General features: G+C 68.6%; 57 protein-coding genes. 30 read left to right on the plus strand and 27 right to left on the minus strand.

Annotated elements, in window-relative coordinates; genetic code table 11:
• Nucleotides 1–24: 24 nt before the first annotated feature.
• Nucleotides 25–939, minus strand: coding sequence for a LysR family transcriptional regulator (locus tag PL79_RS08345; RefSeq protein WP_044847589.1), 915 nt, complete (start codon nt 937–939; stop codon nt 25–27).
• A gap of 109 nt (nt 940–1,048) precedes the next feature.
• On the opposite strand from PL79_RS08345, the gene lysA reads away from it, so the two are divergent.
• The 5 genes from lysA to PL79_RS08370 all read left to right on the plus strand — a co-directional run bounded on the left by lysA (nt 1,049) and on the right by PL79_RS08370 (nt 6,154).
• A complete protein-coding gene (lysA, locus tag PL79_RS08350) occupies nt 1,049–2,287 on the plus strand; it encodes a diaminopimelate decarboxylase (RefSeq protein ID WP_044847588.1) in 1,239 nt (412 codons plus the stop codon).
• 352 nt (nt 2,288–2,639) lie between these two features.
• Nucleotides 2,640–3,248 carry a ribosome-inactivating family protein gene (locus PL79_RS08355; RefSeq protein WP_044847587.1) on the plus strand — a complete coding sequence of 203 codons (609 nt, stop codon included), beginning with the start codon at nt 2,640–2,642 and terminating at the stop codon, nt 3,246–3,248.
• Between the two features lie 20 nt (nt 3,249–3,268).
• Complete coding sequence (locus PL79_RS08360; protein ID WP_044847623.1) at nt 3,269–3,910, plus strand: hypothetical protein; 642 nt, start codon at nt 3,269–3,271, stop codon at nt 3,908–3,910.
• 59 nt (nt 3,911–3,969) lie between these two features.
• Nucleotides 3,970–5,088 carry a hypothetical protein gene (locus tag PL79_RS08365; RefSeq protein WP_044847622.1) on the plus strand — a complete coding sequence of 373 codons (1,119 nt, stop codon included), beginning with the start codon at nt 3,970–3,972 and terminating at the stop codon, nt 5,086–5,088.
• Nucleotide 5,089: 1 nt separating this feature from the next.
• Complete coding sequence (locus PL79_RS08370; protein ID WP_052664806.1) at nt 5,090–6,154, plus strand: hypothetical protein; 1,065 nt, start codon at nt 5,090–5,092, stop codon at nt 6,152–6,154.
• Between the two features lie 101 nt (nt 6,155–6,255).
• Here PL79_RS08370 and PL79_RS08375 read toward each other — a convergent pair whose 3' ends face one another.
• The gene (locus tag PL79_RS08375) at nt 6,256–6,939 is read right to left on the minus strand and encodes a helix-turn-helix transcriptional regulator (protein WP_044847586.1); all 684 of its coding nucleotides are present in this window, start codon (nt 6,937–6,939) and stop codon (nt 6,256–6,258) included.
• A 283-nt stretch (nt 6,940–7,222) separates the two neighbouring features.
• Between PL79_RS08375 and PL79_RS08380 the strand changes: the two genes are divergently transcribed.
• The 8 genes from PL79_RS08380 to PL79_RS08415 all read left to right on the plus strand — a co-directional run bounded on the left by PL79_RS08380 (nt 7,223) and on the right by PL79_RS08415 (nt 13,284).
• Nucleotides 7,223–7,915, plus strand: coding sequence for a DUF2589 domain-containing protein (locus PL79_RS08380; protein WP_044847585.1), 693 nt, complete (start codon nt 7,223–7,225; stop codon nt 7,913–7,915).
• A 476-nt stretch (nt 7,916–8,391) separates the two neighbouring features.
• Nucleotides 8,392–8,895, plus strand: coding sequence for a DUF2589 domain-containing protein (locus PL79_RS08385; RefSeq protein ID WP_268906924.1), 504 nt, complete (start codon nt 8,392–8,394; stop codon nt 8,893–8,895).
• Nucleotides 8,879–9,325 carry a lysozyme gene (locus PL79_RS08390; protein WP_044848970.1) on the plus strand — a complete coding sequence of 149 codons (447 nt, stop codon included), beginning with the start codon at nt 8,879–8,881 and terminating at the stop codon, nt 9,323–9,325. The genes PL79_RS08385 and PL79_RS08390 overlap by 17 nt, the downstream gene beginning before the upstream one ends.
• 166 nt (nt 9,326–9,491) lie before the next feature.
• Nucleotides 9,492–10,652 (plus strand): extracellular catalytic domain type 2 short-chain-length polyhydroxyalkanoate depolymerase, encoded by a 1,161-nt coding sequence (locus PL79_RS08395; RefSeq protein WP_044848969.1) that lies wholly within the window; start codon nt 9,492–9,494, stop codon nt 10,650–10,652.
• A 55-nt stretch (nt 10,653–10,707) separates the two neighbouring features.
• Entirely contained in the window at nt 10,708–11,250 is a 543-nt protein-coding gene (locus tag PL79_RS08400; protein ID WP_044848968.1) for a hypothetical protein, read from the plus strand.
• The gene (locus PL79_RS08405) at nt 11,247–11,867 is read left to right on the plus strand and encodes a hypothetical protein (protein WP_044848967.1); all 621 of its coding nucleotides are present in this window, start codon (nt 11,247–11,249) and stop codon (nt 11,865–11,867) included. The genes PL79_RS08400 and PL79_RS08405 overlap by 4 nt, the downstream gene beginning before the upstream one ends.
• A 111-nt stretch (nt 11,868–11,978) precedes the next feature.
• Entirely contained in the window at nt 11,979–12,596 is a 618-nt protein-coding gene (locus PL79_RS08410; RefSeq protein ID WP_044848966.1) for a hypothetical protein, read from the plus strand.
• 70 nt (nt 12,597–12,666) lie between these two features.
• Nucleotides 12,667–13,284 (plus strand): hypothetical protein, encoded by a 618-nt coding sequence (locus tag PL79_RS08415; RefSeq protein ID WP_044848965.1) that lies wholly within the window; start codon nt 12,667–12,669, stop codon nt 13,282–13,284.
• Between the two features lie 67 nt (nt 13,285–13,351).
• Here the strand turns inward: PL79_RS08415 and PL79_RS08420 are convergent, their stop codons facing one another.
• The gene (locus PL79_RS08420) at nt 13,352–14,239 is read right to left on the minus strand and encodes a DMT family transporter (RefSeq protein WP_044848964.1); all 888 of its coding nucleotides are present in this window, start codon (nt 14,237–14,239) and stop codon (nt 13,352–13,354) included.
• A gap of 126 nt (nt 14,240–14,365) precedes the next feature.
• Between PL79_RS08420 and PL79_RS08425 the strand changes: the two genes are divergently transcribed.
• Nucleotides 14,366–15,844 carry an aminotransferase-like domain-containing protein gene (locus tag PL79_RS08425; RefSeq protein WP_044848963.1) on the plus strand — a complete coding sequence of 493 codons (1,479 nt, stop codon included), beginning with the start codon at nt 14,366–14,368 and terminating at the stop codon, nt 15,842–15,844.
• 148 nt (nt 15,845–15,992) lie between these two features.
• Here the strand turns inward: PL79_RS08425 and PL79_RS08430 are convergent, their stop codons facing one another.
• Both PL79_RS08430 and PL79_RS08435 read right to left on the minus strand, forming a co-directional pair.
• Nucleotides 15,993–17,426 (minus strand): nicotinate phosphoribosyltransferase, encoded by a 1,434-nt coding sequence (locus tag PL79_RS08430; RefSeq protein ID WP_044848962.1) that lies wholly within the window; start codon nt 17,424–17,426, stop codon nt 15,993–15,995.
• 74 nt (nt 17,427–17,500) lie between these two features.
• Entirely contained in the window at nt 17,501–18,541 is a 1,041-nt protein-coding gene (locus PL79_RS08435; RefSeq protein WP_044848961.1) for a bifunctional nicotinamide-nucleotide adenylyltransferase/Nudix hydroxylase, read from the minus strand.
• A gap of 184 nt (nt 18,542–18,725) precedes the next feature.
• On the opposite strand from PL79_RS08435, the gene PL79_RS08440 reads away from it, so the two are divergent.
• The gene (locus PL79_RS08440; RefSeq protein WP_044848960.1) at nt 18,726–19,178 is read left to right on the plus strand and encodes a type II toxin-antitoxin system RatA family toxin; all 453 of its coding nucleotides are present in this window, start codon (nt 18,726–18,728) and stop codon (nt 19,176–19,178) included.
• An 18-nt stretch (nt 19,179–19,196) separates the two neighbouring features.
• On the opposite strand, the gene PL79_RS08445 is transcribed toward PL79_RS08440, so the two are convergent.
• The 6 genes from PL79_RS08445 to PL79_RS08465 all read right to left on the minus strand — a co-directional run bounded on the left by PL79_RS08445 (nt 19,197) and on the right by PL79_RS08465 (nt 23,364).
• The gene (locus PL79_RS08445) at nt 19,197–19,793 is read right to left on the minus strand and encodes a DJ-1/PfpI family protein (protein WP_044848959.1); all 597 of its coding nucleotides are present in this window, start codon (nt 19,791–19,793) and stop codon (nt 19,197–19,199) included.
• A 103-nt stretch (nt 19,794–19,896) separates the two neighbouring features.
• A complete protein-coding gene (gene speD / locus PL79_RS08450) occupies nt 19,897–20,274 on the minus strand; it encodes an adenosylmethionine decarboxylase (protein ID WP_044848958.1) in 378 nt (125 codons plus the stop codon).
• The gene (locus PL79_RS36090) at nt 20,271–20,417 is read right to left on the minus strand and encodes a hypothetical protein (protein WP_170296473.1); all 147 of its coding nucleotides are present in this window, start codon (nt 20,415–20,417) and stop codon (nt 20,271–20,273) included. Before PL79_RS36090 ends, speD begins: the two co-directional genes overlap by 4 nt.
• Nucleotides 20,417–21,937 (minus strand): DUF4178 domain-containing protein, encoded by a 1,521-nt coding sequence (locus tag PL79_RS08455; RefSeq protein WP_044848957.1) that lies wholly within the window; start codon nt 21,935–21,937, stop codon nt 20,417–20,419. Before PL79_RS08455 ends, PL79_RS36090 begins: the two co-directional genes overlap by 1 nt.
• Nucleotides 21,938–21,946: 9 nt before the next feature.
• The gene (locus PL79_RS08460) at nt 21,947–22,951 is read right to left on the minus strand and encodes an SPFH domain-containing protein (RefSeq protein ID WP_044848956.1); all 1,005 of its coding nucleotides are present in this window, start codon (nt 22,949–22,951) and stop codon (nt 21,947–21,949) included.
• Nucleotides 22,952–22,977: 26 nt separating this feature from the next.
• Nucleotides 22,978–23,364: a DUF350 domain-containing protein gene (locus PL79_RS08465; protein ID WP_014898735.1), complete on the minus strand. Its 387-nt coding sequence runs from the start codon at nt 23,362–23,364 to the stop codon at nt 22,978–22,980.
• A 121-nt stretch (nt 23,365–23,485) separates the two neighbouring features.
• Here PL79_RS08465 and PL79_RS08470 point away from each other — a divergent pair, with 121 nt between their 5' ends.
• The 5 genes from PL79_RS08470 (at nt 23,486) to PL79_RS08490 (ending at nt 28,775) form a co-directional block, all read left to right on the plus strand.
• Nucleotides 23,486–25,000, plus strand: coding sequence for a polyamine aminopropyltransferase (locus tag PL79_RS08470; RefSeq protein ID WP_044848955.1), 1,515 nt, complete (start codon nt 23,486–23,488; stop codon nt 24,998–25,000).
• The gene (locus tag PL79_RS08475; protein WP_044848954.1) at nt 25,000–26,619 is read left to right on the plus strand and encodes an FAD-dependent oxidoreductase; all 1,620 of its coding nucleotides are present in this window, start codon (nt 25,000–25,002) and stop codon (nt 26,617–26,619) included. Before PL79_RS08470 ends, PL79_RS08475 begins: the two co-directional genes overlap by 1 nt.
• Before the next feature lie 147 nt (nt 26,620–26,766).
• On the plus strand, nt 26,767–27,528 hold the full coding sequence (locus tag PL79_RS08480) for an N-acetylmuramoyl-L-alanine amidase family protein (RefSeq protein ID WP_135801008.1): 762 nt from the start codon (nt 26,767–26,769) through the stop codon (nt 27,526–27,528).
• A gap of 50 nt (nt 27,529–27,578) precedes the next feature.
• Nucleotides 27,579–27,968 carry a lysozyme inhibitor LprI family protein gene (locus PL79_RS08485; protein WP_044847932.1) on the plus strand — a complete coding sequence of 130 codons (390 nt, stop codon included), beginning with the start codon at nt 27,579–27,581 and terminating at the stop codon, nt 27,966–27,968.
• A gap of 318 nt (nt 27,969–28,286) precedes the next feature.
• Entirely contained in the window at nt 28,287–28,775 is a 489-nt protein-coding gene (locus tag PL79_RS08490; protein ID WP_044847931.1) for a hypothetical protein, read from the plus strand.
• Nucleotides 28,776–28,845: 70 nt separating this feature from the next.
• Here PL79_RS08490 and PL79_RS08495 read toward each other — a convergent pair whose 3' ends face one another.
• The 3 genes from PL79_RS08495 to PL79_RS08505 all read right to left on the minus strand — a co-directional run bounded on the left by PL79_RS08495 (nt 28,846) and on the right by PL79_RS08505 (nt 32,203).
• Entirely contained in the window at nt 28,846–30,192 is a 1,347-nt protein-coding gene (locus tag PL79_RS08495; RefSeq protein ID WP_044847930.1) for a glutamine synthetase family protein, read from the minus strand.
• Between the two features lie 147 nt (nt 30,193–30,339).
• Nucleotides 30,340–30,897 (minus strand): helix-turn-helix domain-containing protein, encoded by a 558-nt coding sequence (locus PL79_RS08500; RefSeq protein WP_044847929.1) that lies wholly within the window; start codon nt 30,895–30,897, stop codon nt 30,340–30,342.
• Between the two features lie 16 nt (nt 30,898–30,913).
• Nucleotides 30,914–32,203, minus strand: a complete 1,290-nt coding sequence (locus tag PL79_RS08505; RefSeq protein ID WP_044847928.1) for an NAD(P)/FAD-dependent oxidoreductase — start codon at nt 32,201–32,203, stop codon at nt 30,914–30,916.
• Nucleotides 32,204–32,449: 246 nt separating this feature from the next.
• Between PL79_RS08505 and PL79_RS08510 the strand changes: the two genes are divergently transcribed.
• The 3 genes from PL79_RS08510 (at nt 32,450) to PL79_RS08520 (ending at nt 34,199) form a co-directional block, all read left to right on the plus strand.
• Entirely contained in the window at nt 32,450–32,677 is a 228-nt protein-coding gene (locus tag PL79_RS08510; RefSeq protein ID WP_044847927.1) for a DUF2945 domain-containing protein, read from the plus strand.
• A complete protein-coding gene (locus tag PL79_RS08515) occupies nt 32,674–33,252 on the plus strand; it encodes a DUF488 domain-containing protein (RefSeq protein WP_044847926.1) in 579 nt (192 codons plus the stop codon). The genes PL79_RS08510 and PL79_RS08515 overlap by 4 nt, the downstream gene beginning before the upstream one ends.
• Before the next feature lie 209 nt (nt 33,253–33,461).
• Nucleotides 33,462–34,199, plus strand: coding sequence for a sulfite exporter TauE/SafE family protein (locus tag PL79_RS08520; protein ID WP_044847925.1), 738 nt, complete (start codon nt 33,462–33,464; stop codon nt 34,197–34,199).
• Between the two features lie 181 nt (nt 34,200–34,380).
• Here the strand turns inward: PL79_RS08520 and PL79_RS08525 are convergent, their stop codons facing one another.
• The 5 genes from PL79_RS08525 to PL79_RS08545 form a co-directional block, all read right to left on the minus strand.
• On the minus strand, nt 34,381–34,959 hold the full coding sequence (locus tag PL79_RS08525; protein WP_044847924.1) for an NnrU family protein: 579 nt from the start codon (nt 34,957–34,959) through the stop codon (nt 34,381–34,383).
• A gap of 86 nt (nt 34,960–35,045) precedes the next feature.
• Nucleotides 35,046–35,579: a TfoX/Sxy family protein gene (locus PL79_RS08530; RefSeq protein ID WP_044847923.1), complete on the minus strand. Its 534-nt coding sequence runs from the start codon at nt 35,577–35,579 to the stop codon at nt 35,046–35,048.
• Complete coding sequence (locus PL79_RS08535; protein ID WP_044847922.1) at nt 35,576–36,685, minus strand: malate/lactate/ureidoglycolate dehydrogenase; 1,110 nt, start codon at nt 36,683–36,685, stop codon at nt 35,576–35,578. The genes PL79_RS08530 and PL79_RS08535 overlap by 4 nt, the downstream gene beginning before the upstream one ends.
• 60 nt (nt 36,686–36,745) lie before the next feature.
• Nucleotides 36,746–38,200, minus strand: a complete 1,455-nt coding sequence (locus PL79_RS08540) for a M20 family metallopeptidase (RefSeq protein WP_044847921.1) — start codon at nt 38,198–38,200, stop codon at nt 36,746–36,748.
• A gap of 125 nt (nt 38,201–38,325) precedes the next feature.
• Nucleotides 38,326–39,396: an NAD(P)H-dependent flavin oxidoreductase gene (locus tag PL79_RS08545; RefSeq protein ID WP_044847920.1), complete on the minus strand. Its 1,071-nt coding sequence runs from the start codon at nt 39,394–39,396 to the stop codon at nt 38,326–38,328.
• A 429-nt stretch (nt 39,397–39,825) separates the two neighbouring features.
• On the opposite strand from PL79_RS08545, the gene adiC reads away from it, so the two are divergent.
• Together adiC and PL79_RS08555 are read left to right on the plus strand one after the other, a co-directional pair.
• Nucleotides 39,826–41,358: an arginine/agmatine antiporter gene (gene adiC / locus PL79_RS08550; protein ID WP_044847919.1), complete on the plus strand. Its 1,533-nt coding sequence runs from the start codon at nt 39,826–39,828 to the stop codon at nt 41,356–41,358.
• A 3-nt stretch (nt 41,359–41,361) separates the two neighbouring features.
• A complete protein-coding gene (locus tag PL79_RS08555; RefSeq protein WP_044847918.1) occupies nt 41,362–43,710 on the plus strand; it encodes an Orn/Lys/Arg decarboxylase N-terminal domain-containing protein in 2,349 nt (782 codons plus the stop codon).
• A 67-nt stretch (nt 43,711–43,777) separates the two neighbouring features.
• Here PL79_RS08555 and PL79_RS08560 read toward each other — a convergent pair whose 3' ends face one another.
• Both PL79_RS08560 and ftrA read right to left on the minus strand, forming a co-directional pair.
• Nucleotides 43,778–44,521: a hypothetical protein gene (locus PL79_RS08560; protein WP_044847917.1), complete on the minus strand. Its 744-nt coding sequence runs from the start codon at nt 44,519–44,521 to the stop codon at nt 43,778–43,780.
• 149 nt (nt 44,522–44,670) lie between these two features.
• Nucleotides 44,671–45,645, minus strand: coding sequence for a transcriptional regulator FtrA (gene ftrA, locus PL79_RS08565; protein WP_044847916.1), 975 nt, complete (start codon nt 45,643–45,645; stop codon nt 44,671–44,673).
• A gap of 111 nt (nt 45,646–45,756) precedes the next feature.
• On the opposite strand from ftrA, the gene PL79_RS08570 reads away from it, so the two are divergent.
• Nucleotides 45,757–46,176: a rhodanese-like domain-containing protein gene (locus PL79_RS08570; RefSeq protein ID WP_044847915.1), complete on the plus strand. Its 420-nt coding sequence runs from the start codon at nt 45,757–45,759 to the stop codon at nt 46,174–46,176.
• Nucleotides 46,177–46,266: 90 nt separating this feature from the next.
• Nucleotides 46,267–46,593 carry a superinfection immunity protein gene (locus PL79_RS08575; protein WP_044847914.1) on the plus strand — a complete coding sequence of 109 codons (327 nt, stop codon included), beginning with the start codon at nt 46,267–46,269 and terminating at the stop codon, nt 46,591–46,593.
• An 18-nt stretch (nt 46,594–46,611) separates the two neighbouring features.
• Here the strand turns inward: PL79_RS08575 and PL79_RS08580 are convergent, their stop codons facing one another.
• The 6 genes from PL79_RS08580 to PL79_RS08605 form a co-directional block, all read right to left on the minus strand.
• Nucleotides 46,612–47,778, minus strand: a complete 1,167-nt coding sequence (locus PL79_RS08580; protein ID WP_044847913.1) for a cytochrome P450 — start codon at nt 47,776–47,778, stop codon at nt 46,612–46,614.
• 161 nt (nt 47,779–47,939) lie between these two features.
• Complete coding sequence (locus PL79_RS08585; RefSeq protein WP_044847912.1) at nt 47,940–48,206, minus strand: YodC family protein; 267 nt, start codon at nt 48,204–48,206, stop codon at nt 47,940–47,942.
• 334 nt (nt 48,207–48,540) lie between these two features.
• Nucleotides 48,541–49,401 (minus strand): isocitrate lyase/PEP mutase family protein, encoded by an 861-nt coding sequence (locus PL79_RS08590; RefSeq protein ID WP_044847911.1) that lies wholly within the window; start codon nt 49,399–49,401, stop codon nt 48,541–48,543.
• A 130-nt stretch (nt 49,402–49,531) separates the two neighbouring features.
• Nucleotides 49,532–49,957, minus strand: a complete 426-nt coding sequence (locus PL79_RS08595; RefSeq protein WP_044847910.1) for a GNAT family N-acetyltransferase — start codon at nt 49,955–49,957, stop codon at nt 49,532–49,534.
• A gap of 59 nt (nt 49,958–50,016) precedes the next feature.
• Nucleotides 50,017–50,877 (minus strand): MurR/RpiR family transcriptional regulator, encoded by an 861-nt coding sequence (locus PL79_RS08600; protein WP_044847909.1) that lies wholly within the window; start codon nt 50,875–50,877, stop codon nt 50,017–50,019.
• 71 nt (nt 50,878–50,948) lie between these two features.
• The gene (locus PL79_RS08605) at nt 50,949–51,302 is read right to left on the minus strand and encodes a YgiW/YdeI family stress tolerance OB fold protein (RefSeq protein ID WP_044847908.1); all 354 of its coding nucleotides are present in this window, start codon (nt 51,300–51,302) and stop codon (nt 50,949–50,951) included.
• 226 nt (nt 51,303–51,528) lie between these two features.
• On the opposite strand from PL79_RS08605, the gene PL79_RS08610 reads away from it, so the two are divergent.
• The 3 genes from PL79_RS08610 to PL79_RS08625 all read left to right on the plus strand — a co-directional run bounded on the left by PL79_RS08610 (nt 51,529) and on the right by PL79_RS08625 (nt 54,624).
• Entirely contained in the window at nt 51,529–52,191 is a 663-nt protein-coding gene (locus PL79_RS08610; RefSeq protein WP_044847907.1) for a response regulator, read from the plus strand.
• Complete coding sequence (locus tag PL79_RS08615; protein ID WP_044847906.1) at nt 52,188–53,564, plus strand: ATP-binding protein; 1,377 nt, start codon at nt 52,188–52,190, stop codon at nt 53,562–53,564. The genes PL79_RS08610 and PL79_RS08615 overlap by 4 nt, the downstream gene beginning before the upstream one ends.
• Nucleotides 53,565–54,423: 859 nt before the next feature.
• The gene (locus PL79_RS08625) at nt 54,424–54,624 is read left to right on the plus strand and encodes a DUF805 domain-containing protein (RefSeq protein WP_044847905.1); all 201 of its coding nucleotides are present in this window, start codon (nt 54,424–54,426) and stop codon (nt 54,622–54,624) included.
• The last annotated feature ends 219 nt before the right edge of the window (nt 54,625–54,843 follow it).

Here is a 54,843-nt window from a genome sequence, read left to right on the forward strand (position 1 = left end):
GAAACGCCCATCATACGGCCATCGTCAGCCGGGCAGCGCGGCGAGCCGCTCGCGAATCGCCTGCGCTTCGCCGCGCAGCGCTTCGGCGAATGCGTCGACGAGCAGGCTCTTCGGCCGGTGCTCGGGCACGATCACGCTGACGCGATACGGAAACGAGCGCGTGAGCGGCCGCACGTGCAGGTCGCGCCCGACGAAATCGAGCGCGGTCAGCGGATTGACGATCGCGGCGCCCAGCCCCTGCCGCACGAACGCGCACACCGACACGGCCGACGGCGTCTCGACCACCGAACGCGGCGCGACACCGAGCTGCGCGAACGCCTCGTCGATCAGGATCCGGTACGGGTCGTTCAGCGACAGGCTCACGAACGGGCGATCGGCGAGATCCGCGAGATCGATCGCACGCTGCGCGAGCAGCGGATGGCCGTCCGGCAGCACGCACACCTCGTCGACTTCGAGCAGCGGCGTGAGCACGGTGCCGGCCGGCGCGACGTCGTGCTCGGTCAGCCCGAGATCGTAGCGCTGCGCGGTCAGCCACTCTTCGAGCACCGGCGACTCCTGCGTCGCGACCGACACGCTGACGCCCGCATGCGCGTCGTGAAAACGCCGGCATGCGCCGGGCAGGATCGCGTGCGAAAACGCCGGCAGCGCGATCACCGACAACTGGCCGTCGCGAAACTCGCGCAGCCGCGCGGCCGTCGCCGCGACGCGCTCGAGCCCCACATACGCGAGCCGCACGTCGTCGAACAGCGTGAGCGCGGCCATCGTCGGCCGCAGCCGGCCGTGCGAGCGCTCGAACAGCGCGAAGCCGACCACCTGCTCCATCCGCGCGAGCTCGCGGCTGATCGTGGGCTGCGACGTATAGAGCATCTCGGCCGCGCGCGTCGTGCTGCCGGTAACCATCAGCGCACGGAAGACCTCGATGTGCCGGTGTGTGAGCATGGCCGCCTATATCAGAAATGAATCGAATGTCGACAAACAGGCATTTTACTGTATAGCCATTCAGGCGCATCATTCACGCTGTCCGTTCATTCGATCCGATTCATCCGCCATGTCCCTCGATTCCCGCCAGCTCGCGACGCTCGCGCAGCAATACGGCACCCCGCTGTGGGTGTACGACGCCGACGTCATCCGCGACCGCATCGCCCAACTGCGCCAGTTCGACGTGATCCGCTATGCGCAGAAGGCGAACTCGAACCTGCATATCCTGAAGCTGATGCGCGAGGAAGGCGCGTGCGTCGACGCCGTGTCGCTCGGCGAGATCGAGCGCAGCCTCGCGGCCGGGTTCAGTCCGGCGGGCGAGCCGGAAGGCGTCGTGTTCACGGCCGACCTGATCGACCGTCCGACGCTCGCGGCCGTGCTGAAGCACGGCGTGACCGTGAACGCCGGCTCGCTCGACATGCTCGCGCGCGTCGGCGAGCATGCGCCCGGCCATCGCGTGTGGCTGCGCGTGAATCCCGGCTTCGGCCACGGCCACAGCAACAAGACCAACACCGGCGGCCCGCAGAGCAAGCACGGGATCTGGATCGACGACGTGCCGCGCGCGATCGAGATCGTGCGCCAGTACGGGCTGAAGCTGGTCGGCATCCACATGCATATCGGCTCGGGCGTCGACTACGGCCACCTGTCGCAGGTGTGCGACGCGATGGTCGACCTCGTCACGTCGCTCGGCCACGACATCGAAGCGATTTCCGCCGGCGGCGGGCTGTCGATTCCGTATCGCGACGGCGAGCCGCGCGTCGATGTCGGTCACTACTTCAGCCAGTGGGATGCCGCGCGCAAGCGGATCGAACGGCATCTCGGCCACGCGGTGCGCATCGAGATCGAACCGGGCCGCTTCCTCGTCGCCGAGGCCGGCACGCTCGTCACCGAAGTACAGGCCGTGAATCGCCGTCCGAAGCACGACTTCGTGCTGATCGACGCGGGCTTCAACGACCTGATGCGTCCGTCGATGTACGGCAGCTACCACGCGGTGTCCGTCCACACGCAGGACGGCGCGCTGCCGGCCGGCCGGCCGCTCGTCGACATCGCGATCGCGGGGCCGCTGTGCGAATCCGGCGACGTGTTCACGCAGGACGCGGGCGGCGTGGTCACGCACCGCAAGCTCGCGCAACCGCAGATCGGCGACCTGCTGTTCCTGCACGATGCGGGCGCCTACGGCGCGTCGATGTCCTCGAACTACAACAGCCGGCCGCTCGCGCCGGAAGTGCTCGTCGATCGCGGCACGCCCAGGCTGATCCGCCGCCGGCAGACGATCGACGAACTGCTCGCGCTCGAAACGTTCGCGTAACACGCGTTCGACAGCCGTCACGCCAACGGCCAGGTTTGCCGCTACCGGCAAATCTGGCCGTTGTGCTTTTCGGCGCGCGGCGGTCATGCCGCCCGGCAACGCATGAAGCACGCCGCCGAAGTCGCCGATCTTCCACACGCGGTCGCCTCGCCCCTTCTCCCCTTCGCCACCTGCGCCGACCGAATCCGACACCCGCTTCCCGGGTGTTCGGTCACACCCCGGCCAATGACTTCTGCCGCATTGTTCGCCCGCCGCGCACCACGCACAGTGGCCGCACGGCAGCGCATTCGCTTCGACCCGCGCGCCGTCTCGACGGCCGAGCAACGCCGGGTTATCTGCAGGAGCGAACATCGTGCAACTTCGACTCACCACCGGCCGTGACTACCAGGACGACCTCACGGCGCTGCGCGACGCGATCCGCCAGAACGGCACGCGCGCGACGCGGCAAGCCGTCGACGTCGTGATCGGCGACGACACCGGCGCGCCGCGCGTGTCGCTGTTGTTGAACCTCGCGTGGCAAGCCGCGAAGAACGGCCCCGCCGTCGACGCGTCGCTGTACACGCTCGGCTTCGTCAGCCAGGGCGGCACCTTCGTATTCGACATCCGGCCGTTTCCGGGCGGCACGCCGGCCGGCGCGGCACCGCTCGGCGGCGACGGTTCGTACGGCTGGCTCGGCTACGCGACCGATCCATTGCCGACGATCAATCCGAGCAACCTCCATCAGGCCGTGTGGACGCTGTCGAAACTCAAGCCGGCGGACGCGTCGAAGCCCGCACCGTTCAAGCCCGATCTCACACGGCTCGTGATCGCGTTGTCCGAGGCGCTGCGCTTCGCGCGCACCGAGCATGCGATCGCCGGCCTGCTCGACGGCACGCTCGCGACCTACGCGCCGAACGACGATCGCACGGCCTGCTTCAACAACTGGGCGGCGAAGGGTTTCCCGCTCGGCGCGCCGGCCTGATGCCGGCGAAGGAGCCACTCATGTCTGGACTCGACTTCAACGCGTCGCTGCGCTGGGAAGCGTTCGTACTGGGCCTGATCGCGAATGCCGGCGATACGCCGCGCGCGGGCAAGCAGCAGACCGGCTGCGCACTGCCGATGTACGTGATTCCGTTCGCGCGGCTCGACGCGCCGCCCGAGCTGCGGGCGCTGATGTCCGAAATCGCCACGTCCGCGCGCGTCGTCGATCGCGGCCCGCCCGGGCGTCACATCGGCGGCGACGTGCTCGGCGCGATGCGGCAGATCCACCAGAACGTGCCGCGCTACCTGCCGACCTTCACCTACGGCACGACGACGGACCCGTTCGCCGGGCTCACCGAGCGCGCGAAGCTGTACGAACGCTATGCGGCCACGTTCAAGGCGAATTCGAACGGTCGCGGCGGCGGCGCGCAAACGACCGGCTACGTCGAATACACGGCCGGCACGAATGCGCTGTTCCGCGGCGGCAATCGCGCGCGCATCGCGTTCGACTACGTGTTCGGCCGCCTGTACTTCTCGCCGATCCATTACGAAGCCTGGGTGCCCGGCACGCTCGATCCGGGGCCCGGACAGACCGTCGCCAAGGTCGTCGACGGGCCGTACGCGAACCCGTGGTTCTGGATCACCGACATCACGTCCGTTTGAAGCCGCGGCGGTGCGGCCTGAAGCGCCGCGCCGCCATCATCAAGGAAGAGGAAACCATCATGAAACAGCCAGTCCGAATCGTTTCCGTGCGCTATTCATGCGACTGCAAACCCCTGCGTGCGCCCGACGAAGCGCTCGATGCGTATGCAGCGCGCGTGCAGGGGGTCTTGTTCAATCACCTGAACGGTGCGCTGTCGAGCGCGTTCGAAGCCGTGCGGCGCGACGCGAAAGACGACGATGCACGCCGCGTCACGTTCGTCACCGCGCCCGAGTTCTACTGGAACGTGCCGTGGGACGCGCTGAACGATGTCGACGAACTCCATGCGATCGTCGACTTGCAGCTCGATCCGGTGCGGCGCGCGATCGGCGCGGTCGCCGATCGCTTTCCGGTGGATCAGTACGGGCCGATCGTGTTCCTGCCCGGTACCGTCGCGATGCTCGTCAAGCACGAGACGGCGGCCGACGTGCCGGATGACGGCGCGTTCGTCGGGCCGTACGTGTCGCTGAATTTCACATTCGCGACGACCAATTTCCTGCCGCCGCTCGCGCGCGGCGAAGGGGGCGATGGTGACGGCGACGACGACGGAACGCGCCGCGCGGCGATCTGGCCGAAGCGGCATACGTCGTGGATCGACTACGGCGACTCGGTCGATGCGCTCGAGACGCCGCTCGCCCACACGTTCCAGCTCGGCGACGGCACGCTGGTCGAGGTGCTGAAGACGAGCGACGTGTCGCCGCAAAGCGCGACGGCCGACGCGCCGCCGTCGTCGCCGTACCAGGGCCCGCGCCTGTCGGACAGCTTCGACAACCGGCTCGGCGAAGCGCCGCCGTTCGGCATCGACATCTGCCTCGACTTCCTCGAATGGCGCGAGTATCCCGGCAACGACGTCAAGCCGCCGCATCTCAACGACGGCGCGCTCGTGCTCGACTTCGTGCTGTCGTACGGCGTGAATCCGACCGATGACGCGTTCGACGTGCCCGACTCGCTGCAATACATCGCGCACAACGACGGCCGCCGCCACAAGGAAGTCGTCGTGTTCGCGGTCGACCGCACGCAGACGCACTGGCAGCGGGTCGCCGAAGCGCCGTGCGTGCGCCACCTGTCGAGCGCGGAACGCGAACGCGTCGCAATCCACGCGTTCGACGTGGACGTGCCGGATGCGGACGGCGCACCGTGACATGGGCGCCCCGCGCTTCGGGCGCTGGCGCGCGCGGCCGGCGCTGCAGGAGCCGCCACGCGCGCCGGACGATCTCGCCGCGCAGCTGTGCGACGAATGCGAGGCGATGGCGCGCTACGCGCTCCATCACGGGCTGCCGATCGAGCCCGAACTCGTCGCGCGGCTCGCGGCGCTGATCGCGGCCGCCGCTTCGTCCAACCCGGCGGCCAACCCGGCGCCGGGCGCGTCGACCACCACGCCGCTGGCGCCCGCGCAGCAGCACGCGCTCGCGGCGATCCACCGCAAGCTCGCGACGCTCGTCGCGCCCGCGACGCCACAGGCCGTCACGCTGCTCGACATGCACCGGCGCCAGGCGCACCCGTTCGCGTGGCTCGGCCCGGTGCCGCTGATCCGGCTGCTGACCGGGTCGGCGCTCGGTTTCCTGCTCGCGGTCGTGCTGACGAGCCTGTCGCCGCATGTGTCGGGCGAGAACATCGAGCGCGGCTTCCTGCAATCCAACGGCGTGCAGCTGCTGTGGAACACCACCTTCCTGCTGTGCTGCGCGGGGCTCGGCGCGTCGTTCGCGACGCTGTTCCAGGCGCACCACTACGTCGCCGCGTCGACCTACGATCCGAAATACGACGCATCGTATGGCGCGCGGCTGATTCTCGGCGTGATCGCCGGCCTGATCATCGTCCAGATGCTGCCGGCCCAGTTGTTCGCGCAGGGCAGCATGCACAACTTCGGGCGGCCGGCGCTCGCGATGCTCGGCGGCTTCTCGGCGACGGCCGTGCATCGCGTGCTGCAAAGGCTCGTCGAGACGCTCGAGACGCTGGTGCAGGGCGACCGCTCGACCGACGTCGGCGCGGCGCTCGCCGCGAATCGCGCGCGCGCCGCCAGCGAACGCGCGCAGTGGCAGGGCGAACTGGCGGCCAACCTGCTCGATCTGCAGCAATCGCTCGACGGCGCGGCATCCGCCGAGGTCGTCCGCGCGCGGCTCGCCGAATTCACGCGTGCGATGCTCGCGGCCCACCCCGCGCCGTCGGCCGCGGACGATCCGCTTCCGCCCGACGCGCCCCGGCAGTAGCGCGACGCGGCGCGGGCGCACCGTTGCCGCCGCAGCGCGAAACCCGCCTTCGCCCGCGGCACGCTCGCGTGCCGGCCCGATCGGTGCGCCCGTCTCACGCATCAGCCGGGCGAATGGCACGCCGGCGCGAACGTGAATCCGGCCGGCTCGGCCGGAACGTGGCGCGCGAGCCACAATGCGGCCTCCGTCCGGTTGCTCACGCCGATCTGGCGGAACAACGCGTACAGATGGTTCTTGATCGTGCCCTCCGCGACATTCAGTACACGGCAGATCTGCTTGTTCGACTTGCCTTCGGCCAGCAGCCGCAGCACCTCGCGCTGGCGCGGCGTGAGGCGCTCGAATGCGCGATCGTCGCCGGCCGGCACGCCGCCCGGGGGCGCCTGCGTCGCGCCGCCGTCGTTCGGCGGCACGTAGATCGCGCCGGCCGCGACGCGGCCGAGCGCATCCGCGAATTCGTCCGCGCTCGCGTGCCGGTCGATGATGCCGGCCGCCCCCGCCAGCAGCGCATCGGCAATCGTGCGGCGGCACACGGCGGCCACCACGCACAGCCACGGTGCGCCGGCAAACGTCTCGTTCAGTACGCTCGGCCAGCTCGGCCGCGCGGCGTGCTCGCCGCATTCGATCGTGATCGCCTCGACCGTCCCGGGCAGCAACGCGTCGCGCAAGCGCAAGACGTCCTCGGGACGGCGGGCCGACCACACATGCCAGTCGACATCGCGTTTACACAGTACGTCCGCCACGCCCGCGACGAATAACGGCGGGCTATCGATCATCAGAACGTTCATTGCGCGGTTTCCTCGAAATCGGGATGCTCGGTTTAGGATTTTTTGCTTCCCTACCCGGCGTTTTTTTTACCGCTGTTTTACGCACCGCGCACTAGGCCCGTCGCTCCGTGACGAATGGCCTAATTCGTCCACGCCGCGCCCCGCCGCGCGTACCGATGCCCGCCGCGCGCCGGCCCGGGCCGCCGGACGTGACGGACGTCATATTTGGTAAACGTCTTCAATTTCCTAATGTGAATAACGACAGCGAATTTCCGTTGTCTTCAACACGAAGAGGAGTTTATTCATGGACGCGAATTTCATTGGCTCGGTGATTAACGCTTTACCCATGGACCAAATGATCGCCGGCCCGTTAAAGGCGATGATCAGCGCGCAGACGCAGGCCGCAAAGAGCTACGCGGATTTCCTGATGCAGGTCTGCATCCAGGGCGGCAAGGCCGTGGCCGTCCAGTTCGACTACGACGAGACGCTGGTGGACGAAAGCGGCGTGTCGAAAGGCGTCGTGCAGAAAACGATGCGCATCCCGCTGCTCGCGGCGATCGTCCATCCGATCATCGCGATCGAGGAAGGCACGATCGACTTCGAGATGGAGATCACGCAGTCGGAGAAGTCGTCGTCGTCGACCGAAGCCGGCGGCGAATTCCAGGCGAAGTTCGGCTGGGGGCCGATCAGCGTCAGCGTGTCCGGGCGCGTGTCGCACAAGGCGGAGCAGACGCGCAGCACCGATACGCGCGCGAAATACTCGATCCATACGCAGGTGAAGCGCCAGTCGCCGCCCGAAGCGCTGATGCGCGTGATCGACTTCCTGACCGAGGCCGCGACCAAGCCGGTCGTCACCGAAGGCAACGCGAAGGACGTGAGGCCGCTGCCGGCGACGCCGACCGACGGCAAGCTGGTCGGCGACGCGTCGGGTGCCGGCGGCAAGGCGGCCGCGCCGGCCGGAGCCGATGCGGGCGCCCAGCAGCCGGCGCACGCGTAAGCGCGCGGACCGGCCATGTTCAGGCTCTTCAGACGGTCGCGCCGCGCGGGCGGCGGCGGGCACGACGACGCGGATGCGCGTCCGGTGGCAGCACTGCCGGCAGAACCGGACGGCCGGTCCCGCCGCCGGCCGGGGCGGTGGCGGCCGTAGCGGCGCGGTCGCCGCGCGGGCCCGGACGCGGTCGCCGGCACGGCGGCGCGGTGCCGGCGGCGGAAGCGTCGATCCGCCGCGCCACGCGACGCCCGGTTCCGCCGCTGGCCGCCGGCGCCGCGTCGGGCGTAAATGATGCCCCACCGCCGCGGCCGGCGCATCGACCGGCGGCTGCCGCCACTGCGCCTGTGTCGCCCGCTGCGCCTGTCTCGCCCGCTTCGCCGACACCACCCGCTTCGCCGACGCCACCTGCGCCGCCCACGCCGCCGCCCGGCGCCCCGGCCGACGACGAACGCCCGCCGCCGCGCGGCATCGCGCTCGACGAGATCGCACGCGGGATGCAGCACGCGGCCGCCGCCGCGAACCAGCTACTCGCGCACCAGTACACCGCCGTGCTCGACCAGTTCTTCGATCTGCGCGACGACGGCCTGCTCGCGCCGCGCGAGGTCACGGTCGCACTCGACGCGGAGCACACGATGCCGGTGCCGCTCGTCGCGCTCGCCACGCCGCGCGGGCTCGCGCTCGACCGGATGGTCGTGCACCTGACCGTGCGCGGCGACTTCACCGAGGCGCTGCCGGCCGGCGGCATCTCGGGCAACGACGACCAGCGCGGCCGCTTCTACGTGACGTTCGCGCCGCGCTCGGAGAAGAAGGACGCCGCGCCGGGCAGTGCGCGGCAGCGCGACACCGAGCACATCGACATCGAAATGCAGTTCGCGGCGCTGCCGCCGCCCGAAGCGATCATGCGCGTGATCGACGAATACACGCATCGCCTGGTGCCGCGCGCACGGCCGGGCGGCAAGGAGAACGACGATGGCGAACCAGCCTGAACGCACCGGCGAGCAAGGCATCGCGCTGATCAAGCAGTTCGAGGGGCTGCGGCTCGCGCGCTATCTCGACGCGGTCGGCAAGCCGACGATCGGCTACGGGCACCTGATCCTGCCGAACGAGCGCTTCACGCGCCCGCTGACGCCGGCCGAAGCGGAGGCGCTGCTGCGGCATGACCTGCGCGGCGCCGAGCTGAACCTGCGCAAGCTGTTGCGCGTGCCGGTCACGCAGCAGCAGTTCGATGCGCTGATGTCGTTCGTCTTCAACCTCGGCGCCGGACGGCTGCGCTCGTCGACCTTGCTGCGCTACCTGAACGCCGGCGCGAGCGCGCGGGCGGCCGACCAGTTCCTCGTCTGGAACAAGGCCGGCGGCAAGCCGCTCGCGGGCCTCACGAAGCGCCGCCGGGCCGAGCGAGCGCTGTTTCTGTCGTGAGCGCCGTGACGCCGCACCGGCCGAACGTCACGGGTCGTCGTGCGTGTCGTTCGCGCCATTTCACATGTCGTCGGCTGCCCGTAAGCTGAAACCGTCGCTGAAGTCTTGCTGCATCCGTACCGTTACAACCCTTGTCATTCACCACTCGTCACGACAGGAGCCCCGCATGAACGTCACCCGCTCGCCCGGCCGCACGACGCTGCCCCGCACCGCCGCCTCGCACGTAGTGCGCCGCGCGCTGCGCGCCGCTTGCGCCGCCGTCACCGCCACCGTCACCGCCACCGTTACCGTTGCCGTTGCCGTCGCCGCCCTGGCTGCGCTCGCGCCGCACGCCGCGCTCGCCGCCCCCGCCGATCCGCTTCCCGCATACGGCGCCGACCTGCAGCGCACGTCGGTGTCGGGGCTGTCGTCCGGCGGCTTCATGGCCGCGCAGTTCGACGTCGCGTTCTCGAGCCGGCTGATCGGCGCGGGCATCGTCGCGGGCGGGCCGTTCTATTGCGCGGGCGTGAACGCGCTGATCCCGCCGGCGGTGGCCGCGACCACGCTGTGCATGCAGCCGATCGGCCCTGCGCCATCCGCGACCGACGCATGGCGCGCCGCGCGCACGTTCGCGCAGCGCGGCGAGATCGACGATCCGGCCAACCTGCACGGCCAACGCATCTATGTGTTCAGCGGGGCAAAGGATACGGTGGTGTTCACGCGCGTCGTCGACCAGACCGCGCGCTTCTACACGCTCGCGCAGGTTCCGGCCGCGAACCTTCAGTATCGCCAATCGCCGGACGCCGGGCATGCGTTCATCACGAACCGCCCCGAGGACAACGCGTGCAGTGCGAACGCGAGCCCGTATATCGACAACTGCGGCTTCCAGCAGGCGCACGACATCGTGCGCTGGATCTACGGCACGCCCGACAAGCCGCTCAACGCGCCCGCCGCGCAGGCTGGCGGCAAGCTGCTGGCGTTCGACCAGCGCGCGTTCGATCCGCAGCGCCGCGCGTCGCTCGGCGATACGGGCTACGCGTACGTGCCGGCCGATTGCGAACGCGTGACCTGCGCGGTCCACGTGGTGTTCCATGGTTGCGTGCAGAACGTCGCGACCGTCGGCGAGCGGATGATTCGCGGCGTCGGCTACAACGAGATCGCCGATACGAACCGGCTGATCGTGCTGTATCCGCAGGTCGAGAAATCGGCCGTCAATCCGCTCGGCTGCTGGGATTTCTGGGGTTATACGAGCACCGATCCGCTCCAACCCGGCTTCTACCGCCGCGACGCGCCGCAGATGGCCGCCGTGATGCAGATGGTGCAGCGCCTCGGCGCCGCGCGTCGGTAATCCGCGTAGCGGCTGCCGTCGCGCCGTCATCGCTCCTTCTTCAAGAGGAATCGCCATGTTCTCCACGTTCATCGCCCAATGGGAACGCGCGCACGCCGACGCGCTCCAGCTGTTCGGCAAGCTCGCCGCGCAGACGACCGGCACCGGCGGCACGTCCGCCAGCCCCGCGTGGCGCGCGTTCGCGCACACCGCGCTGCTCGCCGGCCATCGCTACACGGATGCATGCCAGGCCGCGACCGACGCATTGTGGCGCGGCCAGCTCGAACGGTTCGGGCTCGGCAGTTCGGCCGCCGCGGTCAAGGAGCTGGCGGCCCTGAACGCGGATCTCGCGACGCGCTTCACGCAGAGCCACCTCCAGCACGCGGGCGCGATGGCCGACGCGGCCGCGCAATACCTCGACGATCTCGGCCGCACGCGCGGCCCGGCCGATGCCGCGATGGCGCTCGGGCGCTTCGCCGGCGACCTGCAGGCGCAGGCGCGTGCGCATGCGCTGCACGTCGCGTCGCTCGCGAACGGCGTCGCGCCCGCGCTCGCGCAGTGGGCCGACCGCACGCTGCGCGACGAACGCGGCACGCCGGATGAGGAGCAAGCATCATGAACATCAAGCTCCGCTTCGTGAACCGCTCGAACGACTGCGGCAACAGCGAGGTCGTGCTGTTCCAGCGCGACGTGATCCCCGATCTGGATACGTTCGCGATCGCGTGGAAGGTGATCCGTTATTGCGGACGCGACTGCTTCCATCCGTTCGACTACTCGACCGACATCGACGTCGCGCTCGGCGACGAGCACGGCAACTTCTCGCCGCGCGTCACGGCGCCCGCCGGCGTGCGCTTCGTGATCGACGCGCAGCCGACCGGACGCGGTCGGCTCGTGCCCGACCCGGCCGACGCGCCGGGCGGCGACATCGAAATCGTCAATCGGCTGCGGCGCGGCGCCGTGAACGTCAACGCGTTCAGCGCGGGCCGGCTGATCGCGGTGAAGGAAGCGGTCGCGCCCGGGCAGAAGGCGGTGTTCCGCTTCACGCCGACGCTGTGGATCGGCGTGGCGTCGCAGGTACAGGAAAGCCGCGCACTGCACGCGGCGGTGATGTCGAGCGCGAACACGATGCTGCCGCTGGCGGGCGTCGCCGCGGCCGACATCGTGATGACGGGCGGCGGCACCGGCACCGACGCGCAGCCGTTCGCGTTCGCGCTCGAACACATCGTGCGCGCGTAGTGCCGCCCGACACGGCTTGAACCGGCTTGACGGCACGGCTTCGCGGCCGGGCCGGCGGGAAAGGTGTGCGGCAGACCGACTGCCGTTTTTTCAAACTCAAGGAGCAACGACGTGGATATCCAACTGAACCTGATCAACCGCTCGAACGACGCCAACAACTCGAGCGTCGTGATTTTCCAGAAGAACGTGGCGACCGACTTCGACGAACTCGCGATCGCGTGGAAGGTGATCCGCAATTGCGGCCAGGGCGACAACCATCCGTTCAAGTTCCCGATGACGATGAGCGTGAGCGCGAGCGACAGCTGGGGCAACTACATGCCGCAGCAGGTCGCGGCGAACGGCCAGGTGTTCCAGGTCGTGCGCTCCAGCTCGGGCGACGTGCTGCAGCTCGGCGGCGACCCGGGCGCGAGCTCCGAGGTGCAGGTGCGCAACGACCTGCCGGCCGGTGCGATCAACGCGACGATCTACAAGGACGGCAACGCGCTCGCGCGCAAGACCTCCGTCGCGCCGGGCCAGAAGGCGGTGTTCCAGTTCAAGCCGACGATCTGGATCGGCGTCGCGTCGCAGATCGAACAGGGCGCGCTGATGAATTCCGCGGTGATCTCCGACATCAACACGGAACTGTCGCTGCTCGGCATCGCGAGCGCCGACATCGTGATGACCGGCGGCGGCCCCGGCCCGCGCTCGACGCCGTTCACGTTCCGGCTGGAAAACGTGGTGATGGCGTAACGGTCCGTGCGCCGGCGATGCACGGCCGGCGCCCGTTCAATCAGTTATCCGAATCGAATCAAGGTGACTCATGGACATCAATCTCAACTTCGTCAACCTGTCGAACGACGTCAACAACAGCCAGATCGTGATCTTCCAGAAGAACGTGTCGACGGACTTCGACGAGCTCGCGATCGCGTGGAAGGTCATCACCAACTGCGGACGCGGCGACAACCATCCGTTCGTGTTCCCGTTGTTGACGACCGTCTCCGCGAGCGATGCCGACGGCAACTACATGCCGCAAAAGCGCGCGGACAACGGACAGGTCTTCAACGTGTCGCGCTCGACGTCGGGCAACGTGCTCGCGCTCGCCGGCCCCGCCCCGACGTCGCGCGAGATCCAGCTGCGCAACGACCTGAGCCAGGGAGCGATCACCGCGTCGGTCTTCAAGGACAACCGGCTGCTCGCGCACAAGACGGGGATCGTGCCGGGCCAGAAGGCCGTGTTCGAGTTCAAGCCGACGCTGTGGATCGGCACCGCGTCGCAGATCGAACAGGGCGCGGTGATGAATTCGGCCGTGCTGTCCGACATCAACACCGAACTGTCGCTGCTCGGCATCAAGAGCGCCGACATCGTGATGACGGGCGGCGGTGGCGGCACGACCGCGACCGCGTACCAGTTCCGGCTCGCGAACGTGGTGATGGGGTAAACGGCGCACGCGCGACGGCGCACGGGCGGCACCCGTCACGTCGTCGCGCGACCGCTCCGCGCGTGAATCAGCCCGCGCGCCGCACCAGCGCCATCTTCGAGAAATACTTCGCCCCGGCCACGCAGCAGACGACCACGACCGTCACGACGAGCATCGACGGCGGCACCGTCTCGTGCAGCAGCCCGGCCGCGAGCAGGAAACCGAAGAACGGCTGCAGCAGCTGCAACTGGCCGACGCCCGCGATCCCGCCGAGCGCGAGGCCGCGATACCAGAACACGAAGCCGATCAGCATGCTGAACAGCGACACGTACGCGAGCCCCCACAGCGCGGCGGCGTCGACGCCGTCGAACGTCGCGGGCCACGTGAACCCCGCGAGCGGCAGCATCACCGGCAGCGACAGCACGAGCGCCCACGAGATCACCTGCCAGCCGCCGAGCTGGCGCGACAGTCGCGCGCCTTCCGCATAGCCGAGCCCGCACGCGACGATCGCGGCCAGCATCAGCGCATCGCCCGCCACCGACGCTCGACCGCCGTTGCGCAGCGCGAACGCGGCCACCGCGCCGCTGCCGACCAGCGAGAAGACCCAGAACGGCAGCCGCGGCCGTTCGCCGCCGCGCCAGACGCCGAACAGCGCGGTCGCGAGCGGCAGCAGCCCGACGAACACGATCGCATGCGCGGACGTCACGTGCTTGAGCGCGAGCGCGGTCAGCAGCGGAAAACCGACCACGACCCCGAGCGCGACGACGATGAGCGACGCGGTCTCGACACGCGTCGGCCGCTTCTGCTTCAGCGCGACGAGCAGGATCAGGCCGAGCACGCCGGCGATCGTCGCGCGCGCGAACGTGAGGAACAGCGGGTCGAGCCCCTGCACCGCGATGCGCGTCGCGGGCAGCGAGCCACTGAAGATGATCACGCCCAGCAGGCCGCTGAGCCATCCGTCGGTCGTCTTTTGCACGGGAAATCCTGGTCGGAACAAGGTGGATGACCGATGATCCGCCGCCCGCGAAAAGCGCGTAAGCTACAGCCCAATACAATTCGGACAAACTGTACTGGACAACCGGCCGTACAGTTCCCTCCCGCCATGAGCCGTTCCGTGCAAGACCCTGCTCCGCCCGCGCCGTCGCGCACGCGCGTGGAAACCGTGATGGATACGCTGCGCGCGCGGATCGCGAGCCGCGCGCTGATGCCCGGCGCGCGCGTGCCGTCGATCCGGATGATGGCCGACGCGCTGCACGTGTCGAAATCGACCGTCGTCGACGCTTACGAGCGGCTCGCGAGCGAAGGCGTGCTCGTCGCACGGCGCGGCTCCGGCTTCTACGTGTCGGGCCATGCGCCGCCGCTTGCGCTCGCCGAACTCGGCCCGCGCCTCGATCGCGAACTCGATCCGCTGTGGCTGTCGCGCCAGTCGCTCGAGGCGGCGCCCGGCTCGGTAAAGCCCGGTTGCGGCTGGCTGCCGTCGTCGTGGCTGCCGGACGAGAGCCTGCGACGTGCGCTGCGCGCGGTGTCCCGCGACGAACCCGACGCGCTGACCGACTACGCGACACCGCTCGGGCTGCCCGCGTTGCGCCAGCAACTCGCGTGGCGGCTCGCGCAGCACGGCGTTCATGCGGAGCCCGCGCAGATCATGCTGACCGACGGCGGCACGCACGCGCTCGATCTCGTGTGCCGGCTGCTGCTGGAGCCGGGCGACACCGTCGTGCTCGACGATCCGTGCTACTTCAACTTCCAGGCGCTGCTGCGCGCGCATCGCGCGCGGATCGTCAGCGTGCCGTATACGCCGAACGGCCCCGATCTCGCGCGTTTCGAACAGGTGCTCGCCGAGCACCGGCCGCGCCTGTACATCACGAACGCGGCGCTGCACAACCCGACCGGCGCGACGCTCGCGCCGCCGGTCGCGCACCGGTTGCTCACGCTCGCGGCCGAGCACGGCCTGCTGATCGTCGAGGACGACATCTTCGCGGATTTCGAAAGCACGCCGGCGCCGCGCCTCGCGGCATTTGACGGGCTCTCGCGCGTCGTGTCGATCGGCAGCTTCTCGAAGACGCTGTCGGCCGCGATCCGCTGCGGCTACATCGCCGCGCGCCCCGAATGGATCGACGCGCTCGTCGACCTGAAGCTCGCGACGTCGTTCGGCAATGCGCAGATCGGCGCGAACGTCGTGCACCGGCTGCTGGTCGACGGCACCTACCGGCGCCATCTCGACGGCCTGCGTATGCAGTTGGCCGATGCGATGGGCGAAACGATCCGGCGGCTCGCGCGCGCCGGGCTCGGGATCTGGACGGAACCGCGCGGCGGGTTGTTCGTGTGGGCCGAGCTGCCCGACGGGCTCGATGCCGCGCGCGTCGCGCGCCATGCGCTCGACCACGATGTGGTGCTCGCGCCGGGCAACGTGTTCAGTGCGTCGCACGGCGCAACGTCGTTCATGCGCTTCAACGTGTCGCGCTGCAAGGGGCCGGCGGTGTTCGATGCGCTCGGGCGGGCGATGGAGGCGGCGCGGATGTCGGAGCACGCGATCGCGCAACCGGACACGAACGGGCGCGCGCTCGCCGGCGAACGTTGACGGCGGGCGAGCGCGCTACTTGCCGGTCGCCACGATTTCCGCGACGAAATCGACGCGGACGCCGTGCTGCACGCCCTCGTCGCCCGCGTCGCCTGAGCGCGAACGGGGTGGCGGCTGACGTTGCCACGCCGCCGCCCCGGTCGCCCGATCACGCCTCCCCTGCGTGCGCCCTCGCCCGCACCTCGGCGAACGTCGTATCGACCAGCATCCGCCCGGTATCGAACACCGTTTCGAGCGCGTCATCCCACTCGCCTTCCAGCGCGCGATCGTCCCACGCGACCGGCAGCGTCACCGTCCGGTATTCACCCGTGCGCCGACTGCGCAGCAACGTCAGCCGGCCCTGCTTCGAGCGCTTGCCCGGATCGGTAACCGGATCCTTGCTCACGCCGTGCCACACGTCGCCGCGCCGGATCGCCGAGCACTTCATCGCGAAGCGCTGCGTGTCGCGATTCACCTGCTGCAGCAGCGCGCCGCCCATCCCGAACACGACGTTGCCGGCCGCATAACCCGCGTCGTCGAGTGCGGACAGGATCGCGTCGATCGACAGCTCGTCGACGCCGTCGCCCTGGATCACGCGCACGCGATTCAGCACGCGCCGCCCCTTGCCGTTCACGGTCGAGCCGAACGAAGCGTCGAGCGCGCGCACGGTCTGCAGCACGATCTGCACCGGGTCGCCCGAATCGGGACGCACGACGAGCGTCGCGCCCGAATCGATCACCGCCTGGCGCAGCGGGCCGCCCCACAGTTCAAGCGCGGCGAACAGATCATAGGAGTCCGACACGACCGACACGATCGCGCCGGGCAAACCGAAGCGAGCGATCATGTTCCGGTACGCATCGGCTTCGTGCTCACGCCCCCACGACGTGATCGTGCTGTGCTCGGCCGCGGGCACCGAGTACGCGGCCATCGGCTCGCGATAGAAGCGGTTCGCGGCCAGCACGCCGAGCACCGTGTCCGAACCCATGAAGCTCACGAGGTGTGCCGCGCCGCCGATCGCGGCCGACTCGGCGCTCGATACGCCGCGCGCGCCGAAGTCGTGCAGCTTGAACGGCAGCTGCGCGAGATCGTCGTCGGTCTTCTCGAGAAAGCGGCGGATCGTCTGCCGCAGGTGCCAGCTGCGCGTCGCGACCGTCACCGGGTACCACACGCGCAGCAGCATCGTCTCCAGATACGACGCGAGCCAGAACACCTTCGGGTCGTCGCATTCGACGGTCATCAGCACGTTGTGCACGGGCACGATCGAACCTTCGGGCACCGCGCGGATCCTGACGGGCAGGTAGCCGTCGTAGTGCTCGACGACATGGCGCCAGCCGTCCTCGTTGAACGGCTCGCCGTGCACCGCGAAGAAATCGCGCGCATCGTCGATCATCGCGTGCGTGACCGGCCGGCACAGATAGTCCTTCAGCAACATCTGCAGGCCGAAGAACAGCGTGCGGTCATAGCGGCCGCCGCGCGACTCGACGTACGAGAACATCGCCTGCGCGTCGGGCGGGTATTGCAGGAAGTGGGAAGCCTTGTACGAATCCGTGTTGAGGATCGGATTGGCGAGAACCGCGGCAAAGCCGCCGGGATCGTTTTGCATGGCTAGAGCTCCTCTAGGCCGTTGAAGTGCCGCCGCGTCTGTCGCGGCGGACCGGAATCCGGGGAATCAGCGTGTCACAGCTTCCCCAGGAAGTGATACGCGATCTCGAAGTGATCCTCGAACATCACGTTGCGCATCTGCGCGAATTCGTTGAGCGGCACCCAGCGCGCCTTGTCGGCGTCGTCGCTGCCCTTCACGCGCGGCAACTCGCCGGTCGGGAAGTTGAACAGGCACGCGTGCGTGATCGTGCGGCCGCGCAGCGAACGCGTCGGATGATCGAATACCTGGCGATCCTTGATCGAGCCGCGCAGCACGGGCTCCGGCAGCTTCAGGCCGGTCTCCTCGCGCAGTTCGCGGATGCAGGCCGCGTCGAGCCGTTCGTCCTGGTTCACGAACCCGCCCGGCAGCGCCCACAGGCCGCGGCCCGGTTCGCTGCGCCGGCGCACGAGCAGGAGATGGCCCGAGTGCACGACCACCGCGTCGACCGTCACGAACGTGACCGGATACGGTGCGGCCGACCACGCCTTGCGATACCCGGCGATGAACTCGGCCTCGGCCTTCAGCTGTGCGAATGCCGGCTGCGTGCGAAAACGTTCGAGCCAGCCGAACACCGGTTCCGGCACGGCCCATTGCACGAAGCTGTTGGTGCGTTCGGCGAAGTACTGATCGCGGATTTCGGTGGCGGAGATGTCTTCGGTCGCATCGACGTCGACGAGCTCCCATTGCGGGAACATCCGCAGGTAATACGACGTGGCGTCCTTCTCGTGGCCGATCAGCCCGACCCTGCGCTGCGCGACCTCGCCGAGCGAGGCGGCCACGGCATCCTGCACCCAGCGCACCCAGTCGCCGTCGTTGTACGTCGTATCCTGCACGGGCGCGACCGTCACGCGCTCGCGCTCGGACGGCTCGAGCAGCGAAGCCAGCATCTGGCGGCGCTCGTCGAACGAGAACGGATCCTTGATGGTGCGGGGCTTGTCGGTCGATCCGATCAGCACGCATACGCGCTCGGCCCGGCTCAGTGCGGACTTCAGCACGTTCAGGTGACCACGATGCGGAGGCTGGAAACGACCAATGAAAACGAGCGCGTCGAAGCGCCGGTTCTGTTGCGTACTCATGAGGCTCCCTCAAGAGATTGAAACGCTTCGGGTCTTTCCCGAAGGCATGGAATCGATCGTAGGGGAATTCCCGGAGAAGGTCAATCGAGCGCGCGCTCGACTTGACGAAGTCTGAAGAATTGCGCGGCTTTGGCGGGTTACACTCGATTTCATCCCGATTACAGCGTTGCGCTTGCTACCCATCATGAGGATCTCAGTCAGCCGGATCGTCGGCGTCGATCGCAGACGCCTCTTCACGTGGTCGCAGGACTACGCGCGGCGGCTCGTGTGGGACAGCTTCCTTGCCGACGCGTACCTGCCCGACGGGATGACGGCCGACGTCGGCGTCGATGCGTTCTGCCGCAGCCAGTCGGGCGCGACGATGGTGTCGCGCTACATCTCGTACCGTCCGCCGCAGGTCGCGGCCGTCGAAATGGTCGACGGGCCGAAGGTGCTCGAACGCTTCAGCGGCAGCTGGAATTTCACCGAGCACACACCGGGCACGACCGAAGTGAAGTTCACGTATCACTTCCGTGCGCAGCCGTCCTGGCTGCGCTGGCTGCTCGAACCGCTGATCGGCGCGTTCTATCTCGTGCACACGCGCCGGCGTCTCGACTCGTTCAAGCGTTGGGCCGAAGCCGAAGCGCTGCCGCACTGACGCGCGACGCCGCGCGCATCAGAGGAACGGCGAAATGTTCGCGATCGCGCGCGACACGTAATCGTCCTTCTCGCCCACCGGCGCGACATAGTGAATCGCACTGCGCGCGGCCTCGATGCCGGCCAGACGCGCGATGAACCACGCGGCCAGATACTGCGACGACAGGCACCCGCCGGCGGTCGCGACGTTTCCGTTGGCCACGAACGGCTGGTCGAGCACGGCCACGCCGGCTTCCTGCACCCACGGCTTCGTGGTCAGGTCGGTACACGCGGGGACATCGCCGAGCCAGCCCAGCTTCGCCAGCACGAGCGTGCCCGAGCACTGCGCGCCGAGCAACTGCCGCGCGGGGTCGAACTGCAATTGCGCCATCAACGCGGCATCGGCGACGACGTCGCGGGTCCGCACGCCGCTGCCGACCAGCACGGCGTCCGCGTCGCGGGCGTCCTGCAGCGACGCTTGCGCGTCGATCGTCACGCCGTTCATCGAGCGCACGCGGGCGGTCGGGCTCGCGATCGACACCCGCCAGCCCGGCTGCCTGACCCGGTTGAGAATGCCGAGCGCGATCAGCGAATCGAGTTCGTTGAAACCGTCGAAGGTCAGGATGGCGATGTGCATGGAGGCCTCTGCGTGGGGACGTCGTACCGCACGATCATAAGCGGTTCGCGAAATCGGTGCAGCGCGTCGTCGCATGCGCGACCACCGCTGTCGCCCCGGCCGCTCATGCGACGCCGCGCGCCACCTGCTGCCGGACCTGCGCGTGCGTGCCGAGCGCGGCGGCGATCGCATCGACCGCCTCGGCCGCGCGCGCGGCGCCGCACATGAACGCATCGACGGCCGCGAAGCCGTGCTCCGGCCACGTATGAATCGTGATGTGCGACTCCGCGAGCAGCACGACACCCGTCACCCCATGCTCACCGCCGAAATGATGGAAATGCGCGCCGATCACGCGTGCGCCGGCCTGCTGCGCGGCGTCGGTGAGTATCGTCTCGAGCCGCGCGGCGTCGCGCAGCAGTGCCGCGTCGATGCCGGCGAGATCGGCCAGCACGTGCGAGCCGAGCGTCGCACGCGGCGCGGCGATATCGTCTCGCGCCGTCATTTGTGCGACCCGTACGACGAATAGCCGCTGCGCGCCGACGAACTGCCCCACCCGCTGCCGCCCGAACCGCTGCCGCCGAGCGACGCGCAGCTGAACAGCGTGACGACGATCAGCCCGTAAAGTCCGTAGAGGATGTAACGCATTACGAGTTGCCCCCGTCGGACGCGAAGCCCTTCCACAGCCATTCCGGCAGCCACAGCACGAGCAGGCCGATCAGCACGTAGACGGAGCGGCCGCTGAACGAGAACAGCGAACCCAGGTTGAAGATCACGAGCATCGCGCTGAACACGATCGGCAGCGGCGCGAAGCTATGCGGCTGCTTCGCGCCGAACAGGCCCGTCGACGCCCCGGCGGAACCCGTTGCGGACGCAACCGCTGCCGTCGCGAGCGCCAGCGTCGCGAAGCGTTCGGCCAGTGCGCCGGCCGACAACGGCCGCGCACGCGACCAGACGATTTCCGCGGCGCTGCGCTCGCGCGTGAGCTTGTCCTTCTGCCAGCCGTAGTCGGTGATCGACGTGCGGTCGCCGATCTGCACGCGCCAGTTGAACGCGCCGACCACGTACACGACTTCCGAGTCGTACGTCTCGCGCAGTCGATAGGTCTTGCCTTCGTCGATGACGTCGGACTCGCCGCCGATCGTCGGCCAGTGATCGAGCACCTGCACGCGATCCCAGCGCCCTTCGCTCTGCACGAGCCACAGGAAGCCGCGTTTCGGGTTCAGCAGCAGGTATTCGTCCCACGTCTCGTCGTCGCCCGGCACGCGGCAACGCATCATGCCGATCACCGTGTACTTCACGCCGTCGAACGTGCCGGTCGCGCCGAGTTCCAGCGCGCCCTTCACCGCATCGAGCTTGCGCTGCGCGGCGAACACGGTCTGCTGCTCGGCCGTGCACTGCACGCCCGCGTGACAGCTGCCGCACACGACGTAGTCGGCCAGGTTCGGTGCATACGACAGCGGCGCGCCGCAGCTCGGGCACGCGAACGGCACCATCTGCGCGCCCCGTTTCTCCCGCGTGTCGTTGTCGGTATCGCGCAGCCCCGTGAATGCGAGTGCGTCGAATTCCATCGCCTCGCCGCTGTAGACGGCCGGGCTCCCGCCGTTCGCGTCGGCGTCGGAATAGTCGTAGGTCGCGAATGCGTTGCCGGTGCGCAGGTCGACGACGCGGGCTTCCCAGCCCGCATCGATGCGGAACGGCAACTCGCCGTCGCCGCCCGTGCAGCGCGCGGTGCGCACGTCGGACACGAGATACGCGCGGCCGCCGTGGTCGATCCGCATGCCCGGTTCGAGCGTGCCGAACGCGGGCCACGCGCCGCCCGACGCATCGTCGGGCTCGCGCACCGTGACCGCATACTGGCCCGACGCATCCGACAGCCAGCCGAACGCGCCGTCGTCGAACACGACGTACCACTCGCTCCACGCGCCGGCGTCGTAGGTCATCTGGATGCGGCCGAGCACCGTGAACGTGCGCTTGCCGTAGCGCCCGGCCGTGCCGATCTGGATCGGCGACGCGTCGTCGAGCACCGTGGCCAGCTCGCCGATGCGCTCGACGTCGGCACCGCGCTTGAGCAGCGTGCTGCGACAGAACGCGCAGACGGCCATCACCGCCGCCGCCGAGCGAAACTCGACCGGCGCGCCGCACTGGGGGCACGAAGTACTGAACATGCGTGACGCTTACCGGGTGAGCTTCGCGAGGATGTCCGCCTTCGCGCGCGCATAGTCCTCTTCGGTGACGAGGCCCTTGTCGAGCAGCGCCTTCAGCTGTTCGAGGCGTTGCACGTAATCGGTCCCTTCGGCCGGTGCGGCCGGCGCCGGTTGCGCGGCGCCCGCGATCTGGCCGGCCATCGCCTGCCCGATCGCCGCGCCGGCCGCGAGCCCCGCGCCGACCCCCGCGATGCCGCCCGGGTTCTGCGCGGCCAGCGGAATCGCCTGCGCCGTCTGGTATTGCGTCGCGCGGGCGAGATCGCCGGCCATCCCCGCGCCGATCCGCAGGTCGAGCGCCTTCTGCAGCTCGGCCGGCAGCGACACGCTTTCGACCGCGAATGCATCGAGCGCGAGGCCGTAGCGCGTGAACACCGGCACCAGCGCCTCGGCGACGCGTTGCGACAGCAGCGTCTGGTTCGCGGCCATGTCGACGAACGGCACGTCGGCGGAACCGAACGTCGTGCTCATCGCGGTGACGACCAGGTTGCGCAGCTGCTGCTCGAGATCGTCGACCGTGTACTGCGCGCGCGTGCCGCTCACCTCGCGGTGGAACGCGGCCGCATCGACGATCCGGTACGAGTAGATGCCGAACGCGCGCAGCTGCACGAAGCCGAATTCGCGATCGCGGATCGTCACCGGCTGCGCGGTGCCCCAGCGCCGGCCGAGCTGCAGCCGCGTGCTGAAGAAGTAGACATCCGACTTGAAAGGAGACTGAAAGAACTTGTCCCAGTTCTTCAGGTACGTGAGCACCGGCAGCGTGCGCGTTTCCAGCTTGTACAGCCCGGGCTGGAACACGTCGGCGACCTTGCCTTCGTTGACGAAGATCGCGACCTGCGTTTCGCGCACGGTCAGCTGGCCGCCGTACTGGATCTCCTGGTCTTCCATCGGATAGCGCCAGGCCAGCACGCCGTCGGTGTCTTCCGTCCATTGCAGGACGTCGATGAACTGCTTGCGGATAAACGAACCCAGACTCATGTCGGTCTCCCAGGACGCGTGGCGCGTCAGGTCAGGCAGGCGGCATTGATGATGCCGACGACGAGCGACGCAGTGCCCATCAGGCCACCCATCGCGACGTTGCGATCCTCGATCGCATGGTTCATGCCGGGAATCAGGCGGGTCAGCACCGCGTAGGTGACAAGCTGCACGGCCATCGCGCCGACGGCCCACAGCACGACTTCGCCGAGCGTCGAATTGTGCGCGATGCTGGACGCGAGCGTCAGGCAGAAGCCGACCAGCGCGCCGCCGAACGACAGCGTCGCGGCCGCGTTGCCGTCGCGGATCAGGGCCAGTTCGTCGAACGGGGTGACCTTCAGGTACACTGCCGCGAACACGAAAAGCAGCACGAACGCCGACAGCAAATGAACCGCATAAAGATAGGCACTATTCATTCTTTTCCTCGGATTTTGTGCTCGGTTCGCCGCCCCGTCGCAGGCTGGCCCATGGCGGGCCACCCCACGAAAATCCGCGCCAGTATATCCACATTGACGAGCACTGCACAACGGACGCGCCATGCTGCATAAGCGCGCGCTCGTCCTGTCGATCCTCGTGCTCGCGTCGTGCGGGCTCGGCTACGAACTGATCAGCAGCGCGCTGTCGAGCTACCTGCTCGGCGATTCGATCCTGCAGTTCTCGTCGGTGATCGGCAGCTACCTGTTCGCGATGGGGATCGGCTCGTGGCTCGCGAAGTTCGTCGAGGACGACGACGTGCTCGACCGCTTCGTCGACATCGAGCTGCTCGTCGGCCTGCTCGGCGGCGTGTCGGCTGCGCTGCTGTTCGCGGTGTTCGCGTGGCTGGCCGCGCCCTTCCGCGCGGCGCTCTACGCGCTCGTGCTCGCGCTCGGCCTGCTGATAGGGATGGAGATTCCGCTCGTGATGCGCGCGTTCCAGCAGCGCCGCCAGGCGTTCCGCCATACCGTCAGCGAAGTGCTGACCTTCGACTATCTCGGCTCGCTCGCCGTGTCGCTGATCTTCCCGCTCGTGCTCGCGCCGCGTCTCGGCCTGTTGCGCACGAGCTTCCTGTTCGGGCTGCTGAACGCGTTCGTCGCACTGTGGACCACGCACCTGTTCCGCGCCGAGATCCGCAACGTGCGCGGCAAGCTGATGCGCGCGTCGCTCGTGATCGGGCTGCTCGTCGCCGGCTTCGCGCTGTCGGACCGCATCACGCACTGGGCCGAGCACGGCGTGTACGGCGACGAGACCATCTATTCGGAAACGACGCCGTACCAGCGCATCGTGCTCACGCAGTGGCACGACGACATGCGGCTGTACCTGAACGGCAACCTGCAGTTCTCGTCGCGCGACGAGCATCGCTATCACGAGGCGCTGATCCATCCGACGATCGAGGCGCTGCCGTGGGCGAAGCGCGTGCTCGTGCTCGGCGGCGGCGACGGCCTCGCGGTGCGCGAACTGCTCAAGCACCGCAATCTCGAACGGATCACGCTCGTCGATCTCGACCCCGCGATGACGAAGCTGTTCTCGACTTCGGTGCCGCTCGTGAAGCTGAACCAGGGTTCGCTGAAGGACCCGCGCGTGCAGGTGATCAACGACGATGCGGTGCGCTGGCTCGAATCGAACGCCGACGTGTACGACGCGATCGTCGTCGACTTCCCCGATCCGACCAACTTCGGGCTCGGCCGGCTGTATTCGGTGCCGGTGTTCCGGCTGCTCGCGCGCCACCTGTCCGAGAACGGCTATGCGGTGATCCAGTCGACGTCGCCGTACTTCGCGCCGCACGCGTACTGGACGATCATCGCGACGCTGCGCGAAGCCGGGCTCAACACCTGGCCGTACCACTGCTACGTGCCGTCGTTCGGCGACTGGGGATTCGTGATCGCCGGCAAGCGTCGCGACTTCACCGTGCCGACACGCTATTCGGTGCCGACGCGCTGGCTCGACGCGCAGACGGCCGCCGAGATGTTCCACTTCCCGGCCGACATGCCGGCGCTGCCGATGTCGCCGAACGAACTCAACGACCAGCCGCTCGTGCGCCGCTTCGACGACGACTGGAAGCACGTGCTGCGCTGATGGATCGCCGCACGTTCCTCGTCGCGTCCGCGGCGGCGTCGCTCGCCGCGTGCGGCCGCACCGGCTGGATCGAGACGACGCCGCGCGTCGGCTACCCCGGCATGCGCGAAGGCCATGCGCTGCGCGACCACGCGGCGCTGCCGCCGCCGTCCGGCACGATCGAGACCGACGTCGCGGTCCTCGGCGCGGGCGCGGCCGGGTTGTCGTGCGCGTGGCAGCTCGCGCGCGCGGGGCACACACGCTTCGTCGTGCTCGCCGGTCCCGAATTCGGCGGCAATGCGGCCGGCGGCCGCTTCGGCGAACTCGGCTATCCGAAGGGCGCGCACTACCTGCCGCTGCCGTCGCTCGAATCCGCACATCTGCGCGACATGCTCGCCGATCTCGGCGTGATCGAAGCGGCGCCGTTCTCCGCGCAACCCGCGTACGACGAACGCGCGCTCGTGCACGCACCCGACGAACGGCTGTTCATCGGCGGCCAGTGGCAGGACGGCATCGTGCCGACGGCCGGCCTCGACGCCGATGCGCTCGCGCAGCAAACGCGCTTCTTCGCCTACACCGACAACCTGCCCACGGCGCGCGGCGCGGACGGCCGCAAGGTGTTCTGCATCCCGCTCGCGGAATCGTCGCGCGACCCGCGCTGGCGCGCGCTCGACCGGCGCTCGTTCAGGCAGTGGCTGCTCGACGAGGGCTACACCGCGACCGCGCTGCACTGGTACCTGAACTACTGCTGCCGCGACGACTACGGTGCGGGTTACGAGCACGTGTCCGCGTGGGCCGGCCTGCACTATTTCTCGTCGCGCGGCGGCCACGCGAGCGATGCGGGCGACGGCGCCGTGCTGACCTGGCCCGACGGGCTGCATACGATGGTGACGAAGCTGAGCGACTCGATCACCGCGCGCACCGGCTCGAACGCGTGGTCGCGGCGCGGCTTCGCCGTTCGCGCGACCGAGCGCGCGGGCGGCGTCGACGTGCTGTGTGCGCGCATCGCCGACGACGGCACGCTGTCGACGTTCACGCTGAAGGCGCGGCGCGTCGTCAGTGCCATGCCGCTGTTCGTCGCGGCTCGCGTGTTTCCGCAGTTGCGCGCGTACGGTTTCGATCCCACGCGCGACCTGCCGCCGCGCGCGCCGTGGCTCGTGTCCAATTTCCTGCTCGACGGGATGCCGGCCGAGGCAGCCGGCGTGCCGCTCGCGTGGGACAACGTCGTCTACGACGGCGCGGGGCTCGGCTATGTCGTGTCGACGCACCAGCTGATCCGGATGTCGCCGCCGACCCGTTCCGTGTTCTCCGCCTATCAGGCGTTGAGTACGCAAACGCCGGACGACACGCGCCGCTGGCTTGCCCAGGCAAAGCCCGATGCGTTGCGCGAACAGGCGGCGATCGACCTGCAGGCCGTCTACGGACGCGAACTGTGGAAGCACGCGACGGCGCTCGAGATCACCGTGCGCGGCCACGCGATGGCGACACCCGATGTCGGCTTCCTGAGCCGGCCGGGGCTGCTCGCGCTGCGCGAGGCCGACGGCCCCGTCGTGTTCGCGCATGCGGACCTGTCCGGACTGTCGCTGTTCGAGGAAGCATCGTACTGGGGCATGCTCGCGGCCCGGCGCGTGCTCGCCTGAGCGCCGATTTCCGGCGCGCGCGACGCCGCGCATTCCGTCATTGCGGCGCCGCCGGCAACCGCTATAATCGCGCGACATTCCGACTGCATTGAGCAGGCCGACGGTGCGCGCCATACGACGCGCCGCATGCCCTCCTCGACAACAACAATGACAAACCGAACCCTTCGACGTCTTCGTCCGTTCGTGCGCGCCGCCGCGCGCCTGCTCGCATGCGTCCCGCTGCTCGGCGCGCCGCTCGCGCTGCATGCGGCCGATGCGGCAGGTCGGGACGCACAGCCGGCCTCCGGCCGCTACGTCGTCGTCGACACCGGCCATACGCCGGCCCACCCGGGTGCCACCGGCGCAAGCGGCCGCGTCGAATACCGGTACAACCTCGACCTGTCCACCGCCGTCGCGGAGACGCTCGCCGCGCACGGCGATCGCGTGCTGCGCACGTCGGCCGACGGCCGCGAGATCGCGCTCGACCAGCGCTCGACGCAGGCGTCGGACGCAAATCTGTTCGTGTCGATCCATCACGATTCGATGCAGCAGCAGTTCATCGACGCGGGCCGGCAGCGCGAATTCCGCGGTTTCGCCGTGTTCGTGTCCGAGCGCAATCCGCACTACGCGGAAAGCCTGCGTTGCGCGAACGCGATCGCCGAACGCCTGGTCGCGGCCGGCGAACGGCCGTCGCTGTATCACGCGCAGCCGATCAAGGGCGAGAACCGCCCGCTGATCGATCCGCAACTCGGCATCCACCGCTTCGACGATCTCGTCGTGCTGCGTACCGCGCCGATCCCGGCCGTTCTGGTCGAGGCGGGCGTGATCGTCAATCCCGACGAGGAAAAACGGCTCGCGCAGCGCGAGACGATCCAGCGCCTCGCCACCGCGATCGCGGGCGGGATCGACGCATGTACGGCGGCCAGGTAAAGGCGCCGCCGGTCGGTTTCAACGATTTTCACCCAGTGAGGAGCACCACAATGATGAAGAAGAATCTGCTCGTTTCCTGCGCGCTGCTCGCGCTTGCCGTGCCGTTCTCCGCGCAGGCGGCCGGCTGCGGCAAACCGCGCAGCGCGTTCGACCAGGTGTACTGCAGCAGCAACGAGTTCTCGCAGGTCGACCGCGAACTGAACGACGAGTACGGCCGCGTGCGCAAGCAACTGAGCGGCGACCAGCAGGCGAAGCTGAAGACCGGCCAGCTCGCGTGGATGAAGCGGCGCGACGACCGCTGCAGCGAAACGCGCGACGACGGCTATCTCGTGAACCTGCAATGCGCGATCGACTTCACGCAATCGCGCCTGTCGTTCCTGCGCGAACGCGAGCGCGAATGCTCGAGCACGGGGTGCGTGACGGCGAAGCTCGGGGAGTAAGCATGCCGCCGGCGCTGCGCCGGCACGCTACGGATGAACCGGGGATGGCCGCGTTCGGCCATTCCCGTCAATCCATTCATTCGCTTCATGCGGCCGTTGACCTGCCGTCTCGTCCGCATGCTCGTCCCCGTTCATGTCGTGCTTATCCGCCACCCGGCAATGCGTGGCACCCCGAACGATCGTCCCGTGCCGTCCTCCCCCTGACGCCCCGCCACACCTTCGGTCCATTTCCCGCCGCGTGCGCCGCCGATATCGTGCTCGTGTCCATTCGCATCGCGGACACATCCCGATCGACCGATATCGAACCGGAGGCACATCATGCAATACGCATACCGTGGTGAAGACAACGCCCGCGCGGGCAAACCGGGCCGCACGCCGGCGGACGTCAAGGCGGCGGGCGGCTTCGCGCCGTGGCAGGCGAAAACCGTCGACGACGCGAAGAGCAATCTCGTGAAGCTCGTCACGAGCGGCACGCTCGCGCAGCAGGCGCAAAGCTGGTGCATGTACAAGAACAAGGAGAATGGCTGGTTCTTCAGCACCGGCACGGACACGCAGACGGCCTACGACAACTACGACTTCTTCTATCGTCTCGCGATCGACGGCCTGAAGAAAGTCGACTGGAGCGTGTTGAAAACCGACGTCAAAAGCATGAGCCTGTACCTGAACGGAACGACGCTCGACGACTCGACACTGATCGCCGTCGTGTGGTCGGTGCGCCCGACGGAATTGCTGGTCATGACGCCGGTCGCGACCGCAGCCGTCGAAGTGAAGGACGGCGAGAGCTGGAACGCCTTGTCCACGTATTGAACGGATTCGATCGCAGGCAACGACGCAGGCCGATTGCGCGTGACCCGCGGCGGGGTCACGCGTGATGTCGTCACAGGAACCACCGATACTCGCGCGCCCCGATCTCGTTGCGAAAATCCAGCTCCTCCTGCCGCTTGTTCTCGCAATACACCATCACGAATTCACTGCCGAGCCCGTCGCGCACGGCCGCGTGATCCTGCATCGCCGCGACGGCCGACAGCATCTCCTTCGGGAAATCGATCCCGCTGCCGCGATCGTCGTTGAGCGGCGCGATCGGCTCGATCCGTGCGTCGAGCCCATGCTCCATCCCGGACAGGATCGCCGCGAGCACCAGGTACGGATTCGCGTCCGCGCTCGCGAGCCGATGCTCGATGCGCAGATTGCGCGCATCCGATTCCGGAATCCGGATGCACGCGTCGCGATCCTCGAAGCCCCAGCTTGCGCGGCTCGCCGCATTCACCATCGAGCCGTAGCGGCGGAACGCATTGTGGTTCGGCGCGAATACCGGCATGCAGTGCGGCAGCAGCGCGAGGCAGCCGGCCACCGCATGCCGCAGCGGCCGCTGCGCGTCCGCGGCGAGCAGGTTGCGGCCCGCGTCGTCATACAGGCTCACGTGCACGTGCATCCCGCTGCCCGGCGCATGCAGGTACGGCTTGCCCATGAAGCTCGCACGGTAGCCGTGCTGCAGCGCGACGCCGCGCGTGCTGCGGCAGAACAGCGCCGACCAGTCGGCCGCGCGCAGCGCGTCGTCGGTGTGGCCGAAGTTGATCTCGAACTGGCCGGGGCCGAGCTCGGCCGTGATCACCGTCGCGTCGACGCCCTGCTCGCGCGCGGCCTCGACCATCTCGTGCAGCACATCGGAAAACCGCGACAGGCGTTCGATGTGCATGTTCGGCTGGTCGTCGCGGTCGTCGCTCAAGCGGTCGCGCGGATACTGCGGCAGCCCGTCCGCGAGTTGCGCGGCGAACAGGTAGAACTCAAGCTCGAACGCGACGACCGGCCGGATGCCGCGCGCCGCGAACCGCCGCAGCACGCGCGCCAGCACCTCGCGCGGCTCGAACTCGATCGGCGCGTCCGTGCCGTCGGAGCTGATCAGCATCTGCGCGAGCGGCTGCCGCTCCCAGCGCACCGGCTTCAGCGTGCCGGGGATCAGGCGGCGCGGCGCGTCGGGGTCGCCGTCGTTGAAGCAGTAATCGCCGATCTTGTAGAGGCCGCCTTGCGTGCCGAGCAGCACGCAGTTCTGCGGCAGCTTCAGCAGCGAGCCCGACGCGACCTTCTCGAGCGCATCGATCGGATAACGCTTGCCGTAGAAATGGCCCGGCAGGTCGAGACAGATCAGGTCGACATAACGGATCTCGGGATGCGCCTGCCGGAATGCGCGGACTTCATCGACCAGCACGGGAACGACGTCAGCCATGTCTCATCCTTTCCATGTCTTGTATGACGGTGCCGCGGCGCGGCAAACCGGACTCATCGGCATGCGGCACGCCACATGCCCGATATCGATCAGTACTGCAAACCAGCAGCACGGCGCGACGATCCGTGGGACCGCCCGCCGGCGAACTCAGGTGAACACCCAGATCACGCGCGCCGGCGCGTCGCCCAGGTTCGCGTAACGAAACCGCTTGTGCGCGGGAAGCTGGAATGCGTCGTTCGGGCCGAGCGTGACGGGCGTGTCGTCGCCGTCGATCCAGATCGTCAGCTCGCCTTCGAGCACGAAGCCGCCCTGCTCGTCGCTGTCGTCGACGGAGCGCTCGCCGCTGCTCGCGCCGGGCGCGAGATGGCTCTCGAGGATCGAGAAGCGCGAGCGCATGTTCGGCGACACGAGGATGTCCGTGATGCCGGCCGCGTAATACACGGTGCGCCGCTCGTCGGGCCGCGTGACCCACGGCACGCTGCGCGGCTTGCTCAGGCTGTAGAAATACGTGGTCGGCACGCCGAGCGCCTCGCCGATCGCGGTGAGATCCGCGACCGTCGGGCGCGACAGCCCGCGCTCGACCTGCGACAGAAAGCCGACCGAGCGGCCGATCCGTTCCGCGAGATCGTTGAGCGTGACCTTGCGATGCTTGCGCAGGTCGCGGATCAGGATCGCCAGACTTTCTATCTCTTCCTGTTCGTTCATGATGAGTTCCGGTACGTCAGACGGTATCGCGCAAACGGTACCAGGCCTTGCCGATCGCTTCCAGCGGCGCGGCGAGGCGGTCGCCGCCGGGAAAGCGCGGGTTGCGGATGCGCTGGTACTGCGCGAGCAGGTGATCGTCGCCGAGCACGGCATCGGCGACCGCGCGCGCGCCGGCGAGCGTCGGCAGCACGCCGTGCCCCGAGAAGCCCTGCAGCCAGAAGCGCTGGCCGCGGCAGCCGATGTCGGGCGTGCGGCGCATGCTGATGTCGATGTGACCGCCCCACACAAAGTCGAGCGGCACGCCGGCCAGTTGCGGGAACACGCGTTCGAGATGCGGGCGCGTCGCGGCCGCGATGTCGGCCGGAATCCCGCCGAGATACGTGCAGCCGCCGCCGAACAGCAGGCGGTTGTCGGGGCTCAGGCGGAAGTAGTCGGGCACGAACTGGTTGTCGATCACACAGCTGTTCTGCGGCAGCAGCGAGCGGGCGACGTCCGCCGAAAGCGGTGCGGTCGCGACCTGGTAGGTGCCGACCGGCAGCAACCGGCGCGACAGCTCGGGATCGAGCCGGTCGACGTACGCGTTGCACGCGAGCACCAGCGCGTCCGCGCGCACTTCGCCGTGCGCGGTTCGCGCGACGTGACCGCCGGCCGTCTCGCGACAGTCGAGCACGCGGCTTTGCTCGAAGATGCGGCCGCCGGCCCGTTCGATCGTCTGCGCGAGACCGAGCGCGAGCTTCAGCGGATTCAGATGGCCGGCCTCGGGATCGTAGAGCGCGGCGAGATAGCGCGCGCTGCCGATCCACTCGGGCATCTCGTCCTGCCCGATCACGCGCAGCCGGTCGTAGCCCCAGCGCTGCGCGGCTTCGTCGCGGGCCTGTGCGAGCAACGCAACGCGACGCGGCCGCACCGCGGCCCACAGGCTGCCGGGCCGATAGTCGATGTCGAAGCCGTGCCGCGCGGGCAGTTCGCGCACTTCGGCCGCGGCCCAGCGCATGCTGTCCCACAGCATGCGCGCGCCGTCGCGGCCGAGCGAATCCTCGAGCGGCTGCATGTCGCACGACCAGCCGAGCAGTGCCTGTCCGCCGTTGCGGCCCGATGCGGCCCACGCGACGCGGCTCGCTTCGAGCACCACCACGCGCTTGCCCGCAAGCGCCAGGCGCAACGCCGTGTGCAGCCCGCTGAAGCCCGCGCCGACGACCAGCACGTCGGCGTCGATGCGTTCGTCCAGTTCGGGACGCCGCGGGATCGGCGCCGGGTAGGTGCCGGCGTAGTAGCTTGCGACGTGACGGTCGGACTGCACGAACATGCGGGCTCCCGTGAAATTTCAGTCGGCTAATTTCATGAAAAATTAGCACGTCAATTTCACGGAGGCAAGCGGGAGGATGGGATCGTCGTCGTTGGGAAAATGAAGGCTCGCAGGGCGCCGGCACGACGCTTGCGCCCGCAGCCCGGCACGCTCCCGCCGCCTGTATCTTTTTCCATGCCCGGCGAGCGCCGATAACGCGTACGGCAACGACCGACGACACCGCACCGATGCAAGGGGGCTCCCCGCATGACGACGCCATTCAAGCCGGGCGACCACGTCCGCTGGAATTCCGAAGCCGGTTACGTGACCGGCACGATCATCGCGATCCACACGCAGGATCTCGACTACAAGGGTCATCGCGAACACGCATCGCCCGACGATCCGCACTACGAGATCAGGAGCGACCGCACCGACCACATCGCCGCGCACCGCGGGCACGTGCTCGAACGCGTTGCCGGCAAGGACGATTCGTGACGCTCCCGTTCTACACGATCGGCCATTCGAACCGCACGCTCGACGCGTTCATCGAGATGCTCGACGCGTCCGACATCGCGCTGCTCGCCGATATCCGGAAGATGACGCGTTCGCGCATGAATCCGCAGTTCAACGAAGCAACGCTTCCCGGCGCGCTGGCCGCGGCCGACATCGCCTACGAGCACATCGCCGCACTCGGCGGCCTGCGAGGCAAGTCGCTCGGCGTGCCCGACGACGTCAACGACTTCTGGACGAACCGCAGTTTCCATCGCTACGCCGATTACGCGCTGTCGCCCGAGTTTCGAGCGGGCCTCGACCAGCTGATCGCGCAAGGGCACCGGCAGCGCAGCGCGATCATGTGCTCGGAAGCCGTGTGGTGGCGCTGTCATCGGCGCATCGTGTCCGACTACCTGATCGCGCGCGGCGAAACGGTGCTGCACATCATGGGCAAGAACCGCGTGGAGCCCGCGCGTCTTACTGCCGGCGCGGTGATCCGGGACGACGGCACGATCGTCTATCCGGACGTCGAAGGCCATGCGCCAGCGGAAACAGCCGACACGCAGCCGAACGCGTGACGCGACACCGGTCGGGTGCGTGACGGCGTGACGGCTCAACGGTGCGAGCGCGTCGTGCCCGACGCAACGCCCCACGTCGATCGCCCGCGCCCCCGCACCCCCGCAACGCTATGCGCCGGCCCGCTTTGCGCCGCCGCGATCCTGCATTACCATCGGGCGACCATCGCGCGTACCCCCGCGCCCCCTGCCACCTCTTCGCTTCCGCACCAATGCTCGCCCTCATCATCGTCGCCGGCCTGTGGGCCGGCCTGCAAAACGCCCTCGCGGGCGGCGGCTCGTTCGTCACGCTGCCCGCGCTGATCGTGTCGGGAATGACGCCGCTCGCGGCGAACATCACGTCGACGGTCGCGCTGTTTCCCGGCCAGGTCACGACGGGCTGGGCCAGCCGGAACATGGTGCGCGGCGCGGGCAAGCTGTCGTTTCGCGCGCTGTTCGCGATCAGCGTGGTCGGCGGCGCGCTCGGCGGCCTGCTGCTGCTGAAAACCCCGTCGTCGATCTTCTCGCACCTCGTGCCGTGGCTCGTGCTGTTCGCGACGGTCGTGTTCGCATGGGGCAGCTTCTTCCGCAAGACCGGCGCCGGCACGCAGCATGTCGGCCCCGTCACGGCCGCGATCTCGCAGTTCCTGATCGCGATCTACGGCGGCTACTTCGGCGGCGGCATCGGCTTCCTGATGATGGCCGCGCTGACGATGGCCGGCCTGTCGCCGCGTCATGCGATGTCGACCAAGAACGCGCTCGCGGGCGTGATGAACGCGTCGGCGGTCGTGCTGTTCCTGACCTCGCCGCACCTGCACTGGCAGGCGGCGATCGCGCTCGGCGGCGGCGCGATCGTCGGCGGCCTGCTCGGCGCGTGGGCGCTGCACCGCGTGAACGAACGCGTGCTGCGGATCGCGATCGTCTGCATCGGCGCCGCGCTGACCGTGGGGCTGTTCGTCAAGCCGATCTGACGCACGCGCGCCGATCGCGCCGACGGCACGCATGCCGCCGGTCGCGACGAACTCGCCATCGATGGGCAGGTGCGTCGAGCGATGGGGGGGGCAATGCGCCCGCCTCGATGCCGCGGGCGGATTCGCGGGCGCGGCAGGCGGCTTGCGCGCCGCGCTCGTCAATGCTTGCAGGCGCGCGCGTTCAACCGAACGGCCGCACGCCGATCAGCGGGCCGTGCAGGAACCAGGCGAAGACGGCCCATACGACGAGTCCGGCGACGATCGTCACGGCATCGCCCGACAGGCTGCCGGCCGGATAGCGGACGCCGTTGCGGCGATCGCGCGCGCGCCACACGACGAAATCGACCAGCGACCACACGAAGAATGCGCCGAACAGCACGACCGCGTGCAGCGTGCCGTTCGCGAGCAGGTGCGCGATCGCCCATACCATCACGCCGGCCACCATCGGATGGCCGACGAGCGTCTTGATGCGGTTGCGCGGCACGTAGGATGCGGCGATCAGCACGAACGCGATCGCGGTCAGCATGCCGGTGAGATGGCGAACGCCGACGGGCGACACCCACAGCAGCGTCCCGCCCTGGCGCGCGATCCCGTAACCCCAGATGATCAGCACGAAGCCGACGATCGACGCGATCGCATAGGGGCCCTTCCAGCGTTTCTCGCCGATCCGCTCGATGGTCGCGGATCGCCAGCCGTCCGCGACGATCCGAATCGAATGCACACCGAGGAAGATCGCTAAACCGAGAATCAGGACGAGCATCGGTTGTCTCCGTCTGGAACGATGAGTGGGGAATCATTCGCGCGGCTTTCGATGCGCCGCTCGCGAGGCCGGCGACACGGCCGGCGCTACGGTTGCTTGCGCTTCGCCACGGATTTCGTGGCCGGTTTCGAAACAGGTTTCGGCGCCGCTTTCGCGGATTGTTTCACAGACGCTTTCGCTGCCGGCTTCACACTCCGTTTCTCAGCCGGCGTCGACGCGGCTGCCGTCTTCGGCTCCGCAGGCGGCTTCGGCGCCGCCTTCACCTTCGCCTTGCGCTTCGGCGCCCCCGCCAGCAACGCCGCCCGATACGCGCCGCGGCACCAGTCGAACAGCGCGCCCGCATCCTCGAGCACGTCGGCCGGCGTTTCGTAATACCCCTCGAGCGCAACGGTGCGCGTGGGACGCTCATACGAGAACGGCCCCATCCCCGCCGCCACGAACGCGGGACGGTTCACGTCGTCGACGCGCAGGAACAGCGACCCGCGCGACATGAAGCCGAACATCACGCCGTCGAGCCGCATCGCGGCGCCGCTGAAGAACCGTGCGACCTCTACCTTGCCGAGCGGCGCGAGCCGGTACGCGATCTCCTCGCCGTGCGCCTTCTCCGATTGCCAGCTCATGCGGGCTCCGTGCAGCGCTGTGTCCACACGTCGAGTTCCGCGTCGTCGAAGCCGACGGCCGCCGCGCTCTCGCGGATCTGCCGCCACGTCGCGCGATCGACCGGAATGCCGTCCACGCCGCGTGCGGCGCGGCTCGCCTCCTCCGGCTCGCCGGGCATCCGCACCGGCGCATCGCCCGCCTGCGGCGACGCCTTCGCCCATGCGACGAACGCATCGGCTTCGCGCTGCGCATCGGCCGCATCGAACGCGTCCGGATCGATCAGCACCGACAGCATCCCGTTGACGATCGCGCTCGTCTTCTGCAGCGTGTCGCCGTAGGTCGTATGCCCGCCGACCAGCGCGCCGCCGAAGATCTCGCACATCGAGGCCAGCGCATAACCCTTGTGCAGCCCGAACGGCAGCAGCGCGCCGAACGGCTGCTCGTGCATGACGGCCGGATCGTCGGTTGGCTGGCCGCGATGATCGATCAGCGACCCGGCCGGCACGCGCTTGCCCTGGTTGTACGCGACCCGCGTCTTGCCGTAAGCGATCGCGCTCGTCGCGAAATCGAGCAGCAGCGGCGGCCGCCCCGCGCGCGGATACGCGGCGCAGAACGGATTCGTGCCGAAGCGCGGATCGGTGCCGTGCAGCGGCGCGACGAGCAAGTCGCCCGGCACGTTGACGAAATGGAACGACACGAGCCCCGAGCGCGCGCACTGCTCGGCCCAGTGCCCGATGCGGCCGAGGTGATGGACGTCGCGCAGCCCGATCGCACAGATACCCATGCGCCGTGCCCGCTCGATCCCTTCGACCATCGCCTCGAATGCGATCACCTGGCCGAAGCCGCGCCCGCCGTCGATGGTGAGCACCGCGCCGCCGTCGCGGACGATCGACGCGTGCCCGTTCAACTGCAACTGCCCTTCCCGCCACGACGCGACGTAGTTCGGGATCATCCCGATCCCGTGCGAATCGTGACCGGCCAGATTCGCGCCGACCAGATGATCGGCGACGAGCCGCGCCTCGCGCTCGCTGCTGCCGACCCGCTCCCAGAGTGCCGCGACGAACGCGTGCAGCGGTTCGGCGCGCATGCGCAGCGGGTCGGTATCGGGGGGCGGCAGCGCGGTCATCGGCAAGGCTCCGTCAGGTCGGGTTGGATCCGGTCGGGTCGGGACAGACAGCGCGAACGCTCAGCGCGCGGACGCGATCACGTCCGCCACCGCCGCGGTCAGCTTCTTCGCGTACGGCACATGCAGGAACTCGTTCGGGCCGTGCGCATTCGACTTCGGCCCGAGCACGCCGCACACCATGAACTGCGCGGACGGGAAGCCGGCCTGCAGCACGTTCATCAGCGGGATCGTGCCGCCGAGGCCCATGTACGCGCAGTCCGCGCCGAAGTGGCGGCGCGACGCGGCGTCGAGCGACGACGCGAGCCACGGCGCGAGATCCGGCGCGCTCCAGCCGGTCGCCGCGCCCGCATCCGGCTTGAACGTGACCTTCGCGTTGTACGGCGGATCGAGTTCGAGCAGTGCCTTCAGCTGCTGCACGGCCTGAGCGGCATCGACCAGCGGCGGCAGGCGCAGCGACAGCTTGAACGCGGTGCGCGGACGCAGCACGTTGCCCGCGTCGGCGAGCGCCGGCAGGCCGGCCGCGCCCGTCACCGACAGCGACGGACGCCACGTCGAATTCAGCAGCGCCTCGCGCGGATCGGTGGTGGTCGGCAGCACCGGCTTGCCGTCCGCGCCGCATGCCCACGGCAGCCCCTTCCATACGGCGTCGCCGAGGATCGCGGCGGCCGCGTCGGCTTCGCGCACGCGGCTGTCGGGAATCTCGCAATGGAACACGCCCGGCAGCAGGTTGCCGTTCTTCGCGTCTTCCAGGCGCTCGAACAGCTGGCGCATCACGCGGAAGCTCGACGGCGCGATGCCGCCGAACACGCCCGAGTGAACACCCTCCTCGAGCACCTCGACCTGCAGGTCGCCGGACACCAGCCCGCGCAGCGACGTCGTGAGCCACATCTGGTCGTAGTTGCCGGCGCCCGAATCGAGGCACACGACGAGCGACACCTGGCCGAGCCGGTCGCGCAGCGCATCGACGTACGGCAGCAGGTCGTAGCTGCCCGACTCCTCGCAGGTCTCGATCAGGCCGACGCAGCGCGGGCGTTCGACGCCCTGCTCGTCGAGCGCGCCGAGCGCGGCGAGGCTCGCGTAGATCGCGTAGCCGTCGTCCGCGCCGCCGCGGCCGTACAGCTTGCCGTTCTCGAACTTCGGCGTCCACGGGCCGAGGTCCGCGCGCCAGCCGTCGAATTCGGGCTGCTTGTCGAGGTGGCCGTACAGCAGGATCGTGTCGGTGCTGCCCGAGCGGGTTGCGGGGGTTTCGAAGAAGATCACCGGCGTGCGGCCGGGCAAGCGCACGATCTCGAGCTTCAGGCCTTTCACCGGCTGGCGTTCGGCCCACTGCGCGGCATCGGTGACGACCCGTTCGAGATAGCCGCGCTTCGCCCAGTCGGGGTCGAAGGCGGGGCTCTTCGCGGGGATCGCGATGTAGTCGGTCAGTGCGTGGAGGATTTCATCGTTCCACTTGCGCTCGACGAAGGTAACGAGCTTGTCATGGTCGAGGACGGGGGTAGTGTCGACGGAGGTCATGATGGGGTGCCTGGATAGGGCTGACGAAAAACCGGATGATACGCCGATGGCCCCGCCCCGGGGCGCTTTCCGTGCCGTATTCAGGGACCGTTCGGCCCGTTTCCCGCAGCGCGTCGCGCCCCCGCTCAAACGGCCTGCGGGAATGCGTCGCGCAACCCCGCCGCGCACGCGATCGCGTCGTCCCACAGCCGCCGGGTCAGCGCCCCGGCATCCTCTTCCCGCGCGAGCGCCGCGGCCTCGCCCGACCACAGCAGCGAGAAATCGTCGCGCCCTTGCCGCTCGAACGCGCCGCGCAGCGGATCGACTGCCGCCGTCGCGAGCGGGAACGCGGGCGCCAGCGCGCTCATCGGCCCCTGCTCGCGCATGAAGCGCGTCAGCAGGCCGCGTCCGGGGCGGCCCGTGTAGAGGTTGGTCACGCGCGTACCGTCGTCGCGCGCGGCCCGCAGCGCCGCGCGATGCTGCGCCGAGCGGCCGGCCTGCGGCGTCAGCAGGTAGCCGGTGCCGATCTGCACCGCGCGTGCGCCGAGCGCGAACGCGGCCGCGATGCCGCGGCCATCGGCGATCGCGCCGGCGGCGATCACCGGCGCGCGCACCGCGTCGACGATCTGCGGCAGCAGCGCGAACAGGCCCGGCTGCGCGTGGATGTCGTCGGTCAGGAACATCCCGCGATGCCCGCCCGCCTCGGCGCCCTGCGCGACGATCGCATCGACGCCGCGCGCATCGAGCCAGCGCGCTTCCTCGACGGTCGTCGCGGACGAGACGACCAACGCGCCCGTGCGCCGCACCCGTTCGAGCAGCGCTTCATCCGGCAAACCGAAATGGAAGCTCACGACGGCCGGGCGCAATTCCTCGACGACCGCGCACATCGCGTCGTCGAACGGCGCGCGGCCAGGGCCGCCCTTCACGTCGGCCGGATCGAGCCCGGCTTCCGCGTAGTAGCCGGCCAGCGCCGCGCGCCAGCGCGCGTCGACCTCGGCATCGGGCGCGGGCGGCGCATGACAGAAGAAGTTGACGTTGAACGGCGCCGGCGTGCGTGCGTGGATCGCCGCGATCTCGTCGCGCAACTGCTGCGGGCCGAGCGCCGCGCATGCGAGCGAGCCGAGCCCGCCCGCCTCGCAGACCGCAATCGTCAGCGGGCTCAGGGAACCGACCATCGGAGCCTGGATCAGCGGCAGGCGGGAAGGCAGCATCGTCATCGGAATCTCCGTTCGGTAGAAGTATTCAATGGCGCGGGCGAGCGCATTTCGAGCGCTCGATAATAACCGACTGATTCAATCAGGGTTTGCCGACTCATTCAGCCCATGAATTTAATTAACCGGTTCGGCAAAAAACGGATTATCCGCTCAACCTGCCCCGCATCTCGCCTTCGCCCCAGAACCACCGGCCGGACGGGCCAGACAGGCCACCCGCCCCGGTGCGGCCACCTTCATCCGCACCAAAGCGTTTCACCCTTTTCAATGATCGACATCAATATTCAAGATATTAAATGGCCTCGCTTACCCTTATTGAACTTCATTAGGAGATAAGATGCTGTCGTTCAATAAAACGACGATCCATTCCGGAATCGTCGACCGGCGCCGGGCCGCGCCACCTCAACCGCATCACGACCATTCAAGGAGCCTCGCATGTCCGATGCCAGCTCGTCCTCCTCCCGTTCCGCCGCCGCGCCAGCCGCGACCGCCGCGCCGAAAATCGGCGTCATCCCCGCCACGCTGATGGTCGCGGGCAACATGATGGGCTCCGGCGTCTTCATGCTGCCCGCGAACCTCGCCGCCACCGGCGGCATCGCGATCTTCGGCTGGCTGATCACCGTGGTCGGCGCCGTGTCGCTCGCGCTGGTGTTCGCGAAGCTCGCGGCGATCGACCCGGCCGCCGGCGGCCCGTATGCGTATGCGCGCAAGGCCTTCGGCCCGTACATCGGCTACCAGACCAACCTGATCTACTGGCTCGCGAACGTGCTCGGCAACGTCGGCCTCGCGGTCGCCGGCCTCGGCTATCTCACGCACTTCTTCCCGGTCCTGCACGACCCGCTCGTGTTCGCGCTCGCGCAGATCTTCGTGATCTGGCTGTTCACCTACGCGAACATCCTCGGGCCGAACGTGGTCGGCCGCGTGCAGTCGGTCACGACGATCTTCGCGCTCGTGCCGATCCTCGGGATGGCCGTGTTCGGCTGGTTCTGGTTCAGCAAGGACGTGTACTTCGCCGGCTGGAACGTGTCGGGCGCGAGCAGCTTCAGCGCGATCGGCGCGACGCTGAACTTCACGCTGTGGGCGTTCATCGGCGTCGAGAGCGCGTCGGTGTCGGCCGGCGTCGTCGAGAACCCGTCGCGCAACGTGCCGATCGCGACCGTCGGCGGCGTCGTGCTCGCGGCCGTGTGCTACGTGCTCAGCTCGACCGTGATCATGGGGATGATCCCGAACAAGGCGCTGCTCGCGTCGAGCGCGCCGTTCGCGGATGCCGCGCGCCTCGCGCTCGGCGACACCGCCGCGAACGCGGTCGCGATCTGCGCGGCGCTCGGCTGCCTCGGCTCGCTCGCGGGCTGGACGCTGCTGGTCGGCCAGACCGCGAAGGCCGCGGCCGACGACGGCCTGTTCGCCGGCGTGTTCGCCCGCGTCAACTCGAAGAACGTGCCGTCGGCCGGCCTCGCGATCGTCGCGGTCATCATGTCGGTGCAGGTGCTCGCGACGATGTCGCCGAGCGCGAGCGAGCAGTTCGGCAAGATCGCGTCGATCGCCGTGATCATGACACTGCTGCCGTACATCTACTCGTGCATCGCGATCAAGGTGCTCGGCTACGGCAAGATGCCGTCGCACCAGTTCACCTTCTACACGATCGTCGGCCTGATCGGCGCCGTCTACGCGCTGTGGGCGATGGTCGGCTCCGACGGCCAGCAGACGCGCTGGTCGCTGATCTTCGTGATCGCGACGATCGTGTTCTACGAGCTGTCGATCAACCGCCAGCGCGAAATCGAGGAAACCCATGTCCATCCGGGCGGCCGCTCGCCGCGCTGGGTGCGCTACCTCGCGCTCGGCGTGACCATCGTCGCGCTCGTCGCGGCCTTCTGGATCTCCGTCGGCCAACACGAGGCCGCCCGCCTTCACGCACGCTCGCCGGCCGCCGCAGCAGGCATCCCGGCAACTCAACAAACGGGGGAATGACCCATGACCGCTTCCTTGACCCAACCGGCGTTCCGCCGCCTCGGCATGAAGGCGCTGCTCGTGCAGCACGACATCGACGAACGCACGGCCACCGGACGCGCGGCCACCGCGCTCGTCGAAGAATTGCGCACGCGGCTCGTCGACGTCGTGATCGCGACCTCAGCCGAAGACGCACGCGCGGTGGTCGACGCCGATCCCGCGATCCAGTGCCTGCTGCTCAACTGGGAGCTCGGCAACGATCCCGCTCATGCGCCCGCGCAGGCCGTGCTCGACGCGATGCGCGCGCGCAATGCGACGGTGCCGGTGTTCCTGCTCGCGAGCCGCGCGAGCGCGGCGGCGATTCCCGTCGACGCGATGCGCAAGGCCGACGACTTCATCTGGATGCTGGAGGACACGACCGCATTCATCGGCGGGCGGATCGTCGCCGCGATCGAACGCTACCGCGAAACCGTGCTGCCGCCGATGTTCCGCGCGCTCGCGCAGTTCTCGCGCGTGTACGAATACTCGTGGCACACGCCGGGCCACACGGGCGGCACCGCGTTCCTGAAATCGCCGGTCGGCCGCGCGTACTTCGAATTCTTCGGCGAAGCGCTGTTCCGCTCGGACCTGTCGATCTCGGTCGGCGAACTCGGCTCGCTGCTCGACCACTCGGGCCCGATCGGCGAAAGCGAACGCTACGCGGCGCGCGTGTTCGGTGCGCACCGCACGTATCACGTGACGAACGGCTCGTCGATGTCGAACCGCGTGATCCTGATGGCGAGCGTCACGCGCAACCAGGTCGCGCTGTGCGATCGCAACTGCCACAAGTCGGCCGAGCATGCGATGACGATGTCGGGCGCGATTCCGACCTACCTGATACCGTCGCGCAACCATTACGGGATCATCGGGCCGATCATGCCGGAACGGCTCACGGCCGCCGCCGTGCGTCTCGCGATCGACGCGAACCCGCTCGTGCGCGGCCGCGACGGCATCGACCCGGCGCCCGTGCATGCGCTGATCACGAACTCGACGTACGACGGCCTCTGCTACAACGTCACGCGCATCGAGGAACTGCTCGGCCAGAGCGTCGACCGGTTGCATTTCGACGAGGCATGGTACGGCTACGCGCGCTTCAACCCGATCTACCGCGATCGCCACGCGATGCACGGCGATCCGTCGCAGCACGACGCGAGCAAGCCGACCGTGTTCGCGACACAGTCGACGCACAAGCTGCTCGCCGCGCTGTCGCAGGCGTCGTTCATCCATGTCCGCAACGGCCGCAACCCGATCGAGCACGCGCGCTTCAACGAGGCGTACATGATGCATGCATCGACGTCGCCGAACTACGCGATCATCGCGTCGAACGACGTGAGCGCCGCGATGATGGACGGCCCCGGCGGCGAGGCGCTGACCACCGACGCGATCCGCGAGGCCGTGTCGTTCCGCCGGATGCTCGCGCGGCTGCATGCGGAATGCGAGGAGAACAACGACTGGTTCTTCAACGGCTGGCAGCCGGACACCGTGGTCGATCGCAAGACGGGCTGGCGCGTGCGCTTCCATGAAGCGGACGAAACGCTGCTCGCCACCGATCCGTCATGCTGGGTGCTGCATCCGGGCGACACATGGCACGGCTTCGGCGAGATCGAGGACGATTACTGCATGCTCGATCCGATCAAGGTGTCGATCGTCACGCCGGGCGTCGCGCCGCATGGCGGGCTGATGCCGGTCGGCATTCCGGCGTCGGTCGTCACCGCGTACCTGGACCGGCACGGGATCGTCGTCGAGAAGACGACCGACTTCACGATCCTGTTCCTGTTCTCGCTCGGCGTGACGAAGGGCAAGTGGGGCACGCTCGTCAACACGCTGCTCGACTTCAAGCGCGACTACGACGCGAACGCGCCGCTCGAACAGGCGCTGCCGGAGCTGGTCGCGCGCTATCCGGACCGCTACGGCACGCTCGGCCTGCGCGATCTGTGCGACCTGATGTTCAGCGCGATGAGCGACCTGAAGACGACCGAGATGATGTCGCGCGGCTTCTCGACGCTGCCGCAGCCCGACTTCAGCCCGGCCGAGGCGTACGAGCATCTCGTGCACAACGACATCGAGATGCTGGAACTCGCCGAGATGGCGGGCCGCACCGTCGCGACGGGCGTGGTGCCCTATCCGCCCGGCATTCCGCTGCTGATGCCCGGCGAGAACGCGGGGCCGGCCGACGGCCCGCTGCTCGGCTACCTGAAGGCGCTCGAGCAGTACGACCTGCGCTTCCCCGGCTTCACGCACGACACGCATGGCGTCGAAGTCGAGGACGGCGTGTACCGGATCGCGTGCATCAAGCAAACCGCGCGCGATACCGGCAATACCAACACGCGCTGAGCATGCGCGCCGCGACGCCGCGCCGGCAGGATGCGGCACGCGTCGCGACGCGCGATGAACCGGCCGGTCATGCCGGCAACTGATTAACCCACGCGGCAAGCTGCGCTTCGCCTTCTTCGTCGAGCTTGCCCTTCAGTTCCCCGTACCACGGCGCGATCGCGTCGGCCGGCTGCGTGGCCTTCAGGATCTCGAGACTGTTCTCGAGGAACGACGAAAAGAACGGAATGCCGCGCATGTAGAGGAAGGTCGAATCGGTGATCCGCACGTGGCCGTACACGTCGCGCACCCACGCGAGATGCGGCAGCGCCTCGCGCAGGTGGCCGCCTTGCATCAGCGCCGAAATGAAGTTCACGCGCGCCGCGACGTCGGACTGCTCGTGCGTGTCGTGATTGACCTCGGCGGCCTTCTGCATCCACGCTTCGCCGCGCTCCACTTCGTCGCACATCACCGACGTCGTCGCGAGCTGCACCGCGTTGTGCGCGCTCGGCTCATGGTCGAACAGCGCGAGCCAGTACGGAAACGCTTCCGGGTAACGCTTCATCGCCGAGTATGAAAGCGCGCAGAGGCGCGCCGCATCGGCCAGCCGCTCCGCGTGCGGCGCGGCGGCCGCGATCGCGGCCTCGTGCCGGCCGGCCTGGAATGCCCTCAGCGCGGGCGCGAGTTCCGGCGCGATGTCGGGGCCGCCTTGTTCGTTCGTATCGTCGGATCCTTCCGTTGCTTCCGACGCTCCGCCTGCGTCGTGCGCGGAACGCGCAGGCGCTGCCGCTTCGTCACGCGTTTTCTTTCCGAACAGCTTGCCCAGCAGGCCCATGATGATTGTCCTTGTCGTTGTCGTTGCGAGCGGGAATGGCGGCGCCGCATCTACGGTCGCCGCACGGCGATCGCCATCTTACGCGTGCTCGAAGTCGACAAGAAGCAAACGACGGACTGATTCCGCCGCTGCGCGGAAAGACGCACCACTCACGCGTCCGTGGACCTCACACCGCGATCCATCCCGCGCCGGTACGCAGCCGGGCTCGTCGCCGCGACGCGCCGGAAATGCCGGCGCAACGACTCCTCGGAACCGAACCCCGCGCGCGCGGCAATCTGCGCGAGCGACAGCCCGGGATGCGCTTCGAGCATGTCCTTCGCGACGTTCACGCGCTCGCGGATCAGCCATGCGAGCGGCGACATCCCCGTTGCATCCGCGAACTGCCGCTGCAGCGTGCGCGTGCTCATCGCGGCCTGCGCGGCCAGCGACGCGAGCGTGTGCGGTTCGGCCGCGTGCGCGCGCATCCAGTCGATCAGCTTAGCGAGCCGGTCGCTGCCGCCCGGCGCGACCGGGCGCGGCACGAACTGCGCCTGGCCGCCGTCGCGATGCGGCGGCAGCACGAGGCGCTGCGCGACGCGGTTCGCGATCGCGCCGCCGTGATCGCGGCGCACGAGATGCAGCAGCATGTCGAGCCCCGCCGCCGAGCCGGCCGACGTGACGATCTGCCCTTCGTCGACATACAGCGCATCGGGATTCACGCGCAGCGCCGGATAGCGCGCCTGCAGGCGCTCGGCGTAGCGCCAGTGCGTGGTCACGGTGAGCCCGTCGAGCACGCCGGCCGCCGCGAGCACGAACACGCCCGAGCAGATCGAACAGAGCCGCGCGCCGCGACGATGCGCGGCACGCAGCTTCTTCAGCAGCGGCTCCGGCGGCAGCTCGTCCGGATCGCGCCAGCCGGGAATCACGATGGTGTCCGCGCGATCGAGCATCGCGAGCCGGTACGGCGCGGCGACCGTGATGCCGCCCGCCGCGCGCACGGGCCCGGGCTCGCTCGCGCAGACCGCGAAGCGATACCAGTCGACGCCGAGTTCCGGGCGTTCGAGCGCGAACAGTTCGACCACGCAGCCGAACTCGAAGGTGCAGAGGCGATCGTAGGCGAGCGCGACGACGAGATGATTGTGCATGGCGCGATGTTACCGGAACTTGTCGATCGCGCCACTGCCGCGACGGCCGCCGAACCGCGATACTGCCCTTCATTCCGGCGCATTCCGCGCCGTCCTTCAGGAGCGCCTTTCATGTCATACGTCACCGACGTCACCGCCGCCGACAGCGCCACCGCCCTCGCGCACTTCGAAGCATCGCTGCGTTTCGAGACCGATTGCTGGGACGTCCACGATGCACTTGCGTCCGGCACGCCGGATTTCGTGCTGCTCGACGTCCGGGGTCCGGAGCAGTTCGCCGCCGGCCACGTGCCCGGCGCGCACAACCTGCCGCACCGCAAGATCGTCGCCGGCAAGCTCGCCGACCATCCGGCCAACACACTGTTCGTCGTCTACTGCGCGGGCCCGCACTGCAACGGCGCCGCGCGCGCGGCGATCCGGCTCGCGCGCCTCGGCCGCCCGGTGAAGCTGATGATCGGCGGCGTCACGGGCTGGCTCGACGAAGGTTTCGCGTTGAGCAACGAAGTGCAGCCGGAGGGCGTCGCCATGCGCTGATCGTTATTGAAAACGCAACAATCAATTGCCGGCACACGAACGGAAAAAGCGCGACAATCAGCCTCATTGCAGTTCGGACGGAGCAGCAACATGGAACACACAGTCCTGATTCAGGTGGCCGGTTCGGTCGCAGCGATCGCGCTCTATTTTCTTCCGGCCATCGTCGCCGATCGGCGCAGCCGGCACGACAAGCTGACGATCGCGATGTTCAACGCGCTGTTCGCGTGGACGGGCATCGGCTGGCTGATGACGCTGTACTGGGCATGCCAGCCGAACCCGCAGACCGACGTCGCGCAAACCATCCTCGCGAAGCGCCGCGGCATCAGCATGCGGACCTTCTCTACCGGTCTCGTCGAACGCGTGCAACGCCGCGTCGCCGCCCAGCAACAATGGGCCGAGAAGCAAGGTTGCCGCTAGGCAGTCCAGCCGTTCCGCTTACCTCGTCGCGCCGAACTTCGGCATCCTGACATTGGTCGAGGCCCGGTAGTCCCACACCAGCCTGTCGCGCGGCGCGTCACCGCCCGCGCGCAACCACGCCCCGAACGCCCCCGCCGTGACCGCCCGCGCGATCCGCTCGCCCGGACAGCCGTGCGGCCCCGTGCCGAACCCGAAGTTCGGCCCCGGCGCGCGGCCCGGCAGCAATCGGTGCGGCTCGCGATGCACGGCCGGATCGCGGTTCGCCGCCGCGAGCACGACCAGGATGGCCGCACCGGCATCGACGGTCACGCCGTCGATCGTCGTGCGCGACGCGACGAAGCGGCGCGTGTTCTGCACCGGCGCATCGAATCGGCCGACCTCGGCGACGAATGCGTCGAGGGCGGCCGTATCCGGCATCGCGCGTTCGCCGTCCGTGCCATCCCATGCGACCAGCACGTTGCCGAGCCACGCGGCCGTCGCCTCGCACGTCTGCGACAGCAACCCGACCAGATTCGCGACCAGCGCGCCGCTCGCGTGCCAGCCCGCGGCGCCGGCCGCCTGCTGAACCGCGGCGACGAGTGAACCGTCCTGCGCATGCGTGCGCGCGACGCGTTCCGTCATGCGGTCGAGCAGTTGCCGCGCGGCTTCGCTCGCGCGGGCCAGCGCGGCGTCGTCCGACAGCGGCGACAGCGCGGCGACGAAGTCGACGACCAGCGCGGCGATATCGTCGAGTTGCGCGCTGTCGAAGCCGAGCAGATCGGCGACCGCGCAGACAGGCACCGTCAGGCACCACGCGTTCAATGCATCGGCGTCATACGGCGCGCGCAGCCGGCTGCCGGCGAGTTGGGCGGCCCGTTCGCGCAACGCGTTCGCATCGATCGGCGCGAACGCCGCGTGCAGCGCCTGCTTCGGCACGTCGTGCCGCAATGCGCCGTCGTTCATGCGCACCAGTTCGCCGAACAGCGCACCCGCCGTCGACCCGCGCAACGCGGGCGGTACCGGCGCATCGAGCGGCCTGACGCGGCACGCCGGGTGGCCGAGCACGGCCGTCACGCTCGCTGCCCGGCTCGCGACCCACAGGCCGAGCGAGGCGTCGAACGCAAGCGGCGGCCCGTCGACGAGCGTCGCGTAATACGGGTAGGGATCGCGGTGCGTGACCGCGGCAATCGGATGGGTCGGGTTCATGCGTGGAGTATCGGCGCGCCGGGCCGCCGCATGTTTCGGGTTGACGTGAAATGTCGTGGATGTCGCGGCGGTGCCGCCGTGGCAGGCTGCTGCGACGCAGCAGCACACGGGCGGCACGCGGCGCCGCGCCGTAACGGACTCGGGGATCCGGGGATGCGGCGTCAGGCTGCCGACCGGTAGCGGTGCCCCTGCATGCGCACGCGGACACGCCCGGCGGAAATCGCGCGCGGTTCGGGCACCACCGTTTCGTGATGAAACATTTCCTGCCGGAAGTGGCCGCTGTCGTCGAACCACTGGCAGATCAGCCAGTCGGCATCGTCGAACACGACCGGCCCCGCGTACGTGACGGTCATGCGCGGCCCGCCGGTTTTCAGCGTCACGACATCGCCGACGCGAACGCCACTGCGGTGATTTTCTCGGATTGTCATCGCTCTCTCGATTTTTTATATATTCATTTTCCGGCGGCCCGCTGGCAGGTCATTCGGATATGCGGGAGATTACCAATCCGATAAATAACCGGCAACTCCCGAATACGAAAAAAACAGCGACCGGAAAATCGCAACAATATGCGGCACCGGTTCGCGTGGCGGGCGGCTGACGCCAGAACCGGCGCGGCTTGCGTGCCGGTTCCGGTCGCACCGCCGGAATACGGAGAATAATCGATGGTTTTCGCGCCGTCATCGAACTTCAAATCGGCAGCGGTTTCGATTGATTACCGTCAATCAGCTTTCGGTTGGAAACGTTCCCACGTTTCACCGGCCCTTATTGTTCGAACTGAACGGGCGAATTGTCCGGCGCGGAAAACCAGCGATTGAGGTCGCGCCCCGGCACCGCCGCCTGCGTGAACGTGAACGTGCCGTCGCGCGCCATTTCCGTCGCGGCGCGCAGGAACGCGCCGAATGCGGCCCGCGCCAGCGCGCCGCCGACGCTGACGCGCTTCACGCCGAGCGCCGCGAGCGCCTCGAGGCTCAGCAACCCGCCCTGCAGCCCCATCACGACGTTGACCGGCGCGCCGACCGCGCGCGTGAGCGCCGCGATGTCGTCGGGATCGGTCACGCCCGGTGCGTACAGCACGTCAGCGCCCGCGTCACGGTACGCGACCAGCCGCGCGATCGTGTCGGCCAGGTCGTGGCGGCCGTGCAGGTAGTTTTCGCAACGCGCGGTCAGCGTGAACGGAAACGGCAGCGCGCGCGCCGCGTCGACCGCCGCCGCGATGCGCTCGACCGCCGCGTCGTACGGATAGATCGGTGCATCGGCGCGGCCGGTCGCATCCTCGATCGAGCCGCCCACCGCGCCGGCGCCGGCCGCCAGGCGGATCGTCTCGGCGACCGTGTCGGGCGCGTCGCCGAAGCCGTTCTCGAGATCGGCGCTGACCGGCAAGCCGCCCGCCGCGACGATCTCGGCGATGTGGGCGAGCATTTCGTCACGGCCGATCGCGTTGTCGGGCCGCCCTCTCGAAAACGCGAAACCGGCGCTCGTGGTGGCGAGCGATTCGAAGCCGGCCATCGCGAGCAGCCGGGCGGACCCGGCATCCCACGGGTTCGGGATGATGAAGGCGCCGGGGCGCGCGTGCAGCGCGCGGAAGGTTTCGGCCTGGCGGAACTGCACGTTGGAATCGGACATTGACGTCTCCTCGGAATGGAGACGCCAGCATACGCGCGCGCGGTACGCGACGGTTCAGGTCGCGATGAAATATCGATGCGGATGTCAGGGCCGCGCGCGCGGCGCGGTGTGCGGCCGGTCAGGCCGCCGCTCAGGAACCGAGTTTCTTCGTCAGGAAAATGCGCGTATGCCCGGTGGGGTAATCCGGCAGCTCGCCGAAACGGACATAACCGCGCTTCTCGTAGAACGGCCGCGCCTGAAAGTCGAACGTATCGAGCCACGCGCTGTGACACCCGCGCGCGACGGCTTCCGCTTCGGCGAGATCCATGATGCGCGAGCCGGCTCCCCGGCCGCGCGCCGCCTCGGGCACGACGAGCAGGTCGACATGCAGCCAGCCGAACGCCGTGCTGCCCCACAAGCCGCCCACGACCGCGCCGTCGGCATCGGTCACGCGCACGGCCAGCGGCCGGAAGTCGGCCGGGCCGGCCCGGCTTTCGTTGAACCGGACGAGTGGCGCCGCGATCTGCTTGCGGACGTTCACGTCGCCGGCGTCGGTCACGTCGTAGGTGAACGTCATCGGTTACGTCGGATCAAGGAGAAAACGGGAGTGGAAGAAAGGCGGAGCCGCGCGTGCGGCTACACGACATACGCGCCCTTCGCATGCAGTTCCGCTTCCGTGCGCTCGAGCGCCGTGATCGCATCGCTGCCTTCGAGCGCCAGCAACTGCGCGACCAGCGCCTCGGCCATCGCATGCGCGGCGACCAGCGACGGAAAGAACGACGGGCTGTCGTGCGTGAAGATCAGCTGCGCGTCCGCATGCAGCGCGATCGGCGACACCGCGCTGTCGGTGATCGCGACGATCCTGCTGCCCTGCGCTTTCGCCGCCTGCGCGACGCGCGTCGCTTCCGCCGAATACGGCGCGAAACTGATGATCACGGTCACGCTCTGCTTCGCGATCGTGCGCAATTCCATCTCGAGCGAGCCGGCGACACCGTTGAGCAACGACACGGTCGGCCGGAACAGCCGGTAGCCGTACACGAAACCGAACGCAACCGGATAGCACGACCGGAACCCCGCGACATGCACGTGCGACGCCTTGCGGATCAGCTTCGCGGCGTCCGCGAGCGCGTGCCCGTTTTGTGCGGCGGTGGCGGCAAGATTGTGCTGCTGTGCGGCGAGCAGGTCGTGCGCGAGCGACGCCTTCGCGTCGGGCCGCACGAGCGAACGCGCCCGCTGCGTGAGCGGCTCGGGACGCGTGCGCACGCGCGCGACGCACAGATCGCGCAGCTCGTTCCAGCCGGGGAAACCGAATTGCTGCGCGAGCCGCACGAGCGATGCGGGTTGAACCTGCGCGCGCTGCGCGACCTTGCGCATCGACGAGGTGGCGACCTCGTCGGGATGATCGAGCAGAAATGCAGCGCCCGCCTGGAATTGCGGGCTCAGTTCGGAAAATTGCGCCCGGATCCGGGACGCGAGTTCATCGAAATTGGCAGCCATCTTGGTGAGAACGGGAACCGGTCGTCCATGGTATCACCGGCCCCGTACGCACCGGTGCACCGGTGCACCGGTCAGCGCAGCACTTCCACGTGATCGGCGTCGACCTTCACCTTGCCCGACCACTTGCGCTCGAACTCGCCGGTCAGCTTCACTTCGTTCTTGTCGCTGACGGGCTGGCCGGCCGCCCACAGCTTGTGGTCGATCTCGACGCGGATCGTGCCCGTCGCATCGGCGAACTCGTAGTCCTCGCCGCCGGCATGCTTGACGATGCGCCCCTGCAACTGCACGTGCTGGTCGTCCTTGCCGTTCGCGAGCAGTTCCTTCACGGTCGTCGTGGTCAGCGCGGACGGCCCCGTGTATTGCGCGTAGACGGCGGCGGGCAGCACGGCAAGCGCGACCGCCAGGATTCTCGTCAGGTGTTTCATGATCTCGTTCCTCCATTTTTTCGAGTGCGCCGCGCTCCGTTGAACGCGACGGCCCCAGATTACGGACCGTAAGATTAAGCAAAGCTGAAGACCGTGCGCCGCGGCATGCCGTCGCAACGTTCCGGTGCGCGAACGCACGCAGGCGCCCGTGTTTAAGCTCGGCCTAAGACACCTGCGCTTATCATGGGAACCCCGGGCGCCCGCGCCCGCCAACAGACACGAATCCATGCGCGTACTGCTCGTCGAGGACGATCCGCTGATCGGCAGCGGGCTCGAACAGGGCCTCAAACAGGAAGGCTTCGCGGTCGACTGGGTCAAGGACGGCGACGCCGCGACGCTCGCGCTGCGCTCGACCGGCTACGGCCTGCTGCTGCTCGACCTCGGGCTGCCGAACCGCGACGGCCTGTCGGTGCTCGCGTCGCTGCGCCGCCGCGACGAAACCCTGCCCGCGATCATCATCACCGCGCGCGACGGCGTGCCGGACCGCATCGCCGGCCTCGACAGCGGTGCCGACGACTACCTCGTCAAGCCGTTCGTGCTCGAGGAACTGCTCGCCCGCATTCGCGCGGTCAACCGCCGCCATGCGGGGCGCGCGCAGACGACGCTCGCGATCGGCCCGCTGCGGCTCGATCCGGTCAAGCACCTGGTCTGGCTCAACGACGAAGAAGTCACGCTGTCGCCGAAGGAGTTCGTGCTGCTGCACGAACTGATGCGCGACCCCGGCGCCGTGATCTCGCGCGAACAGTTCGAGGAACGGCTGTACAGCTGGGGCGAGGAAATCGAGAGCAACGCGGTGCAGGTGCACATCCACAACCTGCGCAAGAAGCTCGGCCACGACATGATCCGCACGGTGCGCGGCGTCGGCTACCGGATCGGTGACGCCGCATGACGAGTCTGCAACACGCGATCGCGCGCTGGCGCAGCGCATCGCTGCGGCGGCGCCTGTTGACGTGGCTGCTGCCGGCCGCGTGCGTGATCGGGCTGGTCGCAAGCGCGGGCACCTACTGGGGCGCGCTGCGCGAACTCGACGATCTCCTCGACGACCAGATGCGCAGCATGTCGAAGCAGATCGTCGTCGGCCCGAACGGCGAACTGTCGTTCAGCAACCATCGCGACGGCAAGCACGAATTCGAGGCCGGTGACCCCGACGCCGTGCTGCTGCAGGTCTGGCGCAACGGCACGCTGGTGTATTCGACCGATCGCAAGTCCGCGCTGCCGCCGCCCGCGCAGACGGGCATCGGCAGCGTCGACGTCGGCGGCCAGCCGTGGCGCACCTACGTGACCGAACGCGGCGGCACGACGATCCGGCTCGCGCAGGCGCGCCACGCGCGCTGGGAAGCGATCGCGGGCATCGCGGTGCACCTGCTGTGGCCGGTGTTCTCGATGCTGCCGGTGCTCGCGATCGGGCTGTGGTTCGGCATCGGCGCGGGGCTGCGGCCGCTGCGCACGATCGCGGCCGGCCTGAAGCGCAGGAATGCGAACAATCTCGAGCCGGTCGACGTCGCGTCGATGCCGAACGAAGTCCGCCCGCTCGCCGAAGCGATCAACGACCTGCTCGCGCGGCTCGACCGTTCGTTCACGCTGCAGCGGCACTTCATCGCCGATGCCGCGCACGAATTGCGCACGCCGATCATGGGGCTGTCGATCCAGTCGCAATTGCTGCGGCGCGCGTCGACGGCCGACGAACGCGAGCAGATCCTCGCGCAGATCCATGCCGGCACGACACGCCTCGGCCACCTCGCAGAACAATTGCTGACGCTCGCGCGCCTCGAACCCGACGCGCAGGCGTCCGCCGCGGCCTCCGCGCCCGTCGATCTCGCCGCGCTGTGCCGCTCGGTGGTCGCCGATCGCACGCGCGTCGCGGATGCGCACCGCATCGACCTCGGCGCGATCGTGTCGTCGCCGGTGATGGCCGCCGGCAACATCGACACGTTGCGCGTGCTGCTGAACAACCTCGTCGACAACGCGATCCGCTACGCAGGCGCAGGCGCGCGCGTCGACGTGTCCGCGCGTCTCGATGGCGCGACGCCCGTGCTCGAAGTCGCCGACGACGGCCCCGGCATTCCGGAAGCCGAGCGCACGGACGTGTGGGAACGCTTCTATCGCGGCGAAGGCGCGCAGGCGGTCACGTCGTCGGGCAGCGGGCTCGGGCTGTCGATCGTCAAGCGGATCGCCGAACAGCATCGCGCAACCGTCGCGCTCGGCACGACGCAAGGCGGGCGTGGGCTGACCGTGACGGTCCGCTTTCCGGCGCCGGCCTGACACACGCCCGACGGGCCGCTTTTCCACAGATTGTGTTGGCAAGCTTGTGGACAACCGGCCGCTAATGGCAGCAAGCCATTGATCCGAAAGGGTTTGGCGCTCGTGCGCAGCGAATGCGCCAACCCGCGCCGAGCAGGCGCTCGCCTCGACGCGACATCGCGTACCGATCCCTTCCCTCCGAGTCGTCGCCGCACTACTTGCAGGGGCGCCCAATGCCACATTTCAAATCGATGGACCCGAACTTCCCGATCCGGCAACAGCTCGGCGTCGACGCGCAACCCGTCGTGCTCCTCAACGTCTTCACGGTGGATCCGGCAGACGAGGCGGTTTGCACGATGTGCCGCGCCGCGCGATCGCCACGCGGACTTCTCCACAGAAAATGTTGGCAAGCTTGTGGATATCCTGCGCACCGCAACGCTAAGCCGTTGATCCGACGGACTTTGGCACGCGTGATGCAGACGCGGCGCGCGCCGGGCCGTCACACGCGCCGGTTCGCCGCACTTCGCATCACGATGCCACGTCGATGCCCCAATGATGTGCGATGCGATCGTCGCAGCACTTACCCACAGATTTTGTTGGCAAGCTTGTGGATATCCTGCGCACGCATCGGCTAACCCATTGATCGGCCAATGATTCATGCGCCACGTCACCGTTGCGGCAGCACGCGGTTCGCCCGCGCGCGCAGACGGACGATCCGGCGCAACAGCGGCACCCTGCCCGCCGCTTGACGCCCGCACCTGCCACGCGTCACGATCACACGAGCCGCACGCGCCACGCATCGCGAGACTTCACGCAGCGGCACCACGATGCCGGCCGTTGCGCCCGCATCGGACAACGACACATCATTCCGAGGAAGACCATGGAACACTTCACCGCAGGGCAGTTGATCGTCTCGCTCGTGCTCGTCGCGATCGTCGTCTATCCGTATGTCCGCATCGTTCGGCGTACCGGGCATTCAGGCTGGTGGATCCTGACGATGTTCGTCCCGGTCCTGAACTTCATCATGTTGTGGGTGTTCGCGTTCGCGCGCTGGCCCTCGGTCGACGATCGGCATGGCTGAACATCGGGCGGGCTTGTCCACAGATTGTGTTGGCAAGCATGTGGATAGCCTGCGCATACCGCGATCAAGCGCTTGATCCGTAAGACTTTGTCCGCGCCGCTTCGAATCGGGCACGCGGCCACGCGATGTGCCGTTCACGCATCGTCGCGCGACGCGACGGACCGCATGTCGCGCGCGCCACGCCGCTTGTCCACAGATTGTGTTGGCAAGCGTGTGGAT

Source organism: Burkholderia sp. USMB20 (assembly GCF_000949135.2).
GTDB lineage: Bacteria > Pseudomonadota > Gammaproteobacteria > Burkholderiales > Burkholderiaceae > Burkholderia.

What these genes read in the sequence shown, in the direction of transcription:
- PL79_RS08415 (WP_044848965.1), top strand. Translation starts at nt 12,667, where the DNA reads ATGGACATCAATCTCAACTTCGTCAACCTGTCGAACGACGTCAACAAC.
- PL79_RS08600 (WP_044847909.1), bottom strand. Translation starts at nt 50,877, where the DNA reads ATGGCTGCCAATTTCGATGAACTCGCGTCCCGGATCCGGGCGCAATTT.
- PL79_RS08455 (WP_044848957.1), bottom strand. Translation starts at nt 21,937, where the DNA reads ATGTTCAGTACTTCGTGCCCCCAGTGCGGCGCGCCGGTCGAGTTTCGC.
- ftrA (WP_044847916.1), bottom strand. Translation starts at nt 45,645, where the DNA reads ATGCACAATCATCTCGTCGTCGCGCTCGCCTACGATCGCCTCTGCACC.
- PL79_RS08580 (WP_044847913.1), bottom strand. Translation starts at nt 47,778, where the DNA reads ATGAACCCGACCCATCCGATTGCCGCGGTCACGCACCGCGATCCCTAC.
- PL79_RS08440 (WP_044848960.1), top strand. Translation starts at nt 18,726, where the DNA reads ATGAGGATCTCAGTCAGCCGGATCGTCGGCGTCGATCGCAGACGCCTC.
- PL79_RS08370 (WP_052664806.1), top strand. Translation starts at nt 5,090, where the DNA reads ATGGGCGCCCCGCGCTTCGGGCGCTGGCGCGCGCGGCCGGCGCTGCAG.
- PL79_RS08570 (WP_044847915.1), top strand. Translation starts at nt 45,757, where the DNA reads ATGTCATACGTCACCGACGTCACCGCCGCCGACAGCGCCACCGCCCTC.
- PL79_RS08510 (WP_044847927.1), top strand. Translation starts at nt 32,450, where the DNA reads ATGACGACGCCATTCAAGCCGGGCGACCACGTCCGCTGGAATTCCGAA.
- PL79_RS08535 (WP_044847922.1), bottom strand. Translation starts at nt 36,685, where the DNA reads ATGACCGCGCTGCCGCCCCCCGATACCGACCCGCTGCGCATGCGCGCC.
- PL79_RS08530 (WP_044847923.1), bottom strand. Translation starts at nt 35,579, where the DNA reads ATGAGCTGGCAATCGGAGAAGGCGCACGGCGAGGAGATCGCGTACCGG.
- PL79_RS08605 (WP_044847908.1), bottom strand. Translation starts at nt 51,302, where the DNA reads ATGAAACACCTGACGAGAATCCTGGCGGTCGCGCTTGCCGTGCTGCCC.
- PL79_RS08525 (WP_044847924.1), bottom strand. Translation starts at nt 34,959, where the DNA reads ATGCTCGTCCTGATTCTCGGTTTAGCGATCTTCCTCGGTGTGCATTCG.
- PL79_RS36090 (WP_170296473.1), bottom strand. Translation starts at nt 20,417, where the DNA reads ATGCGTTACATCCTCTACGGACTTTACGGGCTGATCGTCGTCACGCTG.
- PL79_RS08505 (WP_044847928.1), bottom strand. Translation starts at nt 32,203, where the DNA reads ATGTTCGTGCAGTCCGACCGTCACGTCGCAAGCTACTACGCCGGCACC.
- PL79_RS08470 (WP_044848955.1), top strand. Translation starts at nt 23,486, where the DNA reads ATGCTGCATAAGCGCGCGCTCGTCCTGTCGATCCTCGTGCTCGCGTCG.
- PL79_RS08615 (WP_044847906.1), top strand. Translation starts at nt 52,188, where the DNA reads ATGACGAGTCTGCAACACGCGATCGCGCGCTGGCGCAGCGCATCGCTG.
- PL79_RS08480 (WP_135801008.1), top strand. Translation starts at nt 26,767, where the DNA reads ATGACAAACCGAACCCTTCGACGTCTTCGTCCGTTCGTGCGCGCCGCC.
- adiC (WP_044847919.1), top strand. Translation starts at nt 39,826, where the DNA reads ATGTCCGATGCCAGCTCGTCCTCCTCCCGTTCCGCCGCCGCGCCAGCC.
- PL79_RS08595 (WP_044847910.1), bottom strand. Translation starts at nt 49,957, where the DNA reads ATGACGTTCACCTACGACGTGACCGACGCCGGCGACGTGAACGTCCGC.
- PL79_RS08475 (WP_044848954.1), top strand. Translation starts at nt 25,000, where the DNA reads ATGGATCGCCGCACGTTCCTCGTCGCGTCCGCGGCGGCGTCGCTCGCC.
- PL79_RS08430 (WP_044848962.1), bottom strand. Translation starts at nt 17,426, where the DNA reads ATGCAAAACGATCCCGGCGGCTTTGCCGCGGTTCTCGCCAATCCGATC.
- PL79_RS08380 (WP_044847585.1), top strand. Translation starts at nt 7,223, where the DNA reads ATGGACGCGAATTTCATTGGCTCGGTGATTAACGCTTTACCCATGGAC.
- PL79_RS08560 (WP_044847917.1), bottom strand. Translation starts at nt 44,521, where the DNA reads ATGGGCCTGCTGGGCAAGCTGTTCGGAAAGAAAACGCGTGACGAAGCG.
- PL79_RS08435 (WP_044848961.1), bottom strand. Translation starts at nt 18,541, where the DNA reads ATGAGTACGCAACAGAACCGGCGCTTCGACGCGCTCGTTTTCATTGGT.
- PL79_RS08400 (WP_044848968.1), top strand. Translation starts at nt 10,708, where the DNA reads ATGTTCTCCACGTTCATCGCCCAATGGGAACGCGCGCACGCCGACGCG.
- PL79_RS08585 (WP_044847912.1), bottom strand. Translation starts at nt 48,206, where the DNA reads ATGACAATCCGAGAAAATCACCGCAGTGGCGTTCGCGTCGGCGATGTC.
- PL79_RS08495 (WP_044847930.1), bottom strand. Translation starts at nt 30,192, where the DNA reads ATGGCTGACGTCGTTCCCGTGCTGGTCGATGAAGTCCGCGCATTCCGG.
- PL79_RS08445 (WP_044848959.1), bottom strand. Translation starts at nt 19,793, where the DNA reads ATGCACATCGCCATCCTGACCTTCGACGGTTTCAACGAACTCGATTCG.
- PL79_RS08540 (WP_044847921.1), bottom strand. Translation starts at nt 38,200, where the DNA reads ATGACCTCCGTCGACACTACCCCCGTCCTCGACCATGACAAGCTCGTT.
- PL79_RS08405 (WP_044848967.1), top strand. Translation starts at nt 11,247, where the DNA reads ATGAACATCAAGCTCCGCTTCGTGAACCGCTCGAACGACTGCGGCAAC.
- PL79_RS08575 (WP_044847914.1), top strand. Translation starts at nt 46,267, where the DNA reads ATGGAACACACAGTCCTGATTCAGGTGGCCGGTTCGGTCGCAGCGATC.
- PL79_RS08610 (WP_044847907.1), top strand. Translation starts at nt 51,529, where the DNA reads ATGCGCGTACTGCTCGTCGAGGACGATCCGCTGATCGGCAGCGGGCTC.
- PL79_RS08390 (WP_044848970.1), top strand. Translation starts at nt 8,879, where the DNA reads ATGGCGAACCAGCCTGAACGCACCGGCGAGCAAGGCATCGCGCTGATC.
- PL79_RS08590 (WP_044847911.1), bottom strand. Translation starts at nt 49,401, where the DNA reads ATGTCCGATTCCAACGTGCAGTTCCGCCAGGCCGAAACCTTCCGCGCG.
- speD (WP_044848958.1), bottom strand. Translation starts at nt 20,274, where the DNA reads ATGACGGCGCGAGACGATATCGCCGCGCCGCGTGCGACGCTCGGCTCG.
- PL79_RS08485 (WP_044847932.1), top strand. Translation starts at nt 27,579, where the DNA reads ATGATGAAGAAGAATCTGCTCGTTTCCTGCGCGCTGCTCGCGCTTGCC.
- PL79_RS08465 (WP_014898735.1), bottom strand. Translation starts at nt 23,364, where the DNA reads ATGAATAGTGCCTATCTTTATGCGGTTCATTTGCTGTCGGCGTTCGTG.
- PL79_RS08555 (WP_044847918.1), top strand. Translation starts at nt 41,362, where the DNA reads ATGACCGCTTCCTTGACCCAACCGGCGTTCCGCCGCCTCGGCATGAAG.
- PL79_RS08545 (WP_044847920.1), bottom strand. Translation starts at nt 39,396, where the DNA reads ATGACGATGCTGCCTTCCCGCCTGCCGCTGATCCAGGCTCCGATGGTC.
- PL79_RS08625 (WP_044847905.1), top strand. Translation starts at nt 54,424, where the DNA reads ATGGAACACTTCACCGCAGGGCAGTTGATCGTCTCGCTCGTGCTCGTC.
- PL79_RS08375 (WP_044847586.1), bottom strand. Translation starts at nt 6,939, where the DNA reads ATGAACGTTCTGATGATCGATAGCCCGCCGTTATTCGTCGCGGGCGTG.
- PL79_RS08345 (WP_044847589.1), bottom strand. Translation starts at nt 939, where the DNA reads ATGCTCACACACCGGCACATCGAGGTCTTCCGTGCGCTGATGGTTACC.
- PL79_RS08425 (WP_044848963.1), top strand. Translation starts at nt 14,366, where the DNA reads ATGAGCCGTTCCGTGCAAGACCCTGCTCCGCCCGCGCCGTCGCGCACG.
- PL79_RS08490 (WP_044847931.1), top strand. Translation starts at nt 28,287, where the DNA reads ATGCAATACGCATACCGTGGTGAAGACAACGCCCGCGCGGGCAAACCG.
- PL79_RS08365 (WP_044847622.1), top strand. Translation starts at nt 3,970, where the DNA reads ATGAAACAGCCAGTCCGAATCGTTTCCGTGCGCTATTCATGCGACTGC.
- lysA (WP_044847588.1), top strand. Translation starts at nt 1,049, where the DNA reads ATGTCCCTCGATTCCCGCCAGCTCGCGACGCTCGCGCAGCAATACGGC.
- PL79_RS08360 (WP_044847623.1), top strand. Translation starts at nt 3,269, where the DNA reads ATGTCTGGACTCGACTTCAACGCGTCGCTGCGCTGGGAAGCGTTCGTA.
- PL79_RS08520 (WP_044847925.1), top strand. Translation starts at nt 33,462, where the DNA reads ATGCTCGCCCTCATCATCGTCGCCGGCCTGTGGGCCGGCCTGCAAAAC.
- PL79_RS08500 (WP_044847929.1), bottom strand. Translation starts at nt 30,897, where the DNA reads ATGAACGAACAGGAAGAGATAGAAAGTCTGGCGATCCTGATCCGCGAC.
- PL79_RS08460 (WP_044848956.1), bottom strand. Translation starts at nt 22,951, where the DNA reads ATGAGTCTGGGTTCGTTTATCCGCAAGCAGTTCATCGACGTCCTGCAA.
- PL79_RS08395 (WP_044848969.1), top strand. Translation starts at nt 9,492, where the DNA reads ATGAACGTCACCCGCTCGCCCGGCCGCACGACGCTGCCCCGCACCGCC.